The organism is Aeromonas sp. 604443, from assembly GCF_049170315.1.
GTDB classification, from domain to species: Bacteria; Pseudomonadota; Gammaproteobacteria; order Enterobacterales; family Aeromonadaceae; genus Aeromonas; species Aeromonas veronii_A.
This window is the reverse complement of the sequence record NZ_JAAKMI010000003.1, coordinates 114,563-172,233: the sequence shown is the minus strand read 5'-3', so window position 1 is coordinate 172,233 and position 57,671 is coordinate 114,563. Positions and strand designations below refer to the sequence as shown.

At 60.3% G+C, this 57,671-nt stretch carries 49 protein-coding genes and 2 tRNA genes (1 of these 51 cut by a window edge); 34 read left to right on the top strand and 17 right to left on the bottom strand.

Going from position 1 to position 57,671, the window contains the following annotated elements; translation table 11 throughout:
* Positions 1–44 precede the first annotated feature (44 nt).
* Positions 45–443 carry an META domain-containing protein gene (locus G5380_RS06395; protein WP_005359119.1) on the bottom strand — a complete coding sequence of 133 codons (399 nt, stop codon included), beginning with the start codon at positions 441–443 and terminating at the stop codon, positions 45–47.
* 157 nt (positions 444–600) lie between these two features.
* On the opposite strand from G5380_RS06395, the gene G5380_RS06390 reads away from it, so the two are divergent.
* The gene (locus G5380_RS06390) at positions 601–1,080 is read left to right on the top strand and encodes a hypothetical protein (RefSeq protein WP_064338427.1); all 480 of its coding nucleotides are present in this window, start codon (positions 601–603) and stop codon (positions 1,078–1,080) included.
* A 1-nt stretch (position 1,081) separates the two neighbouring features.
* Here G5380_RS06390 and G5380_RS06385 read toward each other — a convergent pair whose 3' ends face one another.
* Positions 1,082–1,561, bottom strand: a complete 480-nt coding sequence (locus G5380_RS06385) for a putative 4-hydroxy-4-methyl-2-oxoglutarate aldolase (RefSeq protein WP_019445630.1) — start codon at positions 1,559–1,561, stop codon at positions 1,082–1,084.
* A 42-nt stretch (positions 1,562–1,603) separates the two neighbouring features.
* Positions 1,604–2,011: a DUF3293 domain-containing protein gene (locus tag G5380_RS06380; RefSeq protein WP_421352532.1), complete on the bottom strand. Its 408-nt coding sequence runs from the start codon at positions 2,009–2,011 to the stop codon at positions 1,604–1,606.
* Positions 2,012–2,407: 396 nt separating this feature from the next.
* Here G5380_RS06380 and arcA point away from each other — a divergent pair, with 396 nt between their 5' ends.
* A complete protein-coding gene (gene arcA / locus G5380_RS06375; protein WP_005338193.1) occupies positions 2,408–3,127 on the top strand; it encodes a two-component system response regulator ArcA in 720 nt (239 codons plus the stop codon).
* A 162-nt stretch (positions 3,128–3,289) separates the two neighbouring features.
* On the opposite strand, the gene G5380_RS06370 is transcribed toward arcA, so the two are convergent.
* Positions 3,290–3,364 (bottom strand) — tRNA-Gly (locus G5380_RS06370).
* 15 nt (positions 3,365–3,379) lie between these two features.
* A tRNA-Gly gene (locus G5380_RS06365) sits at positions 3,380–3,453 on the bottom strand.
* Positions 3,454–3,654: 201 nt separating this feature from the next.
* On the opposite strand from G5380_RS06365, the gene cydD reads away from it, so the two are divergent.
* The 4 genes from cydD (at position 3,655) to G5380_RS06345 (ending at position 8,078) form a co-directional block, all read left to right on the top strand.
* Complete coding sequence (gene cydD / locus G5380_RS06360) at positions 3,655–5,424, top strand: heme ABC transporter permease/ATP-binding protein CydD (protein ID WP_421352531.1); 1,770 nt, start codon at positions 3,655–3,657, stop codon at positions 5,422–5,424.
* Positions 5,417–7,147 (top strand): heme ABC transporter ATP-binding protein/permease CydC, encoded by a 1,731-nt coding sequence (gene cydC / locus G5380_RS06355; protein ID WP_421208599.1) that lies wholly within the window; start codon positions 5,417–5,419, stop codon positions 7,145–7,147. The genes cydD and cydC overlap by 8 nt, the downstream gene beginning before the upstream one ends.
* A gap of 163 nt (positions 7,148–7,310) precedes the next feature.
* Positions 7,311–7,682: an Rcs stress response system protein RcsF gene (gene rcsF / locus G5380_RS06350; protein WP_013723982.1), complete on the top strand. Its 372-nt coding sequence runs from the start codon at positions 7,311–7,313 to the stop codon at positions 7,680–7,682.
* A 9-nt stretch (positions 7,683–7,691) separates the two neighbouring features.
* Complete coding sequence (locus G5380_RS06345) at positions 7,692–8,078, top strand: DUF488 domain-containing protein (RefSeq protein ID WP_421208598.1); 387 nt, start codon at positions 7,692–7,694, stop codon at positions 8,076–8,078.
* Positions 8,079–8,238: 160 nt separating this feature from the next.
* Here the strand turns inward: G5380_RS06345 and G5380_RS06340 are convergent, their stop codons facing one another.
* The gene (locus tag G5380_RS06340; RefSeq protein ID WP_421208596.1) at positions 8,239–9,237 is read right to left on the bottom strand and encodes an NAD-dependent epimerase/dehydratase family protein; all 999 of its coding nucleotides are present in this window, start codon (positions 9,235–9,237) and stop codon (positions 8,239–8,241) included.
* Positions 9,238–9,450: 213 nt separating this feature from the next.
* Between G5380_RS06340 and tsaA the strand changes: the two genes are divergently transcribed.
* From tsaA to G5380_RS06310, 6 genes are all read left to right on the top strand, one after another.
* Positions 9,451–10,155, top strand: a complete 705-nt coding sequence (gene tsaA / locus G5380_RS06335) for a tRNA (N6-threonylcarbamoyladenosine(37)-N6)-methyltransferase TrmO (protein WP_019445624.1) — start codon at positions 9,451–9,453, stop codon at positions 10,153–10,155.
* A gap of 288 nt (positions 10,156–10,443) precedes the next feature.
* Entirely contained in the window at positions 10,444–10,992 is a 549-nt protein-coding gene (locus G5380_RS06330) for a cytochrome b (protein WP_421208593.1), read from the top strand.
* Positions 10,993–11,222: 230 nt separating this feature from the next.
* Positions 11,223–11,897 (top strand): response regulator, encoded by a 675-nt coding sequence (locus G5380_RS06325; protein WP_216953181.1) that lies wholly within the window; start codon positions 11,223–11,225, stop codon positions 11,895–11,897.
* Entirely contained in the window at positions 11,897–13,279 is a 1,383-nt protein-coding gene (locus tag G5380_RS06320; RefSeq protein ID WP_216953180.1) for an ATP-binding protein, read from the top strand. The genes G5380_RS06325 and G5380_RS06320 overlap by 1 nt, the downstream gene beginning before the upstream one ends.
* Positions 13,280–13,460: 181 nt before the next feature.
* Positions 13,461–13,949, top strand: a complete 489-nt coding sequence (locus tag G5380_RS06315) for a TIGR00645 family protein (protein WP_216978340.1) — start codon at positions 13,461–13,463, stop codon at positions 13,947–13,949.
* Between the two features lie 206 nt (positions 13,950–14,155).
* Positions 14,156–14,404, top strand: a complete 249-nt coding sequence (locus G5380_RS06310; RefSeq protein ID WP_005347440.1) for a DUF3297 family protein — start codon at positions 14,156–14,158, stop codon at positions 14,402–14,404.
* Between the two features lie 116 nt (positions 14,405–14,520).
* Here the strand turns inward: G5380_RS06310 and G5380_RS06305 are convergent, their stop codons facing one another.
* Both G5380_RS06305 and puuR read right to left on the bottom strand, forming a co-directional pair.
* The gene (locus G5380_RS06305) at positions 14,521–15,798 is read right to left on the bottom strand and encodes an NAD(P)/FAD-dependent oxidoreductase (RefSeq protein ID WP_216953179.1); all 1,278 of its coding nucleotides are present in this window, start codon (positions 15,796–15,798) and stop codon (positions 14,521–14,523) included.
* A gap of 45 nt (positions 15,799–15,843) precedes the next feature.
* Positions 15,844–16,446, bottom strand: coding sequence for an HTH-type transcriptional regulator PuuR (puuR, locus tag G5380_RS06300; protein WP_421297156.1), 603 nt, complete (start codon positions 16,444–16,446; stop codon positions 15,844–15,846).
* Positions 16,447–16,798: 352 nt separating this feature from the next.
* On the opposite strand from puuR, the gene G5380_RS06295 reads away from it, so the two are divergent.
* From G5380_RS06295 to G5380_RS06275, 5 genes are all read left to right on the top strand, one after another.
* A complete protein-coding gene (locus G5380_RS06295) occupies positions 16,799–18,262 on the top strand; it encodes an NAD-dependent succinate-semialdehyde dehydrogenase (RefSeq protein WP_421297157.1) in 1,464 nt (487 codons plus the stop codon).
* 124 nt (positions 18,263–18,386) lie between these two features.
* A complete protein-coding gene (gene gabT, locus G5380_RS06290; protein ID WP_421249331.1) occupies positions 18,387–19,676 on the top strand; it encodes a 4-aminobutyrate--2-oxoglutarate transaminase in 1,290 nt (429 codons plus the stop codon).
* Between the two features lie 367 nt (positions 19,677–20,043).
* Positions 20,044–21,393 (top strand): APC family permease, encoded by a 1,350-nt coding sequence (locus tag G5380_RS06285; RefSeq protein WP_227343014.1) that lies wholly within the window; start codon positions 20,044–20,046, stop codon positions 21,391–21,393.
* Positions 21,394–22,040: 647 nt separating this feature from the next.
* Entirely contained in the window at positions 22,041–22,181 is a 141-nt protein-coding gene (locus G5380_RS06280; protein WP_005338239.1) for a hypothetical protein, read from the top strand.
* Entirely contained in the window at positions 22,181–23,527 is a 1,347-nt protein-coding gene (locus tag G5380_RS06275; RefSeq protein ID WP_005350109.1) for an APC family permease, read from the top strand. Before G5380_RS06280 ends, G5380_RS06275 begins: the two co-directional genes overlap by 1 nt.
* Positions 23,528–23,621: 94 nt before the next feature.
* Here the strand turns inward: G5380_RS06275 and G5380_RS06270 are convergent, their stop codons facing one another.
* Positions 23,622–23,996: a hypothetical protein gene (locus G5380_RS06270; RefSeq protein ID WP_421171738.1), complete on the bottom strand. Its 375-nt coding sequence runs from the start codon at positions 23,994–23,996 to the stop codon at positions 23,622–23,624.
* Between the two features lie 249 nt (positions 23,997–24,245).
* On the opposite strand from G5380_RS06270, the gene G5380_RS06265 reads away from it, so the two are divergent.
* Both G5380_RS06265 and G5380_RS06260 read left to right on the top strand, forming a co-directional pair.
* The gene (locus tag G5380_RS06265) at positions 24,246–25,394 is read left to right on the top strand and encodes a sodium:phosphate symporter (RefSeq protein WP_005338243.1); all 1,149 of its coding nucleotides are present in this window, start codon (positions 24,246–24,248) and stop codon (positions 25,392–25,394) included.
* A 174-nt stretch (positions 25,395–25,568) separates the two neighbouring features.
* Positions 25,569–26,039, top strand: coding sequence for an FKBP-type peptidyl-prolyl cis-trans isomerase (locus G5380_RS06260; RefSeq protein ID WP_421297158.1), 471 nt, complete (start codon positions 25,569–25,571; stop codon positions 26,037–26,039).
* 134 nt (positions 26,040–26,173) lie between these two features.
* Here the strand turns inward: G5380_RS06260 and ggt are convergent, their stop codons facing one another.
* A complete protein-coding gene (ggt, locus tag G5380_RS06255) occupies positions 26,174–27,955 on the bottom strand; it encodes a gamma-glutamyltransferase (RefSeq protein ID WP_421297159.1) in 1,782 nt (593 codons plus the stop codon).
* Positions 27,956–28,146: 191 nt separating this feature from the next.
* On the bottom strand, positions 28,147–29,058 hold the full coding sequence (gene rdgC, locus G5380_RS06250) for a recombination-associated protein RdgC (protein WP_005350107.1): 912 nt from the start codon (positions 29,056–29,058) through the stop codon (positions 28,147–28,149).
* Between the two features lie 179 nt (positions 29,059–29,237).
* Between rdgC and G5380_RS06245 the strand changes: the two genes are divergently transcribed.
* The 3 genes from G5380_RS06245 (at position 29,238) to G5380_RS06235 (ending at position 34,745) form a co-directional block, all read left to right on the top strand.
* A complete protein-coding gene (locus tag G5380_RS06245; protein ID WP_216978334.1) occupies positions 29,238–29,666 on the top strand; it encodes a GNAT family N-acetyltransferase in 429 nt (142 codons plus the stop codon).
* 103 nt (positions 29,667–29,769) lie between these two features.
* Positions 29,770–30,996, top strand: coding sequence for an exonuclease SbcCD subunit D C-terminal domain-containing protein (locus tag G5380_RS06240; protein WP_421203096.1), 1,227 nt, complete (start codon positions 29,770–29,772; stop codon positions 30,994–30,996).
* The gene (locus G5380_RS06235) at positions 30,993–34,745 is read left to right on the top strand and encodes an AAA family ATPase (protein ID WP_421352530.1); all 3,753 of its coding nucleotides are present in this window, start codon (positions 30,993–30,995) and stop codon (positions 34,743–34,745) included. The genes G5380_RS06240 and G5380_RS06235 overlap by 4 nt, the downstream gene beginning before the upstream one ends.
* 93 nt (positions 34,746–34,838) lie before the next feature.
* Here G5380_RS06235 and G5380_RS06230 read toward each other — a convergent pair whose 3' ends face one another.
* The gene (locus tag G5380_RS06230) at positions 34,839–35,603 is read right to left on the bottom strand and encodes a DODA-type extradiol aromatic ring-opening family dioxygenase (protein WP_421203093.1); all 765 of its coding nucleotides are present in this window, start codon (positions 35,601–35,603) and stop codon (positions 34,839–34,841) included.
* 167 nt (positions 35,604–35,770) lie between these two features.
* Positions 35,771–36,013, bottom strand: a complete 243-nt coding sequence (locus G5380_RS06225) for a hypothetical protein (protein WP_421203092.1) — start codon at positions 36,011–36,013, stop codon at positions 35,771–35,773.
* Between the two features lie 308 nt (positions 36,014–36,321).
* Between G5380_RS06225 and pykF the strand changes: the two genes are divergently transcribed.
* The 3 genes from pykF to G5380_RS06210 all read left to right on the top strand — a co-directional run bounded on the left by pykF (position 36,322) and on the right by G5380_RS06210 (position 42,329).
* On the top strand, positions 36,322–37,734 hold the full coding sequence (gene pykF / locus G5380_RS06220; RefSeq protein ID WP_031227651.1) for a pyruvate kinase PykF: 1,413 nt from the start codon (positions 36,322–36,324) through the stop codon (positions 37,732–37,734).
* Positions 37,735–37,884: 150 nt separating this feature from the next.
* Entirely contained in the window at positions 37,885–41,214 is a 3,330-nt protein-coding gene (gene mscK, locus G5380_RS06215) for a mechanosensitive channel MscK (protein WP_128836218.1), read from the top strand.
* A 182-nt stretch (positions 41,215–41,396) separates the two neighbouring features.
* On the top strand, positions 41,397–42,329 hold the full coding sequence (locus tag G5380_RS06210) for a GGDEF domain-containing protein (RefSeq protein ID WP_421352529.1): 933 nt from the start codon (positions 41,397–41,399) through the stop codon (positions 42,327–42,329).
* A gap of 99 nt (positions 42,330–42,428) precedes the next feature.
* Here the strand turns inward: G5380_RS06210 and crr are convergent, their stop codons facing one another.
* The 4 genes from crr to cysK form a co-directional block, all read right to left on the bottom strand.
* Positions 42,429–42,938, bottom strand: coding sequence for a PTS glucose transporter subunit IIA (gene crr / locus G5380_RS06205; RefSeq protein ID WP_216953167.1), 510 nt, complete (start codon positions 42,936–42,938; stop codon positions 42,429–42,431).
* Between the two features lie 44 nt (positions 42,939–42,982).
* A complete protein-coding gene (gene ptsI / locus G5380_RS06200) occupies positions 42,983–44,710 on the bottom strand; it encodes a phosphoenolpyruvate-protein phosphotransferase PtsI (protein WP_216978328.1) in 1,728 nt (575 codons plus the stop codon).
* Between the two features lie 46 nt (positions 44,711–44,756).
* Entirely contained in the window at positions 44,757–45,014 is a 258-nt protein-coding gene (locus tag G5380_RS06195) for an HPr family phosphocarrier protein (protein WP_005338266.1), read from the bottom strand.
* A gap of 440 nt (positions 45,015–45,454) precedes the next feature.
* Positions 45,455–46,423 (bottom strand): cysteine synthase A, encoded by a 969-nt coding sequence (gene cysK, locus G5380_RS06190; protein WP_005338267.1) that lies wholly within the window; start codon positions 46,421–46,423, stop codon positions 45,455–45,457.
* Between the two features lie 159 nt (positions 46,424–46,582).
* On the opposite strand from cysK, the gene G5380_RS06185 reads away from it, so the two are divergent.
* The 9 genes from G5380_RS06185 to exeF form a co-directional block, all read left to right on the top strand.
* Positions 46,583–47,425, top strand: a complete 843-nt coding sequence (locus tag G5380_RS06185; protein WP_421208582.1) for an AAA family ATPase — start codon at positions 46,583–46,585, stop codon at positions 47,423–47,425.
* Positions 47,426–47,428: 3 nt separating this feature from the next.
* On the top strand, positions 47,429–48,592 hold the full coding sequence (locus G5380_RS06180) for a vWA domain-containing protein (RefSeq protein WP_421352528.1): 1,164 nt from the start codon (positions 47,429–47,431) through the stop codon (positions 48,590–48,592).
* Positions 48,593–48,646: 54 nt separating this feature from the next.
* Positions 48,647–49,768, top strand: a complete 1,122-nt coding sequence (locus tag G5380_RS06175) for a beta-ketoacyl-ACP synthase III (RefSeq protein ID WP_421352527.1) — start codon at positions 48,647–48,649, stop codon at positions 49,766–49,768.
* A 377-nt stretch (positions 49,769–50,145) separates the two neighbouring features.
* Positions 50,146–51,714, top strand: a complete 1,569-nt coding sequence (locus G5380_RS06170; protein ID WP_216953162.1) for an ExeA family protein — start codon at positions 50,146–50,148, stop codon at positions 51,712–51,714.
* On the top strand, positions 51,714–52,400 hold the full coding sequence (exeB, locus tag G5380_RS06165; RefSeq protein WP_421352526.1) for a GspB family T2SS assembly factor variant ExeB: 687 nt from the start codon (positions 51,714–51,716) through the stop codon (positions 52,398–52,400). The genes G5380_RS06170 and exeB overlap by 1 nt, the downstream gene beginning before the upstream one ends.
* A gap of 221 nt (positions 52,401–52,621) precedes the next feature.
* Positions 52,622–53,464 (top strand): GspC family type II secretion system variant ExeC, encoded by an 843-nt coding sequence (exeC, locus tag G5380_RS06160; protein ID WP_421205427.1) that lies wholly within the window; start codon positions 52,622–52,624, stop codon positions 53,462–53,464.
* 21 nt (positions 53,465–53,485) lie between these two features.
* A complete protein-coding gene (gene exeD / locus G5380_RS06155; protein ID WP_227342243.1) occupies positions 53,486–55,525 on the top strand; it encodes a GspD family T2SS secretin variant ExeD in 2,040 nt (679 codons plus the stop codon).
* On the top strand, positions 55,525–57,030 hold the full coding sequence (gspE, locus tag G5380_RS06150) for a type II secretion system ATPase GspE (protein WP_421352525.1): 1,506 nt from the start codon (positions 55,525–55,527) through the stop codon (positions 57,028–57,030). Before exeD ends, gspE begins: the two co-directional genes overlap by 1 nt.
* A 1-nt stretch (position 57,031) precedes the next feature.
* Positions 57,032–57,671: the 5' portion of a GspF family T2SS innner membrane protein variant ExeF gene (exeF, locus tag G5380_RS06145; RefSeq protein ID WP_005338296.1), read on the top strand. Its footprint extends 581 nt past the window's final position; only the first 640 of its 1,221 coding nucleotides appear in the window; it begins with the start codon at positions 57,032–57,034; the stop codon falls past the right edge of the window.

Here is a 57,671-nt window from a genome sequence, read left to right as displayed (position 1 = left end):
ATCAGACAGTCAGAGCTGTCGGGGCAATCAGACAAACGCGTGCCTTATTTGGCAGCAGGCACAGCGTTAAAGGTGAGCAGGGCTGCCTTGTTGGCATCGCTCAGAGTCAGCTGGTTGCCATTGATGGAGTAGGTTGCCACCTTCTCCAGCTTTTGCAGGAACTCGGTCTCTTTGTTCATGGCGTCGCCGATGCACATCATGCGAGTGGAGCCCATGGCGCCCAGCGTCAAGACACCGTCACCCTGCTTGGTGATACCGCCAAAATAGCGGTTGCAGCCGCCCTTGCCCGCCACCTTGCCGTCGACCACTTGCAGGGTGAAGGTATCGCCGGTGGCGCCTTGCAGCTGCCAGCTGGATGCTTGCAGTTGAGCCATGCTGGAACCCGTTGCCATTGCGCAGCCTCCCAGTGCCAGCGCGGCCAGCAGAGTCAGTTTCTTGTTCATGGATTCACCTCTTAATGATTAGAGCCATCAATACGGCAGCCTGTTTAACATGGCTGACGCCCATGCCAAAGGATTTTATTGTGATCTCCCTTCACTTTACTACCAGCTGGCATGTGCCATGCTTAGGCTCAGTTCCGGACCCAGGGAGGGGAAACGAATGGTCAAATCGCTCATCATCACACTGCTTGCAACCTGCGCCAGCATGGCCGCACAGGCCGCCGACTGGGCAGTGGTTCAGCCGCAATCCAACCCGTCTCTCTATGTCAAAAGTTACTCGGGTGTGCTGCTCAATGGCCATAGCCATCACAGCGACAGTTTTGATCTCTGGCTGGTCAATAGCGGCTATCAGTATCCGGTGGTGGATGATGTGACCCTCTTTATGGAAGCGGGCCCGGCGGTAGCGGATCAGAATCGCACATCCGGTTTCAATATGAGTTCGGGGGTGCGCTACCAGCTCTCTCCGGCATTCAATATCGGCAGCCAGATCAAGCATCTCGATCTCAACAAGGCCAGCACCCTGCTGGAGCTCAACTCCAGCCTGCTGCTGACCCCCAGACTCTCCCTCACCGCCAACTACGGCGTCAGCGCCATCACTGCCGATCAGGCACTGAGTCTGGGGGTCGGCTTCAACTTCTGAATCAGATCAGCGGCGTGGCACTCACCACCACGCCGTTGCGATCCGCATAGACGTAATCCCCTTCGTGGATGGTCACCCCGGCAAAGCTGACCACGGCCCCCAGCTCTCCCAATCCTCGCTTCTCGGTCTTGACCGGACAGGCCGCCAGCGCCTTGACCCCGAGCGCCAGTGTCGCCAGGGTGCCCACATCCCGCGCCGCGCCGTGGATCAGGATCCCCTCCCACCCCTGCTCCACCGCCTTGATCGCCAGTTGATCGCCAAGCAGCGCACGGCGCAGCGAGCCGCCGCCGTCGATCACCATCACCTTGCCGTGACCGGGGCGGGTCACCAGATCCCGCACCAGACTGTTGTCTTCATAACAGGAGAGCGTTACGGCGCGACCATAAAAGAGGGCCTTGCCGCCAAAATCCTGAAACACCGGGTCGGCTACTTGCAGCAAGTCGCCGTGTTGATCGCAGAGGTCGGGTAGGAGATCCAGCATGATTTGATTCCTTTCAGATGCATGAAGATGTTCATTCTTTCATCAGGCAAGTTTTCTGGCAATCCAGAAGGATTCAATATTGCCCAGACAAACTGCTGATTTATCCGTCAATACTGGTGTCAGCCAGAGCTGGCCATCCTCCACCCAGTAGATGGCGTTCTGGCCAAAACGAGCAGCCAGCTGACGGGCTTGTGGCAGAGATAGCGCCACCGCCAGCGATGACTCCTGCCAGCGTTCGTCCGGGTCAGATCCCCAAAACGGCCCCACCACGGGCACCTGCAAATCCACGGTCAGATGGCGCCACATCGCCCGTTCCCGCCGCATATTGCGTCGTTCTGTGACCCACTGGCTGGCCGGATTCCAGGCTGTGATGATGGCAAAAGCAGACCAGTCTGGTGGCTCAAATGGCGCGATAAAGCAGATTTTCTTGTAGTTTTCCCACAAATTCATGTCAATCACATGTTACATTCCATTACATTTTGTAGGGGCGAAAACCCGGTTCAGGCCAAGTATGATGCAGCTGTCCCAGGGTTTGACCTATATCAAATCAGAGTTAAAAAGTTGCTATCTGACGGCAAAGAGTGTTGTTATGCTCCTGTTAACTGATAAAATGCGGCCACTTTCGTAATGGACGACCTTTCCAGGCTCTGCTCGACCAGACTTGTCGGGAACCTATAAGTGGCACAGGGATACTTGCCGGTACTGATGCCTAATTCGCGATATTCCGACCTGACTCTCATACCCAGGATGACGTAATAAATTTTCAGGATCAGTCAGGAAATCGGTTTGAAACGCCAAAGAGTGTTAAATTTAAGATAATTAACTGATAAGAATCTGGGAATACTCATGCAAACACCACACATTCTGATCGTCGAAGACGAGCTGGTCACACGCAATACCCTGAAAAGCATTTTTGAAGCCGAAGGCTACATCGTGCTCGAAGCCAACAACGGCGACGAGATGCATCAGGCCCTCACTTCCCACACCATCAATCTGGTGATCATGGACATCAACCTGCCGGGCAAGAACGGCCTGCTGCTGGCCCGTGAGCTGCGTGAGAACGACAACATCGCCCTGATGTTCCTGACCGGCCGTGACAACGAAGTGGACAAGATCCTGGGTCTGGAGATCGGCGCCGATGATTACATCACCAAGCCGTTCAACCCGCGCGAGCTGACCATCCGTGCCCGCAACCTGCTGAGCCGCACCATGAACGTGGCTGCCGGTGGCGAAGAGAAGAAGCTGGTTGAGCGCTACCTGTTCAACGGCTGGGCGCTGGATATCAACAGCCGCGCACTGGTCAGCCCCACTGGCGACATGTTCAAGCTGCCGCGCTCCGAGTTCCGCGCCATGCTGCACTTCTGCGAAAACCCGGGCCAGATCCAGACCCGTGCCGAGCTGCTGAAGAAGATGACAGGCCGCGAGCTCAAGCCCCACGACCGTACCGTCGATGTGACCATCCGTCGCATTCGCAAACACTTCGAAAGCGTCAACGATACTCCGGAGATCATCGCCACCATCCACGGTGAAGGCTACCGTTTCTGTGGTGAGCTGGAGCAGGAATAAGCTCCCGCTACGCTGTTGATCTGAAAAGGCGCCTCGGGCGCCTTTTCTGTCTCTGCGATTTGCCTTAAAAGCTGAGAAACGGTGAGCGTGACGTCGAACGGCGCACAAGACAGATGAAAAACAAAAAGCCCACTCGCAGGAGTGGGCTTTTTGTTTTGAAGCTGGAGCGGGCAGCGGGAATCGAACCCGCATCATCAGCTTGGAAGGCTGAGGTAATAGCCATTATACGATGCCCGCCTGGCATCTGAAATTTGGAGCGGGTGATGGGAATCGAACCCACGTATGCAGCTTGGGAAGCTACCGTTCTACCATTGAACTACACCCGCGTCAGGGCTCCTACTATATGCATTTTGCCGCCGAGCGCAATGGCGCCTTTGCCACTTTTTTCAATAAATCAATCTGTTCGGACAAGGATTGAACAGACGGTTGCTTTTTCAATCAAACATTTTCAACACAGATAATTTACAAGGTTGCCAAGGCCAAACGGCAAGGATAGTCTTGCGCCACTCGACGCGAGGATGGTGGTAATGGATAAAAAAACGCAAAAACGTCTCTATGGCTGGTTGCGCAAGCAATCGAGTCACGGTCGCCGCTGGATCACGATATCCATCGCTTTTGGCCTTGGCCAGGGCATTCTGATAGTGGCGCAAGCCTGGCTGCTGGCGACCCTGTTGCACGGCTTTATCATCGAAGGCTCCACGCCTGAGCAATCCATCACACTCTTTATTACCCTGCTGCTGGTGACGCTTGGCAAGGCAGCTCTGGCCTATGGCCGCGAAGTGGCCAGTTTCAAGGCGGGCAGCGCGGTGCGCCAGACCATCCGCCAGCTGGTGCTCACGCGCTTAAGTCGCCTCGGCCCTGCCTATATCCAGCGCCGTCCGGCCGGTAGCTGGGCCAGCCTGCTGCTGGAACAGATTGAAAACATGCAGGATTTCTTCTCCCGCTATCTGCCGCAGATGGCCATCGCCGTCTTTATTCCGGTAGTCATTCTGGTGGCCGTGTTCCCGGTCAACTGGGCGGCGGGCCTTATCCTGCTGGGCACTGCGCCCCTCATCCCCATCTTTATGATCCTGGTGGGTGTGGGCGCCGCCGATGCCAACCGCCGCAACTTTCAGGCGCTGGCCCGTCTCTCCGGCCACTTCCTCGATCGCCTGAAGGGGCTGCGTACCCTGCAACTCTTTATGCGGACCCAAGCGGAAGGTGACGCCATTCGCGACGCCTCGGAAGACTTTCGCGAGCGCACCATGGAGGTGCTGCGCCTGGCATTTTTGAGCACCGCCGTGCTGGAGTTCTTCGCCGCCATTTCAGTGGCGCTGGTCGCCGTCTACTTCGGCTTCTCTTATATCGACCATCTGAACTTTGGTAGCTATGGGGTAAAGGTCACCCTCTTTACCGGCCTGTTCGTGCTGTTTCTCGCCCCCGAGTTCTATGCCCCTCTACGGGAACTGGGTGCCCACTACCACGCCAAGGCGCAGGCCATTGGCGCCGCCGAACAGCTGCTGGAATTCCTCGAAGCCGAGGTGAGCGAACCGGCCGCAGGCACAGCGCCGTTCCATGCCGACAGCCCGGTCAAGGTAGAAGCCAAAAGGCTTGAAGTGCTCAGCGCCGAAGGCAAGGTGCTGGTCGGCCCCATCGACTTCACTCTGGAGGCCGGTTCGCGTACCGCCCTCATCGGCGTCAGCGGCGCAGGCAAGAGCTCGCTGGTCAATGCCCTGCTCGGCTTTGCGCCCTATCGCGGTGAACTCAAGGTCAACGGGCAGGAGCTCGCCACCCTCGACATGAGCCAGTGGCGCCTGCAACTGGGCTGGCTCTCGCAAAACCCGCAGCTGTTCCACGCCTCCTTGCGCGACAACCTGCTGCTGGCCAAGCCAACGGCCAGCGATGCAGAGCTGGAAGATGCCCTGAAACGGGCGCAGGCGTGGGAATTTGCCATGGAGAAGGGTCTCGACTATCCGGTCGGCGATCAGGCAGGCGGCCTCTCGGTCGGTCAGGCTCAGCGCCTCGCCTTGGCGCGAACCCTGCTCAAATCAACCCAGCTGATGGTGCTCGATGAGCCGACCGCCAGTCTGGATCGCCACTCCGAACGCGCCATCATGAGCACCCTTGAGCAGGCGATGGCTGGCCAGACCCTGCTGATGATCACCCACCGCCTCGACCAACTTACCAAGATGGACAAGATAATGGTGCTGGCCCGCGGCCAGCTGGTGGAGCAAGGCAGCTTCCAGCAACTTAGTTCTGGGCAGGGGCTTTTTGCCCGCCTGCTCTCCCAACGTTCCGGAGGTTCTCTCGATGAGTGATCTGTTGCCGTTTCTGCGCCTCTATCGCCAACACTGGCTCAGCCTCACCATTGGTTTGCTGCTGGCGCTGGTGACCCTGGCCGCCGGCATGGGGCTGCTCTCCCTCTCCGGCTGGTTCCTCTCCGCCGCTGCCGTGGCGGGGATGACCGTTGCGACGACCCATGCCTTTAACTACATGACCCCCGCGGGCGGAGTGCGCTTCTTCTCCATCGTCCGCACAGCCGGTCGCTGGGGTGAGCGGGTAGTGAGCCACGACGCCACCTTCCGGGTTCTGACCCGGTTGCGGGTCTGGTTCTGGCAAAAACTCTCGCCGCTCTCCACCGGTACCCTGGCCGGTTTCCGTCAGGCGGACCTGCTCAACCGACTGGTGGCCGACATCGATGCGATGGACCACGTCTATCTGCGGCTGATCACCCCCATAGGCGCGGCCCTGCTCAGCACCGCCGGACTGGTCTTCTTCCTGTCGTTTTTCGACAGCCGTCTCGCCCTCACCCTGGGTGCCATTCTGCTGTTTGGCATGATCGCCCTGCCGCTGGTGTTCTACTTCCTCGGCCGTCGCCCCGGTCAGGCGCTGATTGCCGAAAAATCGACCCTGCGTACCCGGATGGTGGACTATCTGGATGGTCAGGCCGAACTGCAGATGTTTGCCGCCGCCCCCAAGGCGCTGGTTGAGCTGCAACAAGCCGAACAGGCGCTGCTCGTCGCGCAGGCCCGGATGGCCAAGGTAAGCGGGCTGGCCAACTTCTCGGTGCAACTGCTGAGCGGCTGGACCCTGACCCTGATGCTCTGGCTGGCCGGTCATGGGGTAGCGGGTGCGGCGCCCGACCCCATCACCGCACTGATGGTCTTTGCCACCCTGGCAAGCTTCGAGGCACTGATGCCACTGGCGGGGGCTTTCCAGCACCTCTCCACCAGCCTCACCTCGGCACGTCGTTTGAACGAGATCCTGCAAGAAGCAAAAGCCCCTGTGTGGGGCGACGAACAGACCCATGCCACCGCTGGCGCCCTGCAGATCAATGACCTCTATTTTGGCTACCCCGACAACCCTCAGCCGGTGCTGCGCGGCTGCACCCTGCAACTGCACGCCGGTGAGAAGCTGGCGCTGCTGGGCCAGACCGGCTGCGGCAAATCGACCCTGATGGGGCTGCTGACCCGTGAGTGGAGCCCGCAGGCTGGCAAGATCCTGCTGGGTGGCAAGCCGCTCACAGACTATAGCGAAGGGGCGCTGCGCGCCTCCATCTCGGTGGTGAGCCAGCGGGTGCATCTGTTTGCCGATACCCTGAGGGGCAACCTCAAACTGGCCGCCCCGACCGCCACTGACGAGCAGCTGATTGCGGTACTGACTCAGGTCGGACTGGCCAATCTGCTGGAAGATGAGGCGGGCCTCGACGCCTGGCTCGGTGACGGCGGCCGCCCCCTCTCCGGTGGCGAGCGTCGCCGTATCGGCATCGCCCGCGCCCTGCTGCACGATGCGCCGCTCTGGCTGCTGGACGAACCGACCGAAGGGCTCGATAGCCAGACCGAGCGGGAGATCATGGATCTGCTGTTCAAGCTTGGGGCAGATCGCACCTTGCTGCTTATCTCCCACCGCCTGCTGGGGATGGAGCAGATGGACCGGATTGCCCTGATGGAAGAGGGGCAGATCCGCCTCTGCGCCCCTCACAACGAGCTGCTGGCGGATGATTACTACCGCAGCCTCTATCAGCGGCTGGCTCCGGTTTGATATCAGGCTGATGGGGGGCACACCCTGACAACCGGGCGCAAAACGGGGCTGGTCGCCGCAGGCGGCTGGCCCCTATAATGTCCCCCTCATTATTCAACAAGATGCCGACATGGAGCGCCTGCGCATTTCTACTGTCCTCATCACCGACACAAGATACGAGACGATGAAACGCCTGATCCTGATGATGCCCCTGATTGCCTCCGGCTGTGCCAACTACGCCTTCAACAGCAATCTGGATAAAGAGAACTTCGACGAATACTTCAAACCCGGTAGCGTGCGCATCTATGAACAGGATGAGCTGGCTGACCTCAACTACCTCTACCTTGGCACCATCGAGGGTGAATCCTGCCAGGCCGATGCCAACCAGCCGGTGCCCAACGCCGGTGAAGCGCGCACCCTGGCCCGCCGCCGCGCAGCCGACATGGGTGGCAACGGCGTCACCATCGACAAATGCGCCGAATTCAGCGACACCCCGGGCTGCCTGAAACAGGTGATCTGCTACGGGCAGGCGCTGAAAGTGGCCGAAGAGAAGTAACCCGCTGTCATGGCCCTTGCTATCGTTCGCCTTGGCAGCCCGCGCCAGCCCGATGAGGGGCTGCGGATCGGCACTGTGCGCCGCCCGCCCCGCGGCGTACCCAAGAGCGAATTTGCCAACCAGCATTGGTACGATGTCTGGTTTCCCAACCTGGCCCCCAGCAGCGAGACCATGAAGCTGGGGCAGGCAGCCGAGACGCCCGCCCAGTGGGCGGCGTTTGGCAAACAGTACAAGGCCGAGATGGCGCAACCTGCCGCCAGGCACGATCTGGCGCTGCTGGCCGCCCTCTCTCATACCACCAACCTCTCGGTCGGTTGCTACTGCGAGCAGGAGTCGCGCTGCCATCGCGCCATCTTGAAAGAGCTGCTGGTAGCCGCGGGGGCCGCCATTCGCTAACTCGGCGAGCGACAACGATGGGATGGGGAATCGCGTCAGCCTCTATTCGGCAACCATCAGACATTGGATAGACAGAGAGGGCAACCCGCAGGATGCCCTCTCTCGTTGTGTTCGCGCTATCGCAGCAATTTTCGGCAGCAGCGGCTCGATGCTCCCTCTCCTATTGCAGACTGGGCTCCAGCAACTGCTGCCGCAGCGAAATCTCCTCTGCCTGAGTCATGGCATGTTCCGCCACCTCGGCGGCAGGCTCGATGGCCAGCCAATGAGCAAGATCGGCGGCGGTCTCCTCCAGCGGCCGGAAGTTCAACCCGTGGACGATGGCCGCCTCGGCGCTTATAGAGCCGTAACCGGCAAACTCCGCCTGCGCGCAGGGCAAGAGGGTGGGATAGCTCTGCCAGGGCTCGATTCCGGCCGCCATCAGGGTCGACCAGGGCAACCACTCGGACTGGATGGGGCTAGCTGGCTGCAAGCGGGCGCTCAACCGCTCCAGCCAGTCACTCAGGGTAATGCCAGGTTTGAGCAGGTTGAAGATGCCCGATAGCTGCTGCTCGGCCGCGCGCAACACAAACTCGGCGCAGTCGCGCACATCGAGATACTGCAAGCGATCCTCGCCACTGCCCGGCAGCAACCAGGGCCCGCCCTGCTGCACCCGCTTAATCCACCAGGTCATGCGCCCGGTAGGATCATGGGGGCCACACAACACGCCCGGGCGAAGGATGCAAAGCCGCTCGCCCCAGCGGGCACGATACTCCTGCTCGCACAACACCTTGAGCGGGCCATAGTCAGTGGGCATTTCCCCTTCGGGGATAGCATGCAGCGGCGCCGACTCATTCATCCCGGGCATTGAGAAATCGCGATAGACGCTGATGGTGGAGATAAAGATCAACCGCGCGCAGCGCCCGAGCAAAGCTGCCGAGAGGCTCGCCGCCTGCTCGGGGCGATAGCAGCAGGTATCGATGACGAGATCCCACTGCAACCCGGCCCCTTGCAGGGCGCTCAGGCTCTTGTCCCTGTCGCCGGTGAGCTGCACCAGATCGCGCCAGTCCGGATGCTGGTGCAGGCCGCGGTTGAACAGGGTCACTTCATGGCCCCAATCCAGCGCCAGCGCGGTGAGGTGGCGCCCCAAAAAGCCGGTGCCACCGATAATCAGCAGTTTCATCCCTCTCCCTCCCCCTTCAGCGCGAGTGCGCATATTTCATCCTGACACGCCAGTTGCCTCCACCCTACGCAACTTGGTGCGCGGGCACAGCCCCCGACTGGCCGGGATGGGACAGGGATCACGGCAGCGCCGCAGAAAAGGGCGTATCGAGGCCAAGCCTGCGTTTTGGGGCTGTCTGTGCTAAATTGCCGGGGTTTTCAGTCAGGATCCGCCATGAAGTTCGAAATCGACACCCTCGGGATCATCCGCTCTCCCTACAAGGAGAAGTTCGCCATCCCCCGCCAGCCCGGACTGGTCAAATCGGCCCGCGCCCGCCTCGAGCTGCTCCCCCCTTACGATCAGCCGGATGTGCTGCGCGGCATCGAGCAGTTCTCCCATCTGTGGCTCAGCTTCGTCTTTCATCAGACCATGGCGCAGGGCTGGCACCCGACTGTGCGCCCGCCGCGCCTTGGCGGCAACGAGCGGGTCGGCGTCTTTGCCACTCGCTCCACCTTCCGCCCCAATCCGCTAGGGCTCTCGGTGGTCGAGCTGCACGGGATCGGCCGTGAGCGGGGCAAGCTGTGGCTGGAGCTGGGGGCGGTGGATCTGCTCGATGGCACCCCCATCGTCGATATCAAGCCTTATATTCCCTATGCCGACAGCCTGCCGGATGCCCGTGGTGGTTTTGCCCCCGACGCCCCCACCCCGCCGCTGGCGGTGAGCTTCAGTGCCGAGGCCGAGCAGCAGTTGCAACCCTGGCTCAAGGCCCATCCCGAGCTGCGCCAGCTGGTGAGCGAAGTGCTGGCACAAGATCCGCGCCCCGCCTACAAGAAGGGCAAGCCCGATGAGAAGGAGTACGGGGTGCGGCTGTTTGACTGCAACGTCCGTTTTCGCATCAGCGAGCCGGATTGCGTGGTGCTGGCCATCGAGCCCGCCTGAACCTTGGCGGGCTGACATCACTGATGCTATTTCACGCCTTCTTCACGTCACAAGGGGCTTAATGAGCCTGTAAATTGTGTGGCATTGATCAGACTATCCACCCGGTTGCCAGTGATACCATGCAGACAGCAGAGGGCATCTCCTCTCTGACTGATGCCAGCGGCAGACTGCCGGTTGATGGCAAGCATGGCAGCCCGGCTATTGCCGCCAAGGGATCAGGCCTCGCCCCGACACGCTTGAGTGCGGGGATGCCACACGGATGTGACAACACTTCGAAGGAACAAACCTATGCTGATGAACAGTGAACAACGTTATGGCACCCTGAATATCGGGCTGCACTGGCTGACCCTGTGGGCCATGATCGCCGTCTACGCCCTGATCGAATTTCGCGATATCTTTCCCAAGGGGGACCCTGGCCGGGATCTGATGAAGGAGTGGCACTTTATGCTGGGGCTGCTTATCTTCGCCCTGGTCTTTGTCAGACTGGCCCTGCGCTGGATGAGCCCGACACCCCGTATCGTGCCCGAGCTATCCCCGCTCATGCACAAGCTGGCAAAACTGGCCCACCTCGCCCTCTACGGTTTTCTTATTCTCACCCCGCTGTTTGGCTGGCTGCTGCTGAGCGCCGCGGGCAAGCCCATCCCCTTCTTCGGGCTTGAGCTGCCTGCCCTGCTTTCCCCAAGTCCGGATCTCAAGGGACTGATCAAGGAGGTACACGAGACGCTGGGCAATATCGGTTACGCCCTGATCGGCCTGCACACGGTGGCGGCCCTCTATCACCACCATATTCTCAAAGACAGCACCCTCACCAATATGCTGCCGCCGCGCCGCAGCTAACAAGCAGCAGAACAAAAACAGAAGGGGCACACATTGCCCCTTCTGTTTTTTGAACGCGACAAGACCGGTGTCTCTGAAGCGGCCCACTGCTCAGGCCTCTGACAGGTCTCTACAAGCAGAACGCCTTATGATTCAGTCCCGATACAGGAGCTGCACGATAGGATTCGAATTGACTCAAAGCGACATACACTTTCTAATTGACAGTCTGGACCCCTATGACCGTTCACATCATGAAAATTCTGTTGGTCGAAGACGACAAGCTGCTCAATCACCACCTCTCCTCTCTGCTGACCGAAGCCAACAATCAGGTATACAGCACCGATCAGGCCGGAATTGCGTTGCACTATGCCGCCGACTACCCCATTGATGTGGCGATCATCGATCTCGGTCTGCCCGATATGGATGGCTTGCAGTTGATCCGCCAACTGCGCGAACGGCAGATCCCCTTCCCCATCATTGTGCTGACCGCCCGTGGCAACTGGCAGGACAAGGTCGAAGGACTGGAGGCGGGGGCTGATGACTATCTGGTCAAACCGTTCCAGAAAGATGAGTTGCTGGCCCGCCTCAATGCCTTGATGCGCCGCAGCGCCGGCTTTATCTCCCCCAGAGTGAAGGCCGGTGATTACGAGCTGGATCTCTCCCGCAAGGAGCTGACCATCGACGGTGAAGTGGCAGTGCTCACCAGCTTTGAATACCTGATTCTGGAGTACCTGATGCGCAACGCCCGTCAGGTGGTCTCCAAGCAGCAGTTACTCGACCAGCTCTACGGCGATGGAGAGGGGGATCCCAACACCATAGAGGTGATGGTGAGCCGCCTGCGCAAAAAGCTAGATCCGGAAGGGACGATTCAACCCATCTCGACCATCCGTCGTCAGGGCTACATCTTCAACCTCTCCTGTAGCTGATGCAGTTTCATCTGCCACGTCCCATCAGGATGCTCCGCAGCTCTCTGCACATCAAACTGCTGCTCAGTTCGCTGCTGGTCATCGCACTGAGCATGGGGTTCGCCGTCTATGCCCTATACCTCGGCCATATGGAGGAGCAGAGCCAGAAGGCGAGCGCCGGCATGCAGGAGAACCTTGCCAAGATGTTCTCCTCTACCAAGCCAGTCAACAGCGAAGCCACCGAGATCGGACGCATTTCCCGCCAGGTCAGTAACAGCAATCTCGATACGCTGATCTGTCGTGCCGATGGCGAGCTGATTTGGTCGAGCCTCCATATGCCGGAGGTGATCAAGGCCAAACAGACCATCTGTCGGGACCTGATGAAGTATCTGGGGGGAATGGATCTCGACTACTTCTTCAAGAAGCACACCATCAAGAACGGCGAGAGCTACTTCGTCTACAGCCTGCGTTTTACCCGCAATCCCGGCAGCGGCACCACAGCCTACTACGTGGTGATGATTGACTCGGCCAAACGCTATCACGAAGAGTCCCGCGCCTACCTCTACCAGACGGCCAAACAGGCGTTGCTCGCCTATCTGCTGCTTGCCGGGCTGCTGCTGCTCACCACCTTCTGGAGCCTCCGCTCCCTGCGCACTATCGCTAATCAGCTCGACGATATCCGGGCAGGCAAGCGGGATGCTATCGCCCATGATTTTGAACGGGAGTTGGCCCCGCTGACCGACTCCATCAACCAGTTGCTGGAGAACGAACGCCAGCAGACCCAGCGCTACCAGCATGCCCTCAACGATCTCGCTCACAGCCTGAAAACACGGCTGGCGCTGATCCAGATCACCACCCGCGAAATGAAGCTGGGGAGGGAGATCCACGACAACATCAATGAACAGATCCTCACCATGGATCAGATGATCCAGTACCAACTCAGACGAGCCGTCACCGGTCGCCAGCGCCTCGCCAGCAAGGGCACCGAGCCGGTACCGCTCATCGAGAAGCTGCTGGCCAGTCTGGCCAAGGTCTATCGCCACAAGAAGCTGCAGACCCACTTCCAGTTCGATGATGATGCCCTCTTCCACGGCGAACAGGGCGATCTGATGGAACTGATGGGCAACCTGCTCGACAACGCCTGCAAATTTGCCATCAGCGAAGTGAAGGTGACGGTACGCCGCCATCTCGATCGGTTACGCATCGAGGTAGAAGATGATGGCCCGGGCATCGATCCGGCCAAATCGGAGCAGATCTTTCAGCGTGGCGTGCGCGCTGACAGCTCGCCCGGCCAGGGCATCGGTCTGGCTGTCGTGACCGAGATCGTTCACAGCTACGGCGGCCAGATCCGGGTCGATGAATCTCCCCTCGGCGGTGCCCGCTTTACCCTGGATCTTCCCTGACACCGGATGGGCAAGGCCACTAGCCCTGCCAACCGCTCCATCGCCCTCCCCGGGGTTAAAAAATCCCGCCTGGCACCACCCAATTCAGCAATATGCTATCGAGATACTTGAGATGTGATGCATCTCGGTTAAGCTATGGCCGACTCGTTTGTTAACCATTTGATGGATCTTTAATCGCACTATGGAAAACATGTTTGAAAGATTGATGTACGCATCCCGCTGGATCATGGCCCCCATCTATCTTGGGCTCAGCCTCATACTGCTGGCACTGGGGGTGAAATTCTTTCAGGAGATCCTCCATATCCTGCCCAACATACTGGAGATGAAAGAGGTAGATCTGGTGCTGGTCACACTGTCGCTGATCGATATCACCCTGGTAGGGGGACTTATCGTGATGGTGATGTTTTCCGGCTATGAGAACTTCGTCTCGCGTCTCGATGTAGGGGATGAGAACGACAAACTGGTGTGGCTCGGCAAGCTCGATGCCGGCTCCCTGAAAAACAAGGTCGCCGCCTCCATTGTCGCCATCTCCTCCATTCACCTGCTCAAGGTGTTTATGAATGCCGAGAACCTCCCCAATGACAAGATCAAGTGGTACCTGCTGATCCACATCACCTTTGTCCTCTCGGCCTTCGCCATGGGCTACCTCGACAAGCTGACCCGCAAATAGAAGTCAGCCTGCGATAGACGCTATGCCCGATAACACGACATGGACCGGGCATAGCGGTCGCCCCGAGCAGGGGATGGATTGGCAACGGGGATAATCAAGTCACCAACATAGATGGCCGCCCGCCTTGGCCGGTATTGTGGTCGCCTTGAATGCCATGGCGGCATTCTCTACAATGACCCACTTTTTATTCATTTCGGGTTATATCGATGAGCGATACCAGTACCAAACCGGCTCTGCCGGATCACCTCTCCTGCAATCCCCGCAGCCCTCACTATGTGGCAGCCTGCTTCGAGCACCCGATCGGTATTCGCCTGAACGGCAAAGAGCGCACCGATGTCGAGGAGTACTGCATCAGTGAAGGCTGGGTGAAGATCCCCTCCCCCAAGGCGCTGGATCGCCGTGGTCAACCCATCCTGATCAAACTCAAGGGCACCGTCGAAGCCTATTACAGCTAATCGCAGCCACCCGCTTCGGGTAAAACAGAAGGCCACCCTCGCGGTGGCCTTCTGTTTTTCGGCATTTGTGCTGGCATCGTCGCCAGCACCAGACCATATTTCTCGCTGGGCAGCCCTTATACCCCCAGCCGATCGCGCAAGGTATACCAGGCGGCACCCGCGGCGGTGAAGGGAATACGGAACAGCCGACCGCCCGGGAAGGGGTAGTGCGGCAGCTTGGCAAAGGCATCGAAACGCTCCGCCTGACCGCTCAGCACCTCGGAGAGCAGCTTGCCCGCCAGATGGGTGCAGGTGACACCGTGGCCGCTGTAGCCCTGCATGTAGTAGATATTGGGGCCGATGCGACCAAACTGTGGCAGCCTCGACAGGGTGAGCAGGAAGTTGCCAGTCCAGGTGTACTCCACCTTGACGTCTTTAAGCTGGGGGAAGGTCTTGAGCATCTTGGGGATGATCAGCCGCTCGATATCTGCCGGATCCCGTGCGCCATAGACCACGCCGCCGCCATAGATCAGCCGGTGATCGGCGCTGGTGCGGTAGTAGTCGAGCAGGTAGTTGCAATCCTCCAGGCAGTAATTCTGCGGCAGCAGCTCGCGGGCCCGCTCCTCCCCCAGCACCTCGGTGGCGATCACCTGGGTGCCGCAAGGCATGCTCTTGCCGGCGAGCTCGGGCACCAGATTGCCGAGGTAGGCGTTACCGGCCACCACTATGTAGCGCGCCTTCACCGCTCCTTTGGCGGTCTTGACCAGAGCAGGCTGGCCCGGGGTGATGCTGGTAACGGCAGACTGCTCGAAGATCTGCCCACCCTGCATGCGGATCGCTTCAGCCTCGCCGAGAGCCAGATTGAGGGGGTGAATATGGCCGCCGCTCTTGTCGAGCAGGGCGCCGACGTAGCGATCGCTCGCCACCACTTCGCGCACGCCTCTGGCATCGAGCAGCTCCAGCTTGTCGTTGCCCCACTTCTGCCAGCGCGCCTGCTGCGCCTTGAGCTCGTGGAACTGTTTCTCGGTCTCGGCGGCAAAGACGCCCCCCTCCTGCAGATCGCACTGGATGTTGTAGCGTTTGATCCGCTCGCGGATGATCTGCCCCCCCTCAAACAGCATGGAACCGAGCAGCCTGGCCTGATCCGGCGGGCAGTTCGCTTCTATGGTGTCAATGTCGCGGCTGTAGGAGTTGACTATTTGGCCGCCGTTGCGGCCGCTGGCGCCAAAACCGACCCGGGCTGCCTCCAGTACCACCACCTTGTAGCCCTTCTCCACCAGATGCAGGGCACTGGAGAGGCCGGTATACCCCGCCCCGATGACGCAGACATCGCACTCCAGCTGCTCGGTCAGTGTCGGGTAGGGCGCGTGTTTATTGGCGCTGGCTGCGTAGTAACTGTTTACATGTTCGGTCATGATCCTGTTTCCTTACCGGTTTGGTTGGCAAACCCTATTCCAAGATTAAAAACTGGCCGGGGTATGGGCACTGACGATGCGACAGGTCTCCCCCGACGGATTGCTGAAGCTGTGGGGTTCGCCAGTGTCGATCACATAGCTGTCACCCGCCTCCAGCTGATAACTCTCTCCTGCCACGGTCAGGATCACCGAACCCTCCAGCACAGTGCCCACCTCTTCTCCCTGGTGGGTCACCTGACCACCGGTGTCGGTGCCCGGGGGGTAGGTCTCCAGCATAAAGCCGAGCTGGCGGCGGTTGTTGCCGTTGTGCACCAGCTTCATCGAGACCCCCTGACTGCCCAGCTCGATCAACTGATCACACTTGATCACCACCTGCGGCGGGCGACTCAGCTCCTCTTCGGCAAAAAAGCGTGACAGTGGCAAGCCATATACGGTGAGCAGCTTTTGCAGCGAGGCGACCGAGGGGCTCACCTTATCCTGCTCGATCATGCAGATAGCACCGTGGGTCAGGCCGCTCAGCTCGGCCGCCCTCCGCTGGGAGAGCCCCAGTTGATGACGCACCGCCGCCAGCCGCTCCCCCATGCTCGCCTGCCGTGCAGCCCCCTGACCGGAGCGGGTACTGCTGCTCTGGGTTGACGCCCCGCTCATGGCAGGCCTCCGCCATCGATTCCCTTGTCACGTTGGTACATTGGCCACCTCCCTGTTGCCACTGGTTAAAATAGCGGACCAGCCATGGCATCACTGTTTGCTATCTTACACAGCCTGGCGTTCATTATTTTGCACACCACTTATCGTGCGATACCCTGTTCATCTGGTTAAACTGCGCTACACAGCCCAATTTCTAGCATGCAACACACCAACAATTCAAATATATTTAACACTTGAAAAACATTTGCGCTCAATTTATGGTCTCTCTGTGCTTATTATTTTATACGGCAGCAGTACAGGATGAGCCGCATCATCGCCACCTTGCTGCCAGGTTTCATCATCGAGGCTTGCCATGTCCGCTACCAGTTCCAATCAAAGCTTGATCAAATCCCGTGCCTATATAGCTGGTCACTGGTGCGAGGCCGCCAGCGGCCGCACCTTCGAGGTGACCAATCCTGCCAGCGGGGCCGTCATTACCCAGGTGCCCGACATGGATGCCGAGGATACCCGCCGCGCCATCGCGGCCGCCCACGCGGCGCAACCCGCCTGGGCTGCGCTGACCGCCAAGGAGCGCAGCAACAAGCTCTACGCCTGGTTTGCCGCCATCACAGCCCATAGCGACGAGCTGGCGCGCATCATGACCTGCGAGCAGGGCAAGCCGCTGGTGGAAGCAAAGGGCGAGGTGGCCTATGGCGCCAGCTTTATCCAGTGGTTCGCCGAGGAGGGCAAGCGCGCCTACGGCCGCACCATCCCGGGTTTTAGCGGCGATCGCCGGCTGGCCACCATCAAGCAGCCGGTCGGGGTAGTCGCCGCCATCACTCCGTGGAACTTCCCCATTGCCATGATCACCCGCAAGGCGGGCCCTGCGCTGGCAGCGGGTTGCACCATCGTCATCAAACCCGCCGCAGAAACGCCGCTCTGCGCGCTGGCGCTGGCGGTGTTGGCCGAGCAGGCGGGCATCCCCGCCGGTGTCATCAATATCGTCACCAGCCATCAGGCGAGCGCGGTGGGCAACGAGCTGTGCAGTAATCCGGTGGTGCGCAAGCTCTCCTTCACCGGCTCCACCCGCATCGGCAAGCTGCTGATGCGCCAATGCGCCGACACCATGAAAAAGCTGTCGCTGGAGCTGGGCGGTAACGCCCCCTTTATCGTCTTTGACGACGCCGACCTCGACGCCGCCGTGGCCGGGGCACTCGCCTCCAAATACCGCAACGCCGGGCAAACCTGCGTCTGTGCCAACCGCATTCTGGTGCAGGCCAGTGTCTATGACGCCTTCGCCGAGAAGCTGACCGCTGCCGTCAGAGCCTTCAAGGTGGGAGATGGTATGGCGGAGGGCACCCAGATCGGCCCGCTTATCAACCCGGCTGCCGCCAGCAAGGTGGCCGAGTTGGTGCAGCAATCAGTCGCCGCCGGTGCCGAAGTGCTGCTGGGGGGCGAAGCCCACCCCGCCGGCCCCCTCTTCTACCAACCCACCATTTTGGGCAAGGTGGATAAAACCAACCCCATCCTGCAGGAGGAGATCTTCGGCCCGGTCGCCCCGCTGGTGCGCTTCGAGACGGAAGCTGAAGCCATCGCGCTGGCTAACGATACCCCTTATGGGCTCGCCGCCTACTTCTATGGCCGCGATATCGCCCGTGTCTGGCGCGTCGCCGAGCAGCTTGAATACGGCATGGTCGGCATCAACGAGGGGATCATTTCAACTGAGCTGGCTCCCTTCGGCGGCATCAAGGAGTCAGGTCTGGGCCGGGAAGGGGCCGCCGAGGGGCTGGAGGAGTATCTGGAGACCAAATATCTCTGCTTTGGCGCCATTCGCTAGGGCAGTAAAACAGAGACGACAGGTCGCCGATCTGGCCCGATGGGCTGTTCGGCGGTAATGGGCGCCAGATCGCCCACCACATTTTCAGGGAATATCCGGGGCTGCGGCCCCTCAGGGAGGAAAGATGAGTCAGTCAGAATCAAACAAGGCGTGGCAAGCACGCCGTGAAGCGGCCGTGGTCAACGGCGTCGGCACCCTGCTGCCGGTCTTTATCGACCGTGCGCAAAATGCCGAGCTGTGGGATGTGGAGGGCAACCGCTACATCGACTTTGCCTCCGGCATCGCCGTGCTCAACACCGGCCACAACCACCCGAAGGTGGTGGCGGCGGTGCGCGAGCAGCTGGAAAAATTCAGCCACACCTGCTTTCAGGTCACCCCTTACCCGGGCTATATCGAGCTTGCCGAAAAGCTCAACGCCCTGGTGCCCGGCCCGACCCCGAAACGCACCCTGTTTCTCTCCACCGGTGCCGAGGCAGTCGAGAACGCCATCAAGATCGCCCGCGCCCATACCGGTCGCAGCGGCACCATCGCTTTCAAGGGGGGCTTTCACGGCCGCACCATGATGGGGATGGCGCTCACCGGCAAGGTGGTCCCCTACAAGACCGGCTTTGGCCCCTTCCCGGGTGAGGTCTACCACATCCCCTTCCCCGCCGACTATCTGGGGGTAAGTGAAGAGGATGCCCTGTACGCCCTCGATCTCTGCTTCAGCGCAGACATCGAACCCTCCCGCGTTGCCGCCATCATCATCGAGCCGGTACAGGGAGAAGGGGGCTTCTATCCCGCCTCCCCGAGCTTTATGCAAAAGCTGCGCAGCATCTGCGATCAGCACGGCATTCTGCTCATCTGTGACGAGATCCAGAGCGGCTTCTGCCGCACCGGCAAGACCTTCGCCACCGAGTATGCCGGCATCGAGCCGGACATCATGACCCTGGCCAAGAGTCTGGCGGGGGGCTTCCCGCTCTCTGCAGTAGTCGGCAAGGCAGAGATCATGAACGCCGCCAAGCCGGGGGGCCTGGGTGGCACCTATGCCGGTTCCCCCATTGCCTGCGCCGCCGCGCTGGCGGTGTTGCAGGTGATCGAAGAGGAGCAGCTCAACCAGAAGGCCCAGGCGCAAGGTGAGCAGATCAAGGCGGGACTGGAACGCATAGCCGAGCGTTTTGACTGCATAGGTCAAATTCGTGGACCCGGAGCCATGGTGGCCATGGAACTGGTGAAACAACGTGATGCCAGCCGGCCCGATCCCGACCTAACCAAACGTCTGGTGACCGAGGCGGGCAAGCGCGGTCTGATCCTGCTCTCATGCGGGGTGCGCGCAAATGTCATCCGTTTTCTCGCCCCCCTGACCGCCCCTGCGGCAGTGATTGACGAAGGGTTGCGACTCCTTGAAAAATCGCTGGAGGCCGTGCTGGACTGACCAGCAGGAAAGCAATCGCTAACCTGTGCAAAAAAATGCAGTTTCGCCCCCCTTTTTTACTTGTCAAGGGGGCCCTGCAAATGCACAATGCGCCGCCACTGCAAGGACCGGTATCACCACATCTCACCGGTCCTTTTTTGTGCAGCGAACAAACCCATAAACGAGGCCGGATAACCCCCGGAAAAGATAGCGAGATTGGCAGCAATCTCCCGACACCACATTCTGTGAGGAACAACATGGGGCATCTCTATGCTTTCCTGCCGGCTCTGACCGGCGCGCGCCACCCCGGCGCCCTTGATTCCCGGGCCTCTCTCCCGGTTTCGTTGATGGAGTGTGCCGCCCTGGCACCGCGTGAGGAACAGGCATGATGAACGCCCAACCGGTTGGTCTGAAAAAGACCCTGAAACTGTGGCAGGTCGTGGTCATGGGTCTTGCCTACCTCACTCCCATGGCGGTATTCGATACCTTCGGCATCGTCACCGAAATTACCGAAGGCCATGTGCCGACCGCCTACCTCTTTGCCCTCATCGGCATGTTGTTCACAGCCCTGAGCTACGGCCATCTGGTACGCAAGTTCCCGTCGGCAGGCTCCGCCTATACCTATGCCCAGAAGGTGTTTCACCCCTATGTCGGCTTTATGGTGGGCTGGACCTCCCTGCTCGACTATATGTTCATGCCGATGATCAACATGCTGCTGGCCAAGATCTATCTGCAGGCTCTCTTCCCCGAGGTGGAGCCCTGGACCTATATTTTTGGTCTGGCGGCGGTGATGACCGCCCTTAACCTGCGCGGTATCAAGCTGGTGGCCAACTTCAACAGCCTGATCGTCATCATGCAGTTCAGTATTATCGCCGTCTTCATCGGCCTGATCGCCTGGGGCGTCCACAACGGTGAAGGGTTGGGGACCGTGGCCAGCAGCCGTCCCTTCTTCTCCGAGCAGATCAACATCTCGCCGTTGTTGATGGGTGCCTCCATCCTCTGTCTGTCGTTCCTCGGCTTTGATGCCATCAGCACCCTGTCGGAAGAGACACCGGACGCGGATCGGGTGATCCCCCGCGCCATCGTGCTGACGGCGCTGATCGGCGGTGTGCTGTTTGTCAGCACGTCCTACTTCCTGCAGCTCTACTTCCCGGACATCTCCCGCTTCAAGCAACCGGATGCAGTCCTGCCGGAGATCGCTCTCTATGTCGGTGGCAAACTGTTCCAGGCGGTGGTACTGGTCTGCACTACGGTGGCGGTGCTGGCCTCGGGACTCGCCTCTCACGCCGGGGTGTCGCGCCTGCTTTATGTAATGGGTCGTGATCGCGCTCTGCCGAGTCGCTTCTTCTCCTATGTGCATCCGAAGTGGCAGACCCCGGCATGCAATGTGCTGCTGGTCGGTCTGCTGGCCCTCTCCGCGGTATCGTTCGATCTCGAGATGGCACTGGCACTGATCAACTTTGGCGCCCTGGTGGCCTTCACCTTCGTCAATCTGGCGGTGATTGCCCACTTCTATGTGAAGCTAGGCCGCAACAAGTGTCTCAAGGATCACCTGATGTACCTGCTGCTGCCGCTCTGTGGCGCCGCCTGCATCGGGGTGTTGTGGCTCAATCTGGAACCCGCCTCCTTCGAGCTGGGGCTGATCTGGGCGGCGCTGGGTGCCATCTACCTGTTCCTGCGCCTCACCGTGTTCCGCATCCCGCTACAACCTGCTGACAAGGTGGAGATCGCCCAGTAATCGCGGCTCAACCATACCGCCATACAAAACAAGGAGCCTGCGGGCTCCTTGTTGTTTTTGCGGCGAGCTGGTTGCCAGAAACGCGGTTTCTGCAGGAAGTGTGACTGATTTCAAATAACTACCCAGCCGGACCGCTCGCCGTGCCATGGCCCGAGCCGCGTCGCCTCCTATCACTAGTCACAAATGTGAATGGATATGCAATCACTCTTTTTCCATTTCACCCCCTCCCATCCCCCGCCAGCCGATAAGATCGCTGGACTCGAGCCCGGGGGAGCGCCGGCAAATATGATCAGGATCAATGTTGAGGCGCTATGCACCCTGCAGCCCCGATTTGCCGACTTTTCATACGTTACGACAGGGTTCTCTTCCCCCCCGAAAAGGGGGGAGCGGCTCGGGGACGGCTGCCGGGGGCGAGTGACCACTTACCCGCCCCCTGCGTATGCAAAAAAATGCGTTAATCCGCCCTTTTTTGCTTGTCAAGGGGGCTGACCGAATGCACAATACGCCGCCAATAAAGGACCGATGTTCACTGCGACATCGGTTTTTCTATTTTGAAGTGCAGTACAAACCCACCACAAGAGGCCGGAACATTTCCGGAAGTGATATCCGAGATTGCCAAACAATCTCCCGACGTTGAGAGGATAACAATGGGGCGTTTTAATGCTTTCCTGCCGGTACAGCCCGGTATGCGCCTCCCCGGCGCCCTTGATGTACAGGCTTGCGAATCCATCGTATCCCTGCGCTCGTTGCAAGCACGTGCTGCGGCACTGATTGAGGAGAAAGCGTAATGGCATCGCAAAACGCCAAGCTGCTCAAGACCCTTACCCTGACACAAGTGATTGTGATGGGTCTGGCCTATCTGACCCCCATGGCTGTCTTCGACACCTTCGCCATCGTCGGTGACATCACCGATGGCCGGGTCGCCACCGCCTATCTGCTGGCCCTCGGCGGCATCCTGCTGACCGCCTTCAGCTACGGTCATCTGGTACGCAAGTTCCCCTCTGCGGGCTCTGCCTATACCTATGCCCAGAAGGTGTTCAACCCCTATGTCGGTTTCATGGTCGGCTGGTCCTCCCTGCTCGACTACATGTTCATGCCGATGATCAACATCCTGCTGGCCAAGATCTACCTGACCGCCATGTTCCCGGGTGTCGAGCCCTGGGTGTTCATCTTCGGTCTGGTGACCGTAATGACCTTCCTGAACCTGCGCGGCATCAATCTGGTGGCCAACTTCAACGGTCTGATCGTGGTGATCCAGCTGGCCATCATCACCCTCTTTATCGGCCTGATGGCGTGGGGCATCTACCACGGTGAAGGGGCTGGCACCCTGATGAGCAGCCGTCCGTTCCACTTCGAGTCAGCACAGCTGGTACCGCTCTTTACCGGTGCGACCATTCTCTGCTTCTCGTTCCTGGGCTTTGACGGTCTGAGTTCCCTCTCCGAAGAGACTCCGAATGCCGGCAAGGTGATCCCCAAGGCGATCGTGCTGACTGCCCTGATCGGCGGCATCATTTTCGTGGTGGTCTCTTACTGCCTGCAGCTCTACTTCCCGAGCCTCTCCCGCTTCCAGCATCCCGACGCGGTACTGCCGGAGATCGCCCTCTACGTTGGCGGCACCTTCTTCCAGTCCGTGGTGCTGGTCTGCACCACGGTGGCGGTACTGGCCTCCGGCATGGCTGCTCACGCCGGTGTGTCGCGCATCCTCTACGTGATGGGTCGTGATCGCATGATCCCGGAGCGGGTGTTTGGCTACATCCACCCGAAATACCGTACTCCGGCCATCAACGTGCTGATGGTGGGCGGTCTGGCCCTCTCCGCCGTGTCGTTTGATCTGGATACCGCACTGGCGCTGGTCAACTTCGGCGCACTGGTGGCGTTCAGCTTCGTCAACCTGTCGGTGATCGGTCAGTTCTGGGTGCGCGAGAAGCGCAACAAGACCCTCAAGGATCACGTCATCTACCTGTTGATGCCGCTGCTCGGCGCCGCCACCATAGGTGCTCTGTGGATCAACCTGGAGCAGAGCTCGCTGGAGCTGGGCCTGATCTGGGCGGGCCTCGGCGCAACCTATCTGTTCCTGCGTCTGGCGGTGTTCCGCATCCCGTTCCGCCAGTACGAAGAGGCGGCTGACGCCTGATCCTTTGCGGATAATGGATAGACAGAAGGGGAGCCATGGCTCCCCTTCTTGCTGCCGGTCTGTGGCCGGTCACACGGGCTTGGGCCCGGTCTGCTTACTGCTTATCCAGTACGGCGGTCGCCGCAGCCTTGAGCGGATCGCGAGCGATGCTCTTGGCATCCTGCTCCGCCTTGTGCAGCTGCTGGTTTGCCTTGTCCATCTTCTGCTGCATACCGTTGCCGCTCTCCTTGAGGTCGGCACGCTTCTCGCCCAGCAGGTCGGTGCGGCCTTTTTGCACCTCAGCTTTCACCTTCTCTTTCTCCTGCTTCACCAGCTTGCTGGTATCACAGTTGCCCTTGACTCCCAGAGTGGCATTCACCGCTTCGTTTTTGAGGGCCTTGTCGAGGTTGCAGTCGGTTTTCAACAGGCTGGCCTGTGCCCCTGCCGAGAGCAGCCCCAGCGACAGAGAGAGGATCCATGCACGCATCATCTTGTTTACTCCTGCTTGCCAATAAAGGGGCGCAGTGTAGCGATCACATTCCGGCTGACAAGGCGGCAGTGCTTTCGTCCCCCCTTTTGCCACCCCAGAGCTAACCGGCTCGGTCAGCGCCTGTCGCCGCAGTTCGTCGTCATAAAAACATCATCGAAATGTCACGTTGTCATATTTCTGTCATTAACCATTGATTAAATGCGCGGGTCATCAACAACCCAAGACGGAACGACCGTCTCAAGAGGCTTTATGCAACACCATCACTCCTTGTCACAGCCGCCCGCGACCCGCGCCCTGTTCAACTGGATGAGTGTCATCGTACTGGTCTACCTGATCCTGGTTGCCGTGGGCGCCATCTCCCACGGCTTCAAAGATTTCTCCGGCGGCGCCGAGGGCGCAGCCCAGATCTTCGCCTTTGCCAACAACCCCTTTGTCGCCCTGCTGCTGGGTATTCTCGCTACCGCGCTGGTGCAATCCTCCAGCACCGTCACCTCGGTGATCGTTGGTCTGGTGGCTGGCGGCCTGCCCATCAGCATGGCCATCCCCATGGTCATGGGTGCCAACCTCGGCACCACCATCACCAACACCATCGTCTCCATGGGCCATGTGCGGGATCGCGCCGAGTTCCGCCGCGCCTTCGCCGCCGCCACCGTGCACGACTTCTTCAACCTGCTGGCGGTGTTCATCTTCCTGCCGCTGGAGCTGATGTTCGGTCTGCTGCAACACAGCGCCGAGTGGCTGGCCAACCTGCTGGTAGGCTCCGCCAACATGTCGATGAAGGGCATGGACTTCATGAAGCCGCTGACCGCACCGGCCCAGCAGCTGATTGACAGCGCCGTTGCCTTCCTGCCGGGCAAGGGCGCTGCCATCGCCACTATCATCATCGGTATCCTGCTGATCCTCGCCTGCGTCACGTATCTCGGCAAAGTGCTGCAACAGGTACTGGTTGGCCGCGCCAAAGAGGTGCTGCACAAGGCGCTGGGCCGTGGCCCACTGACCGGCATTACCTCCGGCGCGCTGGTGACCATCATGGTGCAGTCCTCCTCCACCACCACCAGCCTGATGATCCCGCTGGCCGGCGGCGGCGTGTTCAGCACCCGTCAGCTCTACCCCTTCACCCTGGGGGCCAATATCGGGACCACCATCACCGCCTTGCTGGCTGCCACCGCCATCAGTGGAGCCGGTGCCCAGCTGGCCCTGACCATCGCGCTGGTCCACGTGCTGTTCAACCTCTTTGCCGTGGTCATCATCTATGGCATCCCCTTCCTGCGCGACCTGCCGGTGCGCGCCGCCGAGGGGCTGGCCCGGGTAGGCAGCGAGAACAAGCTGCTGGCTCTGGGTTATGTGACGGGTCTCTTCTTCGCCCTGCCCGCCCTGATGATGGTGGCCGCCAAGTAAGCGCCGCAGCCATGACAAGGGGCGAGTCACCGACTCGCCCCTTTTTGCGTCTGCGTCTCCGAGCTTTGCCTGCCCGCTCACATCCTCCCGCCCTGTGGCTCGCCATCAGGGGCGGTGCGCGATAAGATGGCGTCCTCATTGCACTTTTTACATTTCATGGAACAGGAAAAACCGATGAAATTTATACTGATCGCGCTGCTGGTTGCCGGTGTCGCCTACTACTTCTACTCCAGCAGCAACAACAAGAAGCTGGCGGCCGACAACGTGCGGATTGGCGCCGAGTTCCTCGCCAGCAACAAGGAGAAGCCGCTGGTGACCACCACCGCCTCCGGCCTGCAGTACGAAGTGCTGACCCCGGGCACCGGCACCGTTCACCCCACCGCCACCAGCAAGGTGAAGGTGCATTACGAGGGCAAGCTGCTGGACGGTACCGTCTTTGACAGCTCGGTCGCCCGTGGCGAGCCCATCGAGTTTGGCCTCAATCAGGTGATTGCAGGCTGGACCGAAGGGGTGCAGCTGATGGTGGAAGGTGAGAAGACCCGTTTCTACATCCCTGCCAACCTCGCCTACGGCGACCGCGCCGCGGGCAAAATCCCGCCGGGATCCGTCCTGATCTTTGACGTGGAGCTGTTGGGTATCCAGTAACCGCGCAGGATGCTCCAGTGGCAATATCCCACTGAGCGCCCGTACTGATCTTTGATGTGAAGCTGTTGGGTATCCAGTAAGCGCACCATCAGCAACAAGGCCAGCATTATGCTGGCCTTGTTGCTATGGGAACCTCACTCCCCCTTGGCGATCCCTTCCCGGCGCGGATCCGCTGCGCCAAACCAGCCGCCAGCGTTTCGCTCAACCCCCTGCAGGCCGGAAGTTTGTTCATTTAGCACCACCTCATGTCCCCTCGCCTTCAATCCCTCGACCACCGACATGGGGGTGCGTCCCGCTTCCAGCTCGGTGGGGCCGTTGCGGCTGCCAAAGTTGGGCAGGTTGATGGCCTGTTGCAGGTTCAGGCCCCAATCCTGGGTGCCGAGCAGGGTCTTGCCCACGTAGTTGATGATGGCGGAGCCTCCCGGCGAGCCCAGCGTCATGGTCAGCTCGCCGCTTGGCTTGTCAAACACCAGCAGGGGTGACATGGAGGAGCGGGGCCGCTTGCCCGGCTCCACCCGGTTTGCCACCGGCAGATCGGCAGCATCTACCGAGGTGAAGGAGAAATCGGTGAGCTGGTTGTTGAGCAGGTAGCCGTTGACCATCTGACGCGATCCGAAACCATCCTCGATGGAGCTGGTCATGGAGATGGCCATCCCCGCCTTGTCGACGATCGAGACATGGCTGGTAGAGGGGAGTTCCGGAGTCGCATCCTTGCCGCGTGCCAGCGCCAGTGGCGGCGTACCGGGCTTGGCAATCCCCATGGAGTGCTGACCGACAAGCTTGCCGCGCTCGGCCAGATAGCCCTTGTCCAGCAACCCCTTCACCGGCACCCTGACAAAATCGCTGTCGGCGACGTACTGGTTGCGATCGGCGAAGGCCAGACGCGCCGCTTCGCTGTAGAGGTGGATAGCCTCGCTGGAAGCAGCCAGTCCCCCCTCCTTCGTGGTGATCGGCTTGAGGGCCGCCATATCGCGGCTCTCCAGCATGCCGAAGATCTGGCCGAGCGCCAGGGTGCCGGACGAGGGAGTAGGAAAACCGCAGATCTTGCTCTGGCGATAGTCAAAGCAGAGGCCATCCCGCACTTTGGCCTGATAGCTGGCCAGATCGGTGGCCGCCAGTACCCCGGGATTGGTGGGATGTTGGCGTACCTTGGCCACCATGGCATCCGCCAGCGCCCCCTGATAGAAGGCATCCGCCCCCTCTGTGGCCAGAGTGCGCAGCACCCTGGCCAGCGCCGGGTTGGTCAGCCAGGTGCCCGCCGTTTTGGGGCTGCCATCCGCCTGATAGAAGTAGGCTCGCGCCTGCGGATCCCGTGCCAGATAGGGATCCTTGGCCAGCAATGTGGCCAGCCGTGGACTTATCACAAATCCTTGTTCTGCCAGTGTGATGGCGGGCTCGAACAGCGCAGCCCAGGGCAGCTTGCCATAACGCTGATGGGCCAGTGCCAGAGCGCGCAGGGTGCCGGGAACGCCGACCGAGCGACCCCCGACCACCCCGTCATAAAACGCCAGCGGCTTGCCATCTTGCATAAACAGCTGGTCGGTGGCGGCAGCCGGCGCCGTCTCGCGGCCATCCACCGCACTCACCTTGCGGCCATCCCACACCAGCAGCAGCGTCCCGCCACCGATCCCGGAAGATTGCGGCTCTACCAGCGTCAGCACCAGCTGCACCGCAATGGCGGCATCGACGGCACTGCCACCGGCCTTGATGATCTGGTAGCCCGCATCCACCGCCAGCGGGTTGGCGGCCGCCACCATGAAGTCATGGCCCTGCCAGCCCTGTTTGTCGGTCCAGCCACTGGCGGCTTCGGGTGCGATCAGGGTCTGGGCTGGCGGGGTGTAGTGAAAGCCGTTGTCACTGGCACAACCGGCCAGCAGGGCAAGGGCGACAGCCAGCCCCAGAGGTTTGCGCAACATGACACTCTCCTTGTCTGTTTTATGACCATGAAGAGGGACTATGTCACGATTGGCGCTGATAGCTCAAGTTATTGAACCAGATCAATATCTTACTCATCTATCAATAATGGCAATCCGCAATAGATATAAAAAAACCGCCCGAAGGCGGTTTTTACGATGGGATGGCAGAGGCCAAACAGGCGCAAGTCCGGTTAGATGGACTGCTCTTCGCCACCCAGGGCAGCAAACAGCGCCGGGATAAACTGGGACAGCTCGGAGGTCACCAGCGCGAAGTCCGCATCCAGACGGGCGGCCGGATCTTCGCTGGTGACATCGTCGTTCTGCTCGCGCAGCTCTTCGCTGAATTTCAGGCGTTTGATGGAGAGATCATCCCCCAGCACGAAGCTGACGGTCTCGCCCCAGTTGAGGGCCAGCTTGGTCACCAGCTTGTCGTTGGCCAGGTGGTTCTTGATTTCATCCGTCATCAGATCCTGCTGCTTGCAGCGGATGATGCCGCCGTGCTCCATGGCACTGCGCAGCTCGGCTTCGTCTTCCAGAGTGAAGGAGGCTGGCAGATTGCCCTCGTTCAGCCACTCGGTCATGGTGATCTCGGGCGGGTTCTTGAGGGCCACCGGCACCACCGGCAGGGAGCCGATGGATTTGCGCAGCAGCGCCAGCAGATCGTCCGCCTTCTTGGCAGAACCTGCATCCACCACCATCAAATTGTCGGCCGGATTGATCCAGGCGAAGGTCTGGCTGGTACGACTGAAGGCACGGGGCAGCAGGGTGTGGAGGATCTCCTCTTTCAGCGCTTCCTTCTCTTTCTTCTTGAGGGCGCGTCCCTGTTCGAACTCGATCGCTTCTACCTTCTCGGCCAGCATCTCCTTGACCACGGTGCCGGGGAGCATCTTCTCCTCTTTGCGGGCGCAGATGAGGATGTGGCCGGAGGCAGAGTGGGTCAGGGTTGAGCCGAATTTGCCAAGGGGCTTGACCCACCCGAAACGGGAGATGTCCTGACTGCCGCAAGGGGTGAAGGCACAGGCTTCCAGCTGGGTTTCCAGCTGATCCACGGTCAGGTCAAAGGGGCGGGTAAAGCGATAAATCTGCAGGTTTTTAAACCACATGGCGTCCTCGGTCTCTAGATTGTCCGGCGGGCATTGTACTAGAGAGGCGCTTTGTGATCAGCCAATCATTCTCGCTAAATAAAGGGCGATCGACCTCACAGGGTCTCATTTATATCACCTGAACGGCCGTCAAGTTCCCCTAGACTGCGAGTGTACAAGTTGTTACCAAGGATGGATTTATGTTGCGGCCCAGTCGCCCGGAAGATATGGAAGAGATCGTCGAAATCTGGCTGCTGGCCTCCCTGCAGGCCCACGATTTCGTCGATGCCTCCTGCTGGTGGCAGGCCCAGGAGGATCTGCGTACCCGCTATCTCGATCGTGCCGCCATCTGGGTGTTCGAGGAGCGCGGCGATCTGCTCGGCTTTATGGCGCTGGTGGACAACTATCTCGCCGCCCTCTTTGTGCGTCCCGACCGTCAGGGTCGCGGTGTCGGCCACGCCCTGCTGCAGGAGGCCAAGCGTCAGGGGGCGTCGCTCTACGCCCGGGTCTTCGTCGAGAACGATCAGGCGGTACGTTTCTATCGTCGCCACGGTTTCGTCATCAAGGGTGAAGAGTCCGATCCTCTCACCGGTCACCCCCAGTACAAGATGTGCTGCGAACCCGCATGAACTGATGACAGACCGCTGTTTTACTTGAAAAAAGCACGGGGCATCCTCATCTTGTCTCCATCGGGTGCCATAGGCACCGTCCCTGCAACCGGGCTGCTTTCCAATGAAAATCCTCCATACCGCCGACTGGCATCTTGGCCATCAACTCCATGGTCATGACCGCCGTTTTGAACACGATGCCTTCCTCGACTGGCTAAGCGACACCCTGAAGGCGCGCGAGATCGACGCCCTGTTGGTAGCGGGCGATCTGTTTGATACCGCCAATCCCCCCGCCACCGCCTGGCAACAACTCTACCGTTTTCTGGCGCGGCTGCGCGCCGAGATGCCCCACCTCAACATGGTGCTGATCGGCGGCAACCACGACTCTCCCTCCAAGCTCGATGCCCCCCACGAGCTGCTGCGCGCCTTTGATCTGCATCTGGTGGGCAGCATCAGCCGCGACAGTGAGGGCAAGCTCGAGACCGACCGCCTGCTGGTACCGCTGCAAGACCGGGAGGGCAAGATCGCCGCCTGGTGCGCCGCCGTGCCGTTCCTGCGCAGCAGCGATCTGCGGGTAGAGTCGTTGGAAGAAGGACAAGACAGGCTGATCGAAGGGGTTCGACAGGTCTACGCCGAGGTGCTGGCCGAAGGGCGCGCTCGCTGCGGGGAGGCGCTGCCACTGATTGCCATGGGCCACGCCTATCTGGCGGCGGGCCAGCTCTCGGAGCTGTCGGAGCGGCGGGTGCTTGGCGGCAACCAGCACGCCTTGCCTGCCGACCTGTTTGCCGCGGCTGATTACACGGCGCTCGGTCACCTCCATCTGGCCCAGAGCCCGGCCGAGGGGGTGCACTACAGCGGTTCGCCGCTGCCGCTCTCGCTTGCCGAAGCCAACTACAACCATCAGGTGCTGGAAGTGACCTTTGCGGAGGGGAAACTGGCCGGGCTGGAGCGGATCCCGGTGCCCCGCGCGGTGGAGATGATCCGCCTGCCCCAGAGCACCCTCGACGACGCGCTGAACGCCATCGCATCGCTCGAGCTGCCTGATTGTCCACAAGAGGCACAACCCTTCCTCGAAGTGCGGCTGCTGCTGCCCAAGCCCGAGGCCCGCATCCGCGAGCGGATTCTGGCCGCCATTGCAGACAAACCGGTGCGGTTGGCCCGCATCAGCACCCAGTATCAGGGCTCGGGCGAAGGGCTGGCCGATGGTCGCGAGCGGCGCAGGCTCGATGAGCTCTCCCCCACCGAGGTGTTTCGCCTCTGCTATCAGCGCCAGTTTGAAGGGGAGCCCGAGGCTGGGTTGGTCGCCTCGTTTGAAGAGATCCTGGAGCAGGTGAAGGAGTCAAACCAATGAAAATCTTGTCTCTGTCAGGTGAGAATCTGGCCAGCCTGACCGGCCCCTTCACCATCGACTTTACCAGGGGAGCGCTCGGCGCCGCCGGTCTGTTTGCCATCACCGGCAATACCGGCGCGGGCAAGAGCACATTGCTCGACGCCATTTGTCTGGCCCTCTACGACGAAATGCCGCGCTTTATCGCCAATCGCAAGAACGTGGCCGAAGTGGGCCGCATGGATGATGAGGAGAAACTCAAGGCCAACGACGTGCGCGGCATCCTCAGTCGCGGCCACGCCAGCGGCTTTGCCGAGGTGCAGTTTCGTGGCTGCGATGGTCGCATCTGGCTAGCCCGCTGGGCGGTGCGCCGGGCGCGAAACCGCTCGGAGGGGCGCTTTCAGGCGCAGGAGCGCACCCTGACCGATGTGGAGTCAGGGCAGGTTTTCTCCGGCAGCAAGCGGGAGCTGCAGGATCGCATCGACGAGCTGGTGGGTCTCTCCTGGGAGCAGTTCCGCCGCGCGGTGATCCTGCCGCAGGGGGAATTTGCCGCCTTCCTCAAATCGGATGCCAACGAGCGCTCCGCCCTGCTCGAACGGATGACCGGTACCGAACTCTACTCTGCCATCTCCATCCAGACCTATGAACGGGCGCGGGAAGAGCAGCAGAAGCTGGCCACCATCGCCCAGCGCCTCGGCGACGTGGCGCTGATGGATGAAGCGACCCGCGAACAGTGGGTAAGCCAGCAGGTAAGCCTCTCCACCACCCTCAAGCACGAGCAGCAACAGCAGCAGCTGATGCAGGACTTGCGCGACCTCAATAGCCGCATTGCCGCCCAGCTGCAGGGCTGCGCCGAGGGACAGGCGGCGCTCGATGCCGCCCTGCAGGCCCACGGCGCCGCGGCCCCCGAGCGCGAGGAATTCGCTCGTGCCGAACAGGCCCAGGTGGCCCGAGCCGATCACGACGAGCTGGCCCGCCTCACCCTTGAGGTACAGCAGCAGGAGAAGGTGATCGCCGAGCTGGGGCCTGAGCTGGCCAAACTCGAGGAGCAGACCCAGCAGAGCGCGCTGACCGAACAGCAGTTGCTGGCGGAGAAGATCGCCGCCGAGCGGGAATGGGGTGCCCTGCAACCCGAACTCAAGCGGGCGCAGGAGCTCGATACCCGCATCCGGGAAAAAGTGCAGCAGTTGCAGAAGATCCAGCAGGAGGGGGCACAGGAGCGAGAAGTGCAACTCACGCTGGAGCAGGGCTGGCGCGAGCAGAGCCGACAGGTAGAACTGCTCAAGCAGCAGCACCAGCAGTGGGGCCTTTGGCTCGAAGAGCACAAAGAGCTGGCACCGGTGGCCCGCCAGTGGCAGCCCCTGCTCACCGCCATGCAGGATTGGGCCGAGGATGCCGACAAGCTGCAACAGCTGCTCACCCTGCGGGATCACAAGCTGCGCGCCCTGCAGCAGTTGCAGCGCCAGCTGGAGCAAGGCCAGCAGGAGCGAGACTACTGGCAACATGAACAAGCTCGGCTGCAACAGCAACAGAACGAGTTGCAGGAGCAGCAGTGGGAGAGCCGCCTCGCCAAGGCGCAGGAGCAGTGGCAGCAGCAAACCGAACAGCTGGGTCAGCTGCGCCAGCTGCTGGAGCTGGCCGATTACGGCCGCAACCACGGCGAGCAGCATACCCGCCTGCAACAGGAGATTGCCCAGCTGGAGCAGGCCCTTGGCAAGCTCGCCACCCTCGGCGAAGAGCTGGCCCCCGCCCGCGAGCGGCTCGCCCTGCAGCGGGATGAGGCGCGCCATGCGCTGGAGCAGTCCCGCGCCATCGCCAGCTTCGAGCAGTATCGCCATATCCTGAGCGATGGCGAACCTTGCCCGCTGTGCGGTTCCGGGGAGCACCCCTACAGCCAGAGCCAACCCCAGGTGGCGGGGATCCTGGGTCAGCTGGCGGAGCGGGTCAGAAGCCTCGAACTCGAATGGGAGCGGCTCAATCATCAATACATCCAGTGCGAGAGCGAGCGTCAGGAGCTGGCCCGCCAGCTGGCGGTGCGCCAGCAACATCTGCCAGAGCTGGAGGCACGCGCCGAGCAGCTGACCCAGCGCTGGCAACAGCTGGGGGGCGATACCCTGCTCGGCCATTCGCTGCCGCTGCGCCAAAGCCCCATTGAGTGGAACGAGCTGATGAGCACACTGCTTGGCCGTGGCCAGGCGCTGGAGCAGGGGTTGGCCCAGAGCCAGCAGCAGCTACGTCAGGCCCAGCTTGGCCAACAACAGCTGCAAGGGGTGCGTCAACAACTGAGCCAACTGGCTGCCCAGCACCAGCAGTTTGACCAGCAGTGGCAAGAGGCCGACCGCCAGCGCATCGCACTGGAAGGGGAAGTGAAGGGGATGGGCGAGCAGGAGGCGACCCTGCGCCAGCGTCTGGAACAAGGCGCCCACCGCCTCGACGAGCAGATGGGCGGCCAACCGTGGCGCCAGTGGCTCGGCAGCCAGCAGTGGCACGAGTGGCAGCGAGCCTGCGAAGCCTGGCTGCACGGCCAGAGCGAGTGGGAGCGGCTGGCCAGCGAGATCGCCAGCCTCACCCCGGCACTAAGTGCGCAGGAGGCACGCCTGCAGACCCAGCGCGAGCTACTGCACAAACTCGAGCGGGACTACAAGGAGCATGAGCAGCAGCGGCAGGGGCTGCTCACCAGCCGCGCCGCCTGTCTGAATGGCGAGGAGATCCCGCTGGTCGAGAGCCGCTGGCAACAGCGGCTGCAACAACTCGCCAGCGAACTGGAGATGATGCAAATCGGCGCCCGCGCTCTGCGGGAGCGGCAAACCGAGATCAAGACCCGCCTCACCCATGTGGAGCAGGAAAAGCAGACCAGCAGCCGCCGCAAGCGGGAGGTGCTGGGGCGCTGGGCCGCCCACGCCAGCACCCTCGGTATTGCCGAGTACGACCTGCGCCGCCTGCTGGCCATCAGCCCCGATGAGCTCAAGGCACGCCGCACAGCCCTGCAAGGGCTGGAAGATGCCCTTGGCGAGGCGCGTACCCGTCTTGCCGAGCGGCAACGGGCGCTGGCGCTGGAGGAGAGCAAACGGGATCGCTATCGGGAGCACCATCCCGAGCTGGCCGCCCTGCCGGATGCAGAGCTGAGCGAGCAGCTGGCGGCGCTCGATACCCGCTGCCGCGCCCTTGAAGAGCAGCTGTTCGAGTGCAAGAGCAAGCTGGCACAGGCCGAAGCCGCCGCTCTCAAGGCGGGCAGCCTGCAACAGGAGCTGGCCGCCCAGCAGGCAGTAGCCGACCACTGGCAGCAGCTGTGCGATCTGATCGGGCAGGCCAACGGCGCCAAGTTCCGCACCTTCGCCCAGAGCCTCACCCTCGAGCGTCTGCTGCTGGAGGCCAACGCCCAGCTCGCCGAGCTCTCGCCCCGCTACCGACTGGAGCGGGTGCCCGGCACCGATCTGGCGCTGCAGGTGGTGGATCTCGATATGGGGGACGAGGTGCGCTCGGTGGACTCTCTCTCCGGCGGCGAGAGTTTTCTGGTGTCGCTGGCGCTGGCGCTGGCCCTCTCCAGCCTCTCGTCACGCCAGACCCAGGTCGAGTCGCTGTTTATTGACGAAGGGTTCGGCACCCTCGATCCGGACAGTCTGGATCTGGCGCTCGCCAGCCTCGACTCCCTGCAGGCCGCCGGTCGCCAGATCGGGGTCATCTCCCACGTCCAGACGCTGGTAGAACGGATTGGCGTGCAGATCAGAGTCGAAGCCCTCGGCGGCGGCGAGAGCCGGGTAGTGGTCCCCTGAGTAGCATCAGCTCAATCACCAGTACCATCGGCTAAATCACTACGCCGAAAATAACAAGACCCCGCCAATTGGCGGGGTCTTGTTGAGAGGCTATCAGCCGAAGCGGTAGGCGCCCATATAGAGGCTGCCGCCATCCCAGCTCTCGTGCAGCCGAGCGGGCGCCACACCATCAGCGGCCCCCAACGCCACAAAGAGTGGGCGCAGATGATCGTCGTGGGGATGGGACTCCACCGCGCCTGGAGCCAGCCGACGATAGTCGAGCAGCGCCAGCCGATCCTCGTCGGCCATCTTCTGCTCCAGCCAGTCGACAAACAGGCTGGCCCACTCCGGCACTGGCGAGCCTTCCGGTGCCAGCGCCCGCAGGTTGTGGGTGATGGCGCCGGAGGCGAGGATGCCAATTCCCTGACTGCGCAGTGCCCCCAACACCTCTCCCAACTGCCACAACTGGGCCGGGGTGAAGCTCGCGGGAATGGAGACCTGCACCAGCGGGATCTCGCTGTTTGGGTCGATCAGGGAGAGCGGCGACCAGACCCCGTGATCCAGCTCGCGCCGCACCGGGGTGGCGGTCAGTCCGGCCAGTGCCAGCTGGTCGCTCACCCCTTGTTGCAGCCACTCGGGGCTGCTGGCAGGCCAGCGCATCCGGTAGAGGGGCTCGGGAAAGCCGTAAAAGTCGTACATCAGCTCCGGTTTGGGCTCGACGTTGATCTGCAGCTCGCGGCTGAACCAGTGGGCGGAGATGACCACCAGCCCCTTGAGCTCACCCAGACGCAGGGTTCGCAGAAAGCGGGTGGCGGGTTGCTCACGCAGCACCAGATCCGGTGCGCCGTGAGAGATAAACCAGACGGGGGCGAGGGACATAAAGCAGACTCCAACAAAGTATCAGGGGGCGATACCGGAGGGGATATCGCTGTTGGAATCGATTATCCCCCTGCCATTAAAGGTGAACAATCCAGCAAGATAGATAAGAACTATCAACCAATGGTTGATAATTTCACGCCTTCACGACCGGTAAGCAGCAATAGATATCAAGGCTGCGGCGCTTCCGGCTGCAGTCGGGCTGCACGAAGCGCCATCCGGGTCGCTGCACTGTGATCCTGCCACTCTCGCCACGCCAATCCCTCGGCGGCCGCCTCCCCTTTCACTGGGAAGGAGAAAATCGCCAGCAGTCGCGCATTATCAGGCCAGTAGCGGGCTGGCAGCATCTGAACCAGCAGCAGGGCGGCGCCCAGCAAGAGCAGCGCCCATCTGGTTTCATGGCTGTTTTTCATCCCGGCCTCCTTCACCCGTGCGCCAATGAACTAACATTTTTGCGCAAGCCGGTGACAAGACGGTGACAGCGGACGGGTGGTCATTTTACAACATCTGAACCTCAACCCGGCCAAACAACCACAGATGGCAACATTTGTATCCCTTCAGCCCGAACCTGTGGCCGTATGCTCTAAAATGTGACTCACAGGAAAACGTTATCCCTGAAAAGAAAACGTTATCTGGTCAAAACGTTGTTTCTGGATCATAAAAAGATTCCAAAAACTGGTGTATATTGCTCGGCGGAAATTCCTTAACCATGAAGATTGACATGAAAAAGACCAAAATTGTCTGCACCATCGGTCCGAAGACCGAATCCAAAGAAATGCTGGCCAAAATGCTGGACGCCGGCATGAACGTCATGCGCCTGAACTTCTCCCACGGTGACTACGCCGAGCACGGCAGCCGCATCAGCAACCTGCGCGCTGTAATGGCCGAGACCGGCAAGCACGCAGCTATCCTGCTGGACACCAAGGGTCCGGAAATCCGTACCATGAAGCTGGAAGGCGGCAACGACGTCGCGCTGGTCGCTGGCCAGACTTTCACCTTCACCACCGACCAGACCGTGGTTGGCAACAAAGACAAAGTGGCCGTGACCTATGCAGGTTTCGCCAACGATCTGCGCGTCGGCAACCGCATCCTGGTTGATGACGGCCTGATCGGTCTGGACGTTATCGAAATCACCGAGCGCGAAGTTATCTGTAAAGTGCTGAACAACGGTGACCTGGGCGAGAACAAAGGCGTTAACCTGCCGGGCGTCTCCATCAAGCTGCCGGCCCTGGCCGAGAAAGACAAGCGCGACCTGATCTTCGGTTGCGAGCAAGGCGTTGATTTCGTTGCTGCTTCTTTCATCCGTAAGAAAGAAGACGTTCTGGAAATCCGTGAGCACCTGAAAGCCCACGGCGGCGAGAACATCCAGATCATCTCCAAGATCGAAAACCAGGAAGGTCTGGACAACTTCGACGAGATCCTGGCTGTTTCCGACGGCATCATGGTTGCTCGTGGCGACATGGGTGTAGAGATCCCGGTTGAAGAGGTTATCTTCGCCCAGAAGATGATCATCGCCAAGTGCAACAAAGCCCGCAAAGTGGTTATCACTGCCACCCAGATGCTGGACTCCATGATCAAGAACCCGCGTCCGACCCGCGCCGAAGCTGGTGACGTGGCCAACGCCATCCTGGACGGTACCGACGCAGTGATGCTGTCCGGTGAATCCGCCAAGGGTAAGTACCCGCTGGAAGCCGTGACCATCATGGCCACCATCTGCGAGCGTACCGATGCCGTGATGCCGTCCAACCTGTCTGCTGCCAACGACAGCAACAAGCTGCGCATCACCGAAGCCGTATGTAAAGGCGCCGTAGAGACCTCCGAGAAGCTGGACGCCCCGCTGATCGTGGTCGCTACCGAAGGCGGCAAGTCTGCCAAGGCCATTCGCAAGTACTTCCCGAAAGCCTGGATCCTGGCTATCACCACCAACAAGAAAACTGCTGCCCAGCTGGTTCTGACCAAGGGTGTGGTTGCTCACGTGGTTGACAGCATCGCCTCTACCGACGATTTCTATCGCATCGGTAAAGAAGCCGCGCTGGAAATCGGCATGGGTCTGAAAGGTGACGTAGTTGTGATGGTCTCCGGTGCTCTGGTACCGAGCGGCACCACCAACACCGCTTCTGTTCACGTTCTTTAATCAGAGCTGAACGAGTTGAAAACGGCGCCTGCGGGCGCCGTTTTTTTTGTCCCTCCCCCCTGCTTACCTGACAAGCCCGGTGTTAGAATCCACGCGAATTTAATCTATGCGGGAAATCTCCCGAATATCGCGTAATAACCCGGAAGTTATATGCCCTCAATACGTTTTAAAAGAGTCTCGGCCACACTGTTGCCGCTGCTCTGTCTCCTCGCCAGCCTCTGCGTCCCGCAAGCCATGGCGCAAGATGTCCCCTCTCGCAACGCAGTTCAGCGAGCGCTGGATGGTCTGGGTAAATCAGAAACCCTGACCGTCAGTCAGCAAGCGGATCAGAAGTTGCTGACCGAAACCCTCGGTCTGCTCGACAGCATCGACAAGGAAGAGGCGAAGGCCAAGACCCAGGCCCAGCGGATCCGCAACCTGCCCACCGAACTCAGAGAGATCAGTGCCAAGCTCGATGCCCTGACCAAGGGCAAGAGTGCCGAGCAGATCAAGAGCGAATACGCCAGCATGAGTCTGGCAGAGCTCGACAGCCGTCAGCCGGAAGTGCTGGCCAACATGCAGGCGGCCCAGGAGGCCCTCGGCGCCATCGGCAGCCAGCTCACCAGCTTGCAGACCCTGCCGGAGCGCGCCCAGGCCAGCATGAGCCGCGCCTACCAGCGCAGTCAGGAGATCCGTACCCGCCTCAACGCCGGTGAAAGCGTCTCCAGCGCCGAGAAGATGAAGCTCGGTGCCGAGCTGGCCCTGCTCGACCTGCAACTGGCCCACCTGCAAAAGGAGCTGGATAACCGTACCAGCATGCAAGATCTGGCGATCAAGCAGCGCGACTACCAGAGTGCCCGTCTCGCCAGCGAAGAGCAGAAACTGCAGCTGTTGCAGGATCAGAGCAGCGCCAAGCGCCTCGGCGACACCGAAAAAACCGCCGAGCAGACCGGTGAACTGGTGGCGACCGAAGACAGCCCGCTGGTGCAAAAAGAGCAGGAGCTCAACCACCAGCTCAGCCAGCAGCTGATCGGTGCCACCACCAGCCTCAACTCGCTGGTCCAGAAAAACCTGCAAGCCAAGAGCTGGCTGGAGCGCGGCATCCAGACCGAGCGCAACCTCAATGAACAGGTGCAGATGCTCAAGGGCAATCTGCTGCTGTCACGCATCCTCTATCAGCTCTACCAGCAGCTGGAAGCGGCGCCCACCATCGCCGTCAAAAACCTGGAAGAGCAGATCGCCGATCTGCATCTGGCCCAGTTTGAACTGAGCCAGCAGCGTGACCAGCTGTTCCAGAAGAACCTCTATCTAGACAATCTGATCGCCGGCAGCAAGGATCCGGTCAGCGAGGAGGACAAGGAGAACCTTGCCAAGCTGCTCGATACCCGCATCAATCTGCTCGATCAGCTCAACCGCCAACTCGACAGCCAGCTTACCAACGCCATCAGCCTGCAGCTGACCCAGCAGCAGCTGGCGCGGGTCTATGCCTCTATCGAATTTACCCTGCAGCAACACATCTTCTGGGTAAGCAGCAACAAGCCCATCGACAGCAAGTGGTTTATCAGCTGGCCCGCCCAGGCCTACAAACAGGCCTCCGACTGGGTATTGAAACCGGACTGGAAACGCTGGCGCGAAGAGCTGCTGGGGATCTCCCTGCTTGCCTTCCCGCTGCTGCTGATCGGCGGCCTGCTGGTCTGGAAACGTCCGGCGCTGGTTGAGCGCGAGAAGAAGATCACCAAGGACCTTGGCCGTTTCCGTCAGGACAGCCAGTGGCACACCCCGCGCGCCCTGCTCTATACCGTGCTGCAACGCCTGCCGGGCAGCATGTTCATTCTGGCTGGCGGTCTGCTGCTCACCTACTGCGGTCTGCTCAGTCCCAAGCTGATGTTCCAGATCACCCTGAACCTTGCCCTCGGCTATCTGGTATTCAGCGTCTATCTGGCGGTGATGCGCCCGGGCGGCATCGCCGAAACCCACTTCCGGATCCCGAAAGCGGAGCTGCAGGCCAAGCGCAACAGCATGCGCTACATCTGGTTACCACTGCTGCCGCTCATCATGCTCGCAACCAAGGCGGTGGTTGAACCCTCCACCCTGGGCAACGACGTGATCGGCCAGGCCATGACCCTGACCCTGCTGGGGCTGGCCGCCTATCTGGTGTTCCCCATCTCCCGCGCCCGCATCAAGGGCGAGGCGAGCATGCAGAAGTCGCTGATCGCCATCGCCCTGGCGCTGGCGCCGGTGGCGCTGATCGTGCTGGCTGTGCTCGGTTACTACTACACCGCGCTGAAGCTGACCGGTCGCCTGATCGAATCCTTCTACCTCATCATCATCTGGAGCCTGGTCTACCGCACCGCCCTGCGTGGTCTGGAGCTGGCTGCCCGTCGTCTGGCCTACCGCCGAGCGGTGGCCAAGCGTGAGCACAAATCTTCGGAAGATGCGGAAGGTGGCGAGTCCATCGAAGAGCAGCCCATGGACCTGGAGGATGTCAGCCAGCAATCCCTGCGTCTGACCCGTACCGTGCTGATGCTGATCTTCGGTGTCGCCTTCTACTGGCTCTGGTCCGATCTGGTCGCGGTCTTCTCCTACCTCGACAGCATGGTGCTGTGGCACCGCAGTGAAGGCACCGGCGCCAACGCCGTGCTGTTCCCCATCAGCCTGAGTGACGTGCTGATCGGCTTCCTGCTGCTCGGCGGTGCCTGGTCACTGGCGCGCAACCTGCCGGGCTTGCTGGAGGTGCTGGTGCTCTCCAAGCTCAACCTGGCTCAGGGGACCGCCTACGCCATCACCACCATGCTCAACTACGTGCTGATCGGCTTTGGCTCCCTCACCGCTCTCTCCATGATGGGCGTACAGTGGGACAAGCTGCAGTGGGTAGCGGGTGGTCTGTCAGTCGGTATCGGTTTCGGCATGAAGGAAATTCTTTCCAACTTCGTCTCCGGCATCATCATCCTGTTCGAGCGTCCGGTGCGGATCGGTGACACCGTCACCATCGGCTCCTTCTCCGGTACCGTCTCGCGGATCCGCATTCGCGCCACCACCCTGACCGACTTCGACCGCAAAGAGGTGATCATCCCCAACCAGCAGCTGATGACAGAACGGCTCATCAACTGGTCGCTGAGTGACACCGTCACCCGGGTGATCGTACGGGTGGGCGTGGCGTATGGCTCGGATCTCGAGCTGACCCGCACCCTGCTCAAGCAGGCGGCCGACGAAAACAGCCGCGTGCTGAAAGACCCAGCCCCCATCGTCTACTTCCTCACCTTTGGCGCCAGCACGCTGGATCACGAGCTGCGCTTCTTCGTGAGCGAACTGGGGGATCGCAACCCGGCGGTGGACGAGTTGAACCGCAAGATCGACCAACTGTTCCGCGAGAACGGCATCGAGATCGCCTTCAACCAGATGGATGTCTACATCAAGAACATGCAGGGCGAAGAGCAGAAGGTGGAGTCCAACTCCGCCGCCCTGCCGCCGCCCGCGGAAGATGGCAAGCAGCCAGCCTGATAGCGAACTGCATTAATCTGATAGCAACAGCCGCTCACCCAGGTGAGCGGCTTTTTTATGTTCCCGTTGCTACGACCGTCCACTCAGGCAACCGCCGGAGAGTGATAAATGAGTTTACCCGCTGCGGTCTCTCACCTAATGTAGGCTAACGAACGGGAGAGCAGGGAGCCGCGTTTTCGCCCATGGATGACCAACAACTAGAGCACATTCTGTTTCGCTCCTTTGATGTGATCCCGCTCCCAATCCTGGTGTCCGAGTCGACAGCCAGCCAGGGTCATATGTCACCCGAACGGATCCCCATGCGTCGCCATCTCTTCCTCAACAGGGCCTTTCGCGAACAACTGGGCTATGAGCTGCAGGATCTGCCGGACATGGAGAGCTGGTTTCACCTCGCCTATCCCGATGAGAGCTATCGCAACTCGGTAATTCAGGCCTGGCATAACCAGATAGAGCAGAGCCTGCACCATGGACTGGAAGTCGCCGAGATGCCGGCGCTGATCCGATGCAAGAGTGGCCACTCTCGCTGGTTTATCGTCACCGCCCAGCTGGGGGCAGATGCCATCCCGGATAGCCATATCGTCACCTTTCGCGATATCCACGACCTGCAATGCATGGTAGAAGAGGTGAGCCGCCTCTCCTGCACCGATCCCCTTACCGAACTGACCAACCGGCGTGGCGCACAGCAACAGCTGCAGGCTCTCTGGTTGCAGGGCCAGCCCCTCTCGGTAGTACTGGGAGATATCGATCATTTCAAGCAGGTCAATGACCGCTACGGCCACCCTGCAGGCGATGCCGCGCTCTGCGCCGTCGCCCACGCCATGGCGGGCCAGCTGTTGCCGGGGGAGAGTCTGGCCCGTTGGGGCGGGGAGGAGTTCCTGCTGATCCTGCCTGGTTGCGATATTGAACAGGCAGCACGGCGCGCCGAACAACTGCGCCAGCATGTCAGTACCACCCGCTTGCCATGGCAAGGAAAACAGATCGCGCTAACCATCAGTCTGGGGTGTGCCAGCATGAAGGGTCAGGAGAGCATCGACTATCTGCTGATGATGGCAGACCGGGCCCTTTATCAGGCGAAGGAGCAGGGACGTAACCGGGTGGTCATCTCGGCACAATAGCCTGATAGCCAGAAAGGGAAGCTCGCACGCAACCATAAAAAAACCGAAGCACCAGGCTTCGGTTTTTTACTGCGGCAACTGGCATAGGCCAGCCGACCATTACTTCTTGATGCGGATAACCGGAGTCTCGCCCACAGTCACGGCACCAGTCATCTTCACCAGCTCTTTGATCTCGTCCATGTTGGAGATGACCACCGGAGTCAGGGTAGATTTGGCTTTTGCTTCCAGAACGGCCAGATCGAATTCGATGATGGTATCACCGCGCTTGACCTGCTGGCCTTCCTGAGCGATACGCTTGAAGCCTTCGCCTTTCAGTTCAACGGTGTCGATACCGAAGTGAACGAACAGCTCGATACCAGAGTCGGACTCCAGAGAGAACGCATGGTTGGTCTCGAAGATTTTGCCGATGGTGCCGTCGCACGGAGCAACCATCTTGTTGCCAGCCGGCTTGATGGCGATGCCGTCACCCACGATCTTCTCGGCGAAGACAACGTCAGGCACATCTTCGATCGGCACAATTTCGCCAGACAGCGGAGCAAAGATTTCGATGCCGCCGGTATCAGCGCTATCGTCGGACACCAGTTTCTTCAGTTTGTCGAACAGACCCATAGTAAAAGCTCCTAAAGATGATTTGTCGCTGTTTGCAGCCGATCTTAGCAGACTGCCTTCTGCTTGATAAAGTTATCTACGCACGCTTCGATTTCAGCAGCGGTGGCAAAGCTCAATGCCTGGTCAGCCATTGCCTTCACATCTTCGAAGCTGGTGTTGCGGATAAGCTTCTTGATACGCGGTACAGAGATGGCGCTCATGGAGAACTCATCCAGACCCATACCCAGCAGCAGCAGGGTGGCGCGCTCGTCACCAGCCAATTCACCACACATACCGGTCCACTTGCCTTCGGCGTGGGAAGCATCGATAACCATCTTGATCAGGGTCAGGACGGAGGGTGACAGCGGGTTGTACATAGCGGAGATCATCTCGTTACCGCGATCGACAGCCAGGGTGTACTGGGTCAGGTCGTTGGTACCGATACTGAAGAAATCCACTTCCTTGGCCAGATGATGAGCCATCACGGCAGCGGCCGGGGTCTCGATCATGATACCCACTTCGATGGATTCATCAAAGGCTTTGCCTTCAGCACGCAGTTCGGCTTTCAGCGTCTCCACGGTAGCTTTCAGGCTACGGAACTCTTCGACAGAGATGATCATCGGGAACATGATGCGCAGTTTGCCGAAGGCAGACGCACGCAGAATGGCCCGCAGCTGAGCGTGCATGATGTCTTCGCGGTCGAAGAAAATACGCACGGCACGCCAGCCCAGGAAGGGGTTCATCTCTTTCGGGAAATTCATGTACGGCAGCTCTTTGTCGCCGCCAATGTCCATGGTACGCACGATGATCGGCTGATCCGGCATCGCTTCGGCCACTTCTTTGTAGGCTTTGAACTGCTCGTCTTCGGTCGGCAGCGCGTCACGGTCCATGAACAGGAACTCGGTACGGTACAGACCCACGCCTTCGGCGCCATTACGGATGGCACCTTCGGTATCCTTGACGGTACCGATGTTGGCGCACACTTCGACCTGGTGACCATCCAGCGTGATGGCAGGCAGATCTTTCAGCTTGGCCAGCTCATCTTTCTCGGCCTGGAACTGAGCCTGGAACTTCTTGGCTTCGGTCAGTTGTTCAGCGGTCGGATTGATGATGATCTGGTTGTTGATCGCATCCAGCACCAGCATGTCACCGTTCTTGACGCGCTCGGTGATGTCGTTGGTGCCTACCACGGCCGGCAGCTCCAGGGAGCGGGCCATGATGGAGGTGTGAGAGGTACGGCCACCGATGTCGGTGACGAAACCCAGCACATATTTCAGGTTGATTTGAGCGGTTTCAGACGGGGTCAGGTCTTTGGCGACCAGGATCACCTCTTCGTCGATGGTGCTCAGGTTGACAACGGCGATGCCCAGTACGTTCTTGACCAGACGGGTACCGATGTCACGGAAGTCGGTAGCGCGTTCGCGCAGATAAGGGTCATCCAGCTCGGCCATCATCTTGGCGTACTGTTCGATCACCTCATAGATGGCTTTGTCAGCGGAAGCCTTGTTCTCTTTGATGAAGGATTTGATATCCCCTTCCAGCTCCTCATCTTCGAGCAGCATGATGTGGCCTTCGAAGATGGCCTCTTTTTCCTCACCGAAGGTGCGACCGGCCATCTCTTTGATGGCTTCCAGCTGGGTAGCTGACTTGGTACGAGCTTCGAGGAAACGGTTGATCTCGGCATCAATCTGGTCAGCAGAGATTTTGCCCTGATTGATAACGATTTCATCTTCTTTAAGAAGAAGCGCCTTACCGAATGCGATACCGGGGGACGCAAGAATGCCAGATATCATAATCCTTCCTATTAAAACGACTGTGGGGGAGGAATCTAAAGCTGGATTACTCCAGCTCGTCCATCAGGGCAACCAGCTTCTCAACAGCTTGCTGAGCATCCGGGCCATCAGCCTGGATAGTTACGTTGGTACCCTTGGTCAGGCCCAGGGTCTGCAGCTTGAACAGGCTCTTGGCGCTGGCGGACTTGCCACCGGAGACCACAGTGATCTCGCTTTGGAATTCTTTGGCTTCTTTCACGAACTGAGCTGCCGGACGGGTGTGCAGGCCGTTTTCAGCAGTAATAACAACAGACTTCTCGTACATGGTTTCACCCCATATTATTGATATTTTTTGGTGGATTGGTCGTTTTTGAAGCAACCTGACCCACCGTGTCAGTATGGATATGTTGTAAAGTAACGAAAGCAGACCCGCAATGGTTTAATCCAGGTCAAGTTTCTGTGCAGTAATCGGCGCGCTGGTTGGCAATTTTCAGTTATTGGGCTACAAGCCGCATCAGGACTGGCCTGAAATTATTTTATAACGAAAAATAACACTTTGTTACTTTGTGATACCCAGCCAGCAAACACCGCGTGACGCCGCACAGGATATGAGATTTAGAGCGGAATGTCTGCTTTTTTTCTCACTCCCAAGCTTGTTATTTTACCCCAAAAAATAAGGATCAAGTGACACTATCAGGGGTTGAGTCTAGCCCATAAAGAAGCGGCGCTCTTGGGAGCGCCGCTGTTTTGAAAGATTCCGATCAGTTACTGCTGCAGTTCCTGCTCGCTGAACACCCCGGCAAACAGGGCGCTGGAGAGGTAACGCTCCGCCGCACTCGGCAGGATGACCACAATGGTTTTGCCCGCAAATTCCGGCAGCTCGGCAAGACGGCTGGCTGCCACCACCGCAGCACCGGAGCTGATACCGGCCAGGATCCCCTCCTCCTCCATCAGACGACGGGCCATCTCGATGGCTTCATCGCTGGTCACTTTCTCCACCCGGTCGATGAGGGAGAGGTCCAGGTTGCCCGGGATAAAGCCGGCGCCGATCCCCTGGATCTTGTGGGGGCCCGGTTTGATCTCTTCCCCGGCCAGCTTCTGGCTGATGACCGGCGACTCCGCCGGTTCGACCGCAACAGAGACCACCGCCTTGCCTTTCGTCTGCTTCAGATAGCGGGAGACACCGGTAATGGTGCCGCCGGTACCGACCCCGGCCACGAACACATCTACCTCGCCGTCAGTGGCATCCCAAATCTCGGGGCCGGTAGTCTTTTCGTGGATCTCCGGGTTGGCCGGGTTTTCAAACTGTTGCAGCAACACATACTTGCCCGGCTCGGATTCGAGGATCTCGTTGGCCTTGGCAATGGCCCCCTTCATGCCAAGCGGCCCTTCGGTCAGCACCAGATTGGCACCGAGCGCCTTGAGCAACTTGCGGCGCTCCAGGCTCATGGTAGCCGGCATGGTCAGGGTGATAGGATAGCCGCGAGCTGCCGCGACAAAGGCCAGAGCAATACCCGTGTTGCCGCTGGTGGGCTCGATGATCTCCTTACCCTTGGTCAGGATGCCGCGCTTCTCGGCATCCCAGATCAGGTTGGCACCGATCCGGCACTTGACGCTGAAGCTGGGGTTGCGGCTCTCGATCTTGGCCAGCACGCGACCTTTGGTAACACGGTTGAGACGAACCAGCGGGGTGTGACCGATAGTCTGGCTGTTGTCCTCAAAAATTTTGCTCATGGCGCTATCCCTGTGTTTGTTACGACGATGAAACAAGATTACCCTGTGGTTTCTGAATGAGAAGTGACTATTCGTTATAACCATATGGTATTACAACATATAGAGCTTATTCTCTCTGGCCCCTGACTCCAGGCGCCAATCGTCAAAGGAACCGACGTTATGGGATTTTCAGGAAGCAGCCAGTATCTCGCCTCCGATGCATTGAAGATGGCGGTCAATGCCGCCATCACCCTCGAAAAACCGCTGCTGATCAAAGGGGAGCCGGGCACCGGCAAGACGGTGCTGGCGGAAGCGGTCGCCGACCATCTCGGCACCGATCTCATTGCCTGGCATATCAAGTCCACCACCAAGGCCCAACAGGGACTCTACGAATATGATGCGGTGGCCCGGCTGCGGGACTCCCAGCTCGGCGACCCCAGAGTGGCCGATATCAGTCACTACATTCGTCAAGGAAAGTTGTGGCAGGCCTTCAGCGCCGAGCAGCGACCTGTGCTGCTGATCGACGAGATAGACAAAGCCGACATCGAATTCCCCAACGATCTGCTGCTGGAGCTGGATCGGATGGAGTTCGACGTCTACGAGACCGGCGAGCGAGTCAAGGCGCGCCAGCGGCCGGTGGTCATCATCACCTCCAACAACGAAAAAGAGCTGCCGGATGCCTTCCTGCGCCGCTGTTTCTTCCACTACATCCGCTTCCCCGACAAGGCCGAGATGCAGGCCATCGTCAAACTCCACTACCCCGACCTCAAGGAGAGCCTGCTTGGCGAGGCAATGGAGCTCTTCTTCGAACTGCGCGAAGTAGAGGGGCTGCGCAAGAAGCCCTCCACCTCGGAACTACTGGACTGGATCTGCCTGCTCTTGGCCGACGATATCGCCCCCGAGGCGATGCGCGCCCGCGAGCCCGGCAAGCTGGTGCCCGCGCTATATGGCGCCCTGCTCAAGACCGAGCAGGATTTGCATCTCTTCGAGAAGCTCGCCTTTCTGGCCCGGCGCGGCAGCTGACCCATGCTGATCGACTTTTTTACCCACCTGCGCCGCCACAAGCTCCCCTGCAGCCTGCGTGAGCTGATGGACTTGCACGCCGCGCTGGCAGCCCGGCTGGTCGCTGCCGATATGGACGAGTTCTACCAACTCTCCCGCTGCCTGCTGGTAAAAGACGAGGCCCACTACGATCGCTTCGATCGCGCCTTCGCCGAATACTACGAGGGGCTGGACGCCATCCCCCTGCTGCCGGAAAGCCTGCCCGAGGAGTGGCTGCGCAAGGAATTCGAACGGCTGCTGAGCCCAAAGGAGCAGGCGTTGCTCAAATCCCTCGGCGGACTCGACAAGCTGCTGGAGACCCTCAACCAACGGTTACGCGAGCAGAAAGAGCGCCACGCCGGTGGCAACAAGTGGGTAGGGACTGGCGGCAGCAGCCCGTTTGGCCATGGCGGTTTTCACCCCGAGGGGGTGCGCATGGGTGGAGAGGGGCAGCATGGCAAGGCGGCCAAGGTGTGGGAGGCCCGTCATTATCGCAACTTCAGCGACGACTCACCGCTTGGCCAGCGCGCCATCCAGCTCGCGCTGCGCAAGCTCAGACGCTGGGTACGCAAAGGCAATCCCGATGAGCTGGATCTCGACGACACCATAAAAAGTTCTGCCCGCCAAGGCTGGCTCGATGTGAAGCTGCGGCCCGAGCGCCACAACGGGGTCAAGCTGCTGGTTTTTTTCGATGTGGGGGGCTCCATGGATGCCCACGTGGCCGAGGTACAGCGCCTCTTCTCGGCTCTGCGCCACGAGTTCAAGCATCTGGAGTACTTCTATTTTCACAACTGCCTCTACGACTTCGTCTGGAAGGATAACGCCCGCCGCTTTGAGGAGCGGTTCGATACCCTGCGCCTGCTGCGCACCTACGGCAGCGACTACCGGGTGATCCTGGTGGGGGATGCCACCATGGGCCCCTACGAGATCACCTGGCCCGGCGGCAGCGTCGAGCAGTGGAACGAGGAGTCGGGTCAGGTGTGGCTCACCCGATTGCAGCAGCACTTTCCCAAACTGGTGTGGATCAATCCCACCCCGCGGCGGGAGTGGCTCTGGCATCCCTCCATCAAACTGATGAATGACGTGGTTGGCGGACGGATGCATCCGCTGACCCTGGCGGGTCTCGCTGCGGCGATCGACCAGCTGTAACCCTCTCTACCCTATAAACCGACAAGCCGGGAACGCACCCGGCGAGGAGCAAAGATGACCTCTATCGTGATCAGTGGCTCAGGCCTCTATACCCCACCCTTTGCCGTCAGCAATGAAGAGCTGGTGGCCGCCTTCAACAAGTATGTGGATCTCTACAACGAGGAGAACGCCTCCGCCATCGATGCCGGCCAGCTCCCCGCCAAGCAGCACTCCAGCTGCGAGTTCATCGAGAAGGCATCCGGCATCAAGAGTCGGTATCTGGTGAGCCGAGAGGGAGTGCTCAACCCCGACATCATGCAGCCGCTGCTGGCGGAACGACCCGACGAGATGCCCTCCATCATGGTGGAGATGGCAGTAGCCGCCGCCGAGCAGGCTCTGATCGCCGCCGGCCGCGAGCCCGGCGAGATCGACCTGGTGATCGTGGCCGCTTCCAACATGCCGCGCCCCTACCCGGCGCTGGCCATCGAGCTGCAGCACTATCTGGGGGCGAGCGGCATGGCCTTTGATATGAACGTGGCCTGCTCGTCTGCCACCTTCGGCATCAAGACAGCCGCAGACATGCTGGCGGCAGGCACAGCCAACGTGGCGCTGGTGGTCAATCCGGAGATCTGCTCGGGGCACCTCAATTTCCGGGACAGAGACAGTCACTTTATCTTCGGCGATGCCTGCACCGCGGTGCTGCTGGAGCGGGAGGCCGATTGCAAGGTGGCCAGTCCGTGGCAACTGGTAGCCAGCAAGCTGGTGACTCAATACTCCAACAACATCCGCAACAACTTCGGCTTTTTGAACCGGCTAAGCCCGCGCACCCGCTACGGCGACGACAAGCTGTTTCGCCAGCAGGGGCGCAAGGTGTTCAAGGAGGTGTTGCCACTGGTGTGCGACCAGATTGCCGGCCAGCTCGATGAACAAGGTTGGGCAGCAGACTCCCTGAGCCGGCTCTGGCTCCATCAGGCCAACCTCACCATGAACCAGTTCATCGGCCGCAAGCTGCTGGGCCACGATGCCAGCCAGCAGGAGGCGCCGGTCATTCTCGACAGCTATGGCAATACCAGCTCGGCGGGTTCCATCATCGCGTTTCATCTGTACAATCGCGACCTTCCTGCGGGGGCTCGCGGCGTACTGTGCTCCTTTGGCGCAGGCTACTCCATCGGTAGCCTGCTGCTACAACGACAGTAACAGAGTGCGCGGGGAGAGTGGCCCGCGCCCTGTACTCTGATTGGGGTTTGGCGCTGTTTCGCCGCTAGCCCCTCTCTCGGTTCACCCTTACGAGAGGAGAAAACGGGCATAAATAGTGGCCAGACCATGACTATTGATCCGAAAACACCGGACTACTGTGACAACGCATACCGACAAGCCATTGATGAAAAACTTATTTTTCAGATTGGTTGCAATTTTTGAGTACCATGGTGCAACGGGGCGATATCTGGATCACAAGATGACAGGAAAAGGCTGCAATTTGTCATCCTTTGCCAATGATGGCTTCCAATGAATTCGAGGTTTGCTATCATCCGGAGACATTTCTTATCTGTCGCCGGCTACAAAAGAATCCCCTCATGTACACACAGTTCTTCGGCCTATCGGAACCGCCTTTCTCCATCTCGCCCAATCCCAAGTACCTCTATATGAGTGAGCGCCACGGCGAAGCCCTTGCTCACCTCAACTACGGATTGCAGGATGGTGGCGGCTTTGTGCTGCTGACCGGCGAAGTGGGCACCGGCAAAACCACCGTCTCCCGTTGCCTGCTGCAGCAGTTGCCAGCAGATACCGAGATCGCCTACATCCTCAACCCCTCCCTGACCGAACGGGATCTGCTGGCAGCCATCTGCGACGAGTTTCAACTCCCCTACCCCGCCGAGGCCGGGATCAAGCAACTGTTCGACCTGATCCGCGACCACCTGCTGGCCAACCTGACCGCAGGCAAGCGCAGCGTGGTACTGGTGGATGAGGCCCAACATCTGTTGCCCGGGGTGTTGGAGCAGTTGCGTCTGCTCACCAACCTGGAAACCGACGAGAAAAAACTGCTGCAAATCGTGCTGATCGGCCAACCCGAACTGCAACAGATGCTGCGCCAGCCCCTGTTGCGCCAACTGGCCCAGCGCATCACCGCCCGCTACCACCTGCTGCCCCTCTCCGCCACCGATGTGGATGCCTACGTCCGCTTCCGGCTGCAAGTAGCCGGTTGTGTGCAGCCCATTTTTACCCCCAGAGCGATCCAGACGCTGCATCGGCTCTCCGGCGGCATTCCGCGCCTGATCAACCTCATCTGCGATCGCGCCCTGCTCGCCGCCTTCGCCCGTGGCAGCTACAAGATTGTTCATGGCGACATCAGCCAGGCAGCGTTCGAGGTGAGCGGCGTCCGTGATGAGGGGAGCTGGCTTTCCGGTCTGATGGTGACACTGGCTGGCGCCTTGCTGGTAGCTGCAGGCTGGTGGGGTTGGCAATTTTTCGGCGTATTCCCCGAACGGCCTGTGGTCAAGGTCGAGGTGCCTGTCACCGTTGACGAGACCGCCGAACAACAGGAACAGTTGACCGAGGCGATCAATCAGGCCCTCGACCCCGAGAGCGCCATGCAGAATCTCTATCGGGTCTGGGGCTATGAACCGGAACCGTTCGATGCCACCTGTGACAACGCCCCTCGCGCCGGTCTGCGCTGCCAGGAGGGAGAGGCAAGCCTCGAGGAGCTGCGCGCCCTGCAGCATCCCGCCATGATCACGCTCACTGACCAGACTGGCGGCCTCTACTACGCGACTCTGGTCAATCTGGGGCCAAGCAAGGCCAGCCTGATGATCGGCAACCAAAGCTGGCAAGTGGATCGCCAGTGGCTCAGCGACAACTGGGGTGGCAGCTATACCCTGCTCTGGCGCATGCCGAAAGGGGGCGTCAGCCTGATCGCCAGCAATGCCGGACAGACCCAGATCCAGTGGCTCGACAACGCTCTGAGCCGAGCATTGCAACAACCCGAACGCAAGGTGCGCCGTTTCGATGGCGAGCTCAAGAACAAACTGCAGCAGTTCCAGCGGGATCAAGGACTCACCCCTGACGGCATCGCTGGCAGCAACACCCTGCTGCGGCTCAACGCACTCTCCGGCGAACCCATGCCAAGACTGGAGGAGACCTCCTGATGTCTACCCTGCTCAATGCCCTGCGCCGTGCCCAGCAGCCTTCGCAACAGAGCCATATTCCCGCCATGGGGTTGGCGATAGCCCGCGAGGAGGCGCAACCCGCGCGTCGCGTCGGCTGGTTGCTGGCGCCCCTTGCCCTGCTGCTGGGGGCGGGTGCCAACTATGGCTGGCATCTAATCCACCTGCGTCCCATCGAGGAGAAGGTGGAGGTAAAAGAGGTGATTGCCTCCCCCTTCGTGCGGGTTGAGCCCAAGGCGATGGTGACCCGTCCGCTGCCCCCGCCCCTGCCGGAACCTGTAGTGCAGCAGCCCAGGGTCGCAGCGGCTGCCAGCAATCCGGCAGCCAGTCGACCAACCTTGGCCGAACAATTGATGCGCGCCCTCAACGAAACACCGCTGCAACAGGAATCGGGTACAGTTTCCCAAAGCGTGCAGCCGACCCAGTTGATGTCGCTGAATGCCGCTCCGCTTTCGGTTCGCCAGCAAGTGCCCGCATTCAGCTATGGCTCCCATGTGTTCTCATCCAATCCGGCCAAGCGGGCCGTGGTGCTCAATGGCCGCGAATACCGGGAAGGGAGCGAGATAGCCCCCGGGGTCGTGCTCGCCACCATCGACCAGCAGTACATTGTGCTGGATATCGGAGGCCAGAGCGTAACCCTCAAGGCGTTGCAGGATTGGCAAGGGTGAGTACACACCTTCCCCTGATAATCGCTGGCAAGCAGGATGCACCTCGCCTGAGTGCCACTTTTATGAGCATTCAAAGGTTTACGGTGTGATGAAATATCCATTTTTACGGTTTGGTGCGCCCCGACCCGTTGTGTCACAGCACGCAGCCGTACACAATACGCAGCCGCCCCAGAGCCTGGAATTTGTTGATTAATATGACGCTACGATTCAGGGATGACATCTTGACCCTGCTGCTGGCCCGGTGCCGACAGCTTCCTTTGACTCGCGTCACCGGAGTGTTCTTTCTGGTGCTGCTGCTGATGCTGGCCCAGCAGAGCGCAGCCCTCACCTGGCGCTTGCTCACTCTGGCAAACCCGCAATCCAACCAGCCGTGGCAACCCTCCACCGTGGCGGTCAGCGGCCAAAGCAGCCCGCGCCTTGAACTGGGCGAGGTGAGCCGACTGGCGCTGTTTGGCAAGGCGATCCCCAAGGCGCAGGCAAAAACCGCCGTGGCCGCCAATGCGCCGCGCACCCAGCTTAATGCCCAGCTCAACGGGGTGTTGGCAAGCTCGGATCCGGCCAAATCCATCGCCATCATCGCCATGTCCGGCATCCAGAACTCCTACGGGGTTGGCGACATGATTGACGGCACCCAAGCGCGGATCCGGCAGGTCTATCCGGATCGAGTCATCATAGAGCGGGATGGCCGCGACGAGACCCTGATGCTGGATGGCGAGGAGTATGGCAAGCCGCTACCGCAAACAACAAATACCACTCTCCTTGGCTCTCTGCGCAGCGAGCTGATGGCCGATCCGGGCAAGATCACTGATTACCTCAATATTTCACCGGTTCAGATGGATGGCCGCATGGCCGGTTATCGCCTCAACCCGGGCAACAATCCGGAATTTTTCAACCAGAGCGGGCTGCAGGCCAATGATCTGGCCATCAGCATCAACGGACTGGATCTGCGTGACAACATGCAAGCCATGCAGGCGATGCAGCAGCTGGCTGGCGCAACGGAAATGACAGTGACCGTCGAGCGGCAGGGCGAACAGTTCGATGTCTATGTGCGCTTGTCAGAATAATGATTTGGAGTCGTACCAATAATGACCACTAAAGGGAAAGGCTGGCGTCTGGCCACTATCGCAGCGGCACTGATGATGGCGGGCTCAGCCTGGGCCACCGAGTACTCTGCCAGCTTCAAGAACGCCGACATCGAAGAATTTATCAATACGGTGGGCAAAAACCTCAACAAGACCATCATCATAGAGCCCTCGGTGCGCGGCAAGATCAACGTGCGCAGCTACGACCTGCTCAACGAGGAGCAGTACTACCAGTTCTTCCTGAGTGTGCTCGATGTCTACGGCTTTGCCGTGGTGCCGATGAATAACGGCGTGCTCAAGGTGCTGCGCTCGCGGGATGCCAAAACCTCCGCCATTCCGGTGGTGGATGGCAATAACCCGGGAGTGGGCGACGAGATGGTGACCAGAGTCGTGCCGGTACGCAACGTCTCGGTGCGTGAACTGGCTCCCCTGCTGCGCCAGCTCAACGACAACGCCGGTGGGGGTAACGTGGTGCACTACGAGCCATCAAACGTACTGCTGATCACCGGCCGCGCCGCCGTGGTCAACCGTCTGGTGGAAGTGGTGAACCGGGTCGACCGCGCAGGCGATCAGGATGTGGACATCATCAAACTGAGATATGCCTCGGCCGGCGAGATGGTGCGGCTGGTGACCAACCTCAACAAGGATGGCAATCCACAAGGGGGCACCGCCTCCCTGTTGCTGTCGCCCAAGGTGGTGGCCGACGAGCGTACCAACTCGGTGGTGGTGAGCGGTGAGCCGAAAGCGCGCGCCCGCATCATCCAGATGGTTCGCCAGCTCGACCGCGACCTGCAGAGTCAGGGCAACACCCGGGTCTTCTATCTCAAATATGGCAAGGCCAAGGATATGGTCGATGTGCTCAAGGGGGTCAGCTCCAGCATCGAGGCTGACAAGAAGGGGGGCGGAGCAACCACAGGGGGCGCCAGCATCGGCGGTGGCAAGCTGGCCATCTCTGCCGACGAGGCAACCAATGCCCTGGTCATCACCGCCCAGCCGGATGTGATGGCGGAACTGGAGCAGGTGGTGGCCAAGCTCGATATCCGTCGCGCCCAGGTGCTGGTAGAAGCGATCATCGTCGAAATTGCCGACAGTGACGGCCTCAATCTGGGCGTGCAGTGGGCCAACACCAACGCTGGCGGCACCCAATTTACCAACACAACACTGCCCATTGGCGGAGCCATCGCAGCCGGTAAGGATTACCAGGATGGCAATACCGAGACAGCTACCAACTTGCTTGGGAGCTTTAACGGGATGGCCGCCGGTTTCTATCACGGCGATTGGGCCATGTTGGCGACGGCTCTCGCCTCCAATACCAAGAGCGATATTCTCTCCACCCCGAGTATCGTCACCATGGACAACAAGGAGGCCTCCTTCAATGTCGGACAGGAGGTGCCGGTGCAGAGCGGTTCACAAAGCTCCACCACCAGCGATCAGGTGTTCAACACTATCGAGCGCAAGACAGTGGGCACCAAGCTGACGGTTACGCCGCAGATTAACGAAGGGGACTCGGTACTGCTCAACATCGAGCAGGAGGTCTCCAGCGTCGCCAAGGTCGTATCAGACAGTACCAAGGGACTAGGCCCCACCTTCGATACCCGCACGGTGAAAAACGCCGTACTGGTGAAGAGTGGCGAGACAGTGGTACTGGGTGGCCTGATGGATGAGCAGACCAAGGAGGAAGTTTCCAAGGTGCCGTTACTCGGCGATATCCCGGTACTGGGTTACCTGTTCCGCTCCACCAGCACCAACACCAACAAGCGCAACCTGATGGTCTTTATCCGGCCCACCATCTTGCGTGATGCGGAGGTTTATACCGGCGTCTCCAGTAACAAGTACAGCCTGTTCCGCGCCGAACAGCTCAATGCTGCCGCCCAGGAGGGGTATCTCACCTCGCCCGCCCGTCAGGTTTTGCCCGTCTATGGCCAGGATGTGATGATGTCACCCGAAATCCGGCAGGAAGTGGAAAATCAGATGGAGCAGATAAAACGCCGCCAGCAGAACACAGCTGACAGCACCACCCCCTTTGTGCAGAGCCGTCCCTGATGAGTGCCTACCATCTTGATGGCGGCGAGTTGCCGCCCCCGCTGCCGGAGCTGCCCTTCGCCTTTGCCCGCAACTTCGGGGTGATCCTGATTGAGCGGGACGGCGCTCCCGTGCTGCAGTGCCGCCCCGGCGTCACCCCGCAGGCCCTGCTGGAAGTTCGGCGGGTAGCGGGTTGCAGCTTCGCGGTGGAGCAGCTCGACAACGAGGCCTTCGAAGAGCTGCTGATGGCCCACTATCAGCGCGACTCCTCCGAAGCGCGCCAGCTGATGGAAGATCTCGGCAACGAGATGGACTTCTTCGCCCTGGCCGAAGAGCTGCCGCAAAGCGAAGATCTGCTGGATGCCGATGACGACGCCCCCATCATTCGCCTCATCAACGCCATGTTGAGCGAGGCGATCAAGGAGGAGGCCTCCGATATCCATATCGAGACCTTCGAGCGGGCACTAGTGATCCGTTTTCGTATCGATGGGGTACTGCGGGAGATCCTGCGCCCCCATCGCAAGCTGGCATCACTGCTGGTCTCGCGGATCAAGGTGATGTCGCGGATGGATATTGCCGAGAAGCGGGTACCGCAGGATGGCCGTATCTCGTTGCGTATCGGCGGCCGCGCCGTCGACGTGCGGGTCTCCACCATGCCGTCCAGCTACGGCGAGCGGGTGGTATTGCGTCTGCTCGACAAGAACAACGTGCGCCTCGAGCTCAAGCAGCTCGGCATGACGGCGCGCAACCGCAGCATCATCAGCGAGCTTATCCGCAAGCCCCACGGCATTATTCTGGTCACCGGCCCGACCGGTTCCGGTAAATCCACCACCCTCTATGCGGCGCTGTCAGAAATCAACTCGCGGGATCGCAACATCCTGACGGTGGAAGACCCCATCGAGTATGACCTCGAAGGGGTGGGCCAGACCCAGGTCAACACCAAGGTGGACATGACCTTCGCCCGCGGCCTGCGCGCCATTCTGCGCCAGGATCCGGACGTAGTGATGGTGGGGGAAATTCGTGACCTTGAAACCGCCCAGATTGCGGTGCAGGCGTCACTGACCGGTCACCTGGTGATGTCGACCCTGCACACCAACACCGCCATCGGCGCCATCACCCGGATGCGGGACATGGGGATCGAGCCCTTCCTGCTTTCCTCGTCGCTCTTGGCGGTGCTGGCCCAGCGGCTGGTGCGTACCCTCTGCCCCGATTGCCGCGCCTCGCGTCCGCCCACCGAGCAGGAGCGACTTGCAATGGGTATCACACTGGAACCTGATCAGCCTATCTGGCATCCGGTGGGCTGCGAACAGTGCAACCACACCGGCTATCGTGGCCGGACCGGCATCCACGAACTGGTGGTGGTTGACGAGGCGGTGCGTGAAGCCATTCACGGCGCCAGCGGCGAGATGGCCATCGAGCGGCTGATCCGCGGCCACACCCCCAGCATCCGCCGCGACGGTATCGACAAGGTGCTCAAGGGGCAGACCAGCCTCGAAGAGGTACTGCGCGTGACCCGGGAAGATTGAGATGGCGGCATTCGAATATAAGGCCCTCGACAACAAGGGGCGCAGCAAGAGCGGCGTGATGGAGGGTGACTCGGCCCGTCAGGTGCGCCAACTGCTGCGCGAGCAGGGGCTCACCCCCCTCGAGGTGAACGAGACCACCGAGAAGGCAAAACGGGAGGCGACCCGCTTCGCCCTGTTCCGTCGTGGCGCCAGCACAGCCGAGCTGGCCCTGATCACTCGCCAGCTGGCCACTCTGGTGGGGGCCGGCCTCACCATCGAAGAGGCGCTCAAGGCGGTGGCCGAGCAGTGCGAAAAAGCTCACTTGCGCTCTCTGGTGGCGACCGTGCGCAGCAAGGTGGTGGAAGGCTATTCGCTGGCCGACTCGCTGGGGGCCTTTCCCCATGTATTCGACCAGCTGTTTCGCTCCATGGTGGCGGCCGGTGAAAAATCGGGCCATCTGGAGAAGGTGCTCAACCGTCTCGCTGACTACACAGAGCAGCGCCAGCATATGCGCACCAAGCTGCTGCAGGCGATGATCTACCCCATAGTGCTCACCTGTGTCGCCATCGGGGTTATCTCGATCCTGCTCACCGCCGTGGTACCCAAGGTAGTGGCCCAGTTTGAACACATGGGCCAGCAGCTGCCGGGCACCACCCGTTTTC

What these genes read in the sequence shown, in the direction of transcription:
- G5380_RS06395 (WP_005359119.1), bottom strand. Translation starts at nt 443, where the DNA reads ATGAACAAGAAACTGACTCTGCTGGCCGCGCTGGCACTGGGAGGCTGC.
- G5380_RS06390 (WP_064338427.1), top strand. Translation starts at nt 601, where the DNA reads ATGGTCAAATCGCTCATCATCACACTGCTTGCAACCTGCGCCAGCATG.
- G5380_RS06385 (WP_019445630.1), bottom strand. Translation starts at nt 1,561, where the DNA reads ATGCTGGATCTCCTACCCGACCTCTGCGATCAACACGGCGACTTGCTG.
- G5380_RS06380 (WP_421352532.1), bottom strand. Translation starts at nt 2,011, where the DNA reads ATGAATTTGTGGGAAAACTACAAGAAAATCTGCTTTATCGCGCCATTT.
- arcA (WP_005338193.1), top strand. Translation starts at nt 2,408, where the DNA reads ATGCAAACACCACACATTCTGATCGTCGAAGACGAGCTGGTCACACGC.
- cydD (WP_421352531.1), top strand. Translation starts at nt 3,655, where the DNA reads ATGGATAAAAAAACGCAAAAACGTCTCTATGGCTGGTTGCGCAAGCAA.
- cydC (WP_421208599.1), top strand. Translation starts at nt 5,417, where the DNA reads ATGAGTGATCTGTTGCCGTTTCTGCGCCTCTATCGCCAACACTGGCTC.
- rcsF (WP_013723982.1), top strand. Translation starts at nt 7,311, where the DNA reads ATGAAACGCCTGATCCTGATGATGCCCCTGATTGCCTCCGGCTGTGCC.
- G5380_RS06345 (WP_421208598.1), top strand. Translation starts at nt 7,692, where the DNA reads ATGGCCCTTGCTATCGTTCGCCTTGGCAGCCCGCGCCAGCCCGATGAG.
- G5380_RS06340 (WP_421208596.1), bottom strand. Translation starts at nt 9,237, where the DNA reads ATGAAACTGCTGATTATCGGTGGCACCGGCTTTTTGGGGCGCCACCTC.
- tsaA (WP_019445624.1), top strand. Translation starts at nt 9,451, where the DNA reads ATGAAGTTCGAAATCGACACCCTCGGGATCATCCGCTCTCCCTACAAG.
- G5380_RS06330 (WP_421208593.1), top strand. Translation starts at nt 10,444, where the DNA reads ATGCTGATGAACAGTGAACAACGTTATGGCACCCTGAATATCGGGCTG.
- G5380_RS06325 (WP_216953181.1), top strand. Translation starts at nt 11,223, where the DNA reads ATGAAAATTCTGTTGGTCGAAGACGACAAGCTGCTCAATCACCACCTC.
- G5380_RS06320 (WP_216953180.1), top strand. Translation starts at nt 11,897, where the DNA reads ATGCAGTTTCATCTGCCACGTCCCATCAGGATGCTCCGCAGCTCTCTG.
- G5380_RS06315 (WP_216978340.1), top strand. Translation starts at nt 13,461, where the DNA reads ATGGAAAACATGTTTGAAAGATTGATGTACGCATCCCGCTGGATCATG.
- G5380_RS06310 (WP_005347440.1), top strand. Translation starts at nt 14,156, where the DNA reads ATGAGCGATACCAGTACCAAACCGGCTCTGCCGGATCACCTCTCCTGC.
- G5380_RS06305 (WP_216953179.1), bottom strand. Translation starts at nt 15,798, where the DNA reads ATGACCGAACATGTAAACAGTTACTACGCAGCCAGCGCCAATAAACAC.
- puuR (WP_421297156.1), bottom strand. Translation starts at nt 16,446, where the DNA reads ATGAGCGGGGCGTCAACCCAGAGCAGCAGTACCCGCTCCGGTCAGGGG.
- G5380_RS06295 (WP_421297157.1), top strand. Translation starts at nt 16,799, where the DNA reads ATGTCCGCTACCAGTTCCAATCAAAGCTTGATCAAATCCCGTGCCTAT.
- gabT (WP_421249331.1), top strand. Translation starts at nt 18,387, where the DNA reads ATGAGTCAGTCAGAATCAAACAAGGCGTGGCAAGCACGCCGTGAAGCG.
- G5380_RS06285 (WP_227343014.1), top strand. Translation starts at nt 20,044, where the DNA reads ATGAACGCCCAACCGGTTGGTCTGAAAAAGACCCTGAAACTGTGGCAG.
- G5380_RS06280 (WP_005338239.1), top strand. Translation starts at nt 22,041, where the DNA reads ATGGGGCGTTTTAATGCTTTCCTGCCGGTACAGCCCGGTATGCGCCTC.
- G5380_RS06275 (WP_005350109.1), top strand. Translation starts at nt 22,181, where the DNA reads ATGGCATCGCAAAACGCCAAGCTGCTCAAGACCCTTACCCTGACACAA.
- G5380_RS06270 (WP_421171738.1), bottom strand. Translation starts at nt 23,996, where the DNA reads ATGATGCGTGCATGGATCCTCTCTCTGTCGCTGGGGCTGCTCTCGGCA.
- G5380_RS06265 (WP_005338243.1), top strand. Translation starts at nt 24,246, where the DNA reads ATGCAACACCATCACTCCTTGTCACAGCCGCCCGCGACCCGCGCCCTG.
- G5380_RS06260 (WP_421297158.1), top strand. Translation starts at nt 25,569, where the DNA reads ATGAAATTTATACTGATCGCGCTGCTGGTTGCCGGTGTCGCCTACTAC.
- ggt (WP_421297159.1), bottom strand. Translation starts at nt 27,955, where the DNA reads ATGTTGCGCAAACCTCTGGGGCTGGCTGTCGCCCTTGCCCTGCTGGCC.
- rdgC (WP_005350107.1), bottom strand. Translation starts at nt 29,058, where the DNA reads ATGTGGTTTAAAAACCTGCAGATTTATCGCTTTACCCGCCCCTTTGAC.
- G5380_RS06245 (WP_216978334.1), top strand. Translation starts at nt 29,238, where the DNA reads ATGTTGCGGCCCAGTCGCCCGGAAGATATGGAAGAGATCGTCGAAATC.
- G5380_RS06240 (WP_421203096.1), top strand. Translation starts at nt 29,770, where the DNA reads ATGAAAATCCTCCATACCGCCGACTGGCATCTTGGCCATCAACTCCAT.
- G5380_RS06235 (WP_421352530.1), top strand. Translation starts at nt 30,993, where the DNA reads ATGAAAATCTTGTCTCTGTCAGGTGAGAATCTGGCCAGCCTGACCGGC.
- G5380_RS06230 (WP_421203093.1), bottom strand. Translation starts at nt 35,603, where the DNA reads ATGTCCCTCGCCCCCGTCTGGTTTATCTCTCACGGCGCACCGGATCTG.
- G5380_RS06225 (WP_421203092.1), bottom strand. Translation starts at nt 36,013, where the DNA reads ATGAAAAACAGCCATGAAACCAGATGGGCGCTGCTCTTGCTGGGCGCC.
- pykF (WP_031227651.1), top strand. Translation starts at nt 36,322, where the DNA reads ATGAAAAAGACCAAAATTGTCTGCACCATCGGTCCGAAGACCGAATCC.
- mscK (WP_128836218.1), top strand. Translation starts at nt 37,885, where the DNA reads ATGCCCTCAATACGTTTTAAAAGAGTCTCGGCCACACTGTTGCCGCTG.
- G5380_RS06210 (WP_421352529.1), top strand. Translation starts at nt 41,397, where the DNA reads ATGGATGACCAACAACTAGAGCACATTCTGTTTCGCTCCTTTGATGTG.
- crr (WP_216953167.1), bottom strand. Translation starts at nt 42,938, where the DNA reads ATGGGTCTGTTCGACAAACTGAAGAAACTGGTGTCCGACGATAGCGCT.
- ptsI (WP_216978328.1), bottom strand. Translation starts at nt 44,710, where the DNA reads ATGATATCTGGCATTCTTGCGTCCCCCGGTATCGCATTCGGTAAGGCG.
- G5380_RS06195 (WP_005338266.1), bottom strand. Translation starts at nt 45,014, where the DNA reads ATGTACGAGAAGTCTGTTGTTATTACTGCTGAAAACGGCCTGCACACC.
- cysK (WP_005338267.1), bottom strand. Translation starts at nt 46,423, where the DNA reads ATGAGCAAAATTTTTGAGGACAACAGCCAGACTATCGGTCACACCCCG.
- G5380_RS06185 (WP_421208582.1), top strand. Translation starts at nt 46,583, where the DNA reads ATGGGATTTTCAGGAAGCAGCCAGTATCTCGCCTCCGATGCATTGAAG.
- G5380_RS06180 (WP_421352528.1), top strand. Translation starts at nt 47,429, where the DNA reads ATGCTGATCGACTTTTTTACCCACCTGCGCCGCCACAAGCTCCCCTGC.
- G5380_RS06175 (WP_421352527.1), top strand. Translation starts at nt 48,647, where the DNA reads ATGACCTCTATCGTGATCAGTGGCTCAGGCCTCTATACCCCACCCTTT.
- G5380_RS06170 (WP_216953162.1), top strand. Translation starts at nt 50,146, where the DNA reads ATGTACACACAGTTCTTCGGCCTATCGGAACCGCCTTTCTCCATCTCG.
- exeB (WP_421352526.1), top strand. Translation starts at nt 51,714, where the DNA reads ATGTCTACCCTGCTCAATGCCCTGCGCCGTGCCCAGCAGCCTTCGCAA.
- exeD (WP_227342243.1), top strand. Translation starts at nt 53,486, where the DNA reads ATGACCACTAAAGGGAAAGGCTGGCGTCTGGCCACTATCGCAGCGGCA.
- gspE (WP_421352525.1), top strand. Translation starts at nt 55,525, where the DNA reads ATGAGTGCCTACCATCTTGATGGCGGCGAGTTGCCGCCCCCGCTGCCG.